The sequence below is a fragment of the Myroides fluvii genome, assembly GCF_009792295.1.
GTDB classification, from domain to species: domain Bacteria; phylum Bacteroidota; class Bacteroidia; order Flavobacteriales; family Flavobacteriaceae; genus Flavobacterium; species Flavobacterium fluvii_A.
This window is the reverse complement of record NZ_CP039934.1, coordinates 3,621,801-3,679,471: the sequence shown is the minus strand read 5'-3', so window position 1 is coordinate 3,679,471 and position 57,671 is coordinate 3,621,801. Positions and strand designations below refer to the sequence as shown.

Annotated in this window: 48 protein-coding genes and 3 tRNA genes (2 of these 51 cut by a window edge); 21 read left to right on the top strand and 30 right to left on the bottom strand. The window is 37.1% G+C overall.

The genetic code is table 11. The annotated features are described in order from the left end of the window. The 3 genes from FBR08_RS16255 to mnmE form a co-directional block, all read right to left on the bottom strand. Window positions 1-8 carry the beginning of a hypothetical protein gene (locus tag FBR08_RS16255; RefSeq protein ID WP_158963987.1) on the bottom strand. It extends 874 nt beyond the left edge of the window, so 8 of the gene's 882 nt are visible here — the first part of the coding sequence; the start codon lies at window positions 6-8; its stop codon lies off the left edge, out of view. Between the two features lie 4 nt (window positions 9-12). Further along, entirely contained in the window at window positions 13-1,140 is a 1,128-nt protein-coding gene (locus tag FBR08_RS16250; RefSeq protein WP_158963985.1) for a site-specific integrase, read from the bottom strand. A gap of 149 nt (window positions 1,141-1,289) precedes the next feature. Then, complete coding sequence (gene mnmE / locus FBR08_RS16245) at window positions 1,290-2,681, bottom strand: tRNA uridine-5-carboxymethylaminomethyl(34) synthesis GTPase MnmE (RefSeq protein ID WP_158963983.1); 1,392 nt, start codon at window positions 2,679-2,681, stop codon at window positions 1,290-1,292. A gap of 2,001 nt (window positions 2,682-4,682) precedes the next feature. Here mnmE and FBR08_RS16240 point away from each other — a divergent pair. Continuing rightward, window positions 4,683-5,516, top strand: a complete 834-nt coding sequence (locus FBR08_RS16240) for a universal stress protein (protein ID WP_158963981.1) — start codon at window positions 4,683-4,685, stop codon at window positions 5,514-5,516. A 68-nt stretch (window positions 5,517-5,584) separates the two neighbouring features. Here FBR08_RS16240 and FBR08_RS16235 read toward each other — a convergent pair whose 3' ends face one another. After that, on the bottom strand, window positions 5,585-6,163 hold the full coding sequence (locus FBR08_RS16235; RefSeq protein ID WP_158963978.1) for a hypothetical protein: 579 nt from the start codon (window positions 6,161-6,163) through the stop codon (window positions 5,585-5,587). A 251-nt stretch (window positions 6,164-6,414) separates the two neighbouring features. On the opposite strand from FBR08_RS16235, the gene FBR08_RS16230 reads away from it, so the two are divergent. Further along, entirely contained in the window at window positions 6,415-7,398 is a 984-nt protein-coding gene (locus tag FBR08_RS16230; RefSeq protein ID WP_158963976.1) for a hypothetical protein, read from the top strand. Window positions 7,399-7,452: 54 nt separating this feature from the next. Next, window positions 7,453-7,911, top strand: a complete 459-nt coding sequence (locus tag FBR08_RS16225) for a PaaI family thioesterase (RefSeq protein WP_158963974.1) — start codon at window positions 7,453-7,455, stop codon at window positions 7,909-7,911. 74 nt (window positions 7,912-7,985) lie between these two features. On the opposite strand, the gene FBR08_RS16220 is transcribed toward FBR08_RS16225, so the two are convergent. Continuing rightward, window positions 7,986-9,386, bottom strand: a complete 1,401-nt coding sequence (locus FBR08_RS16220) for a glycosyltransferase (protein ID WP_158963972.1) — start codon at window positions 9,384-9,386, stop codon at window positions 7,986-7,988. A gap of 463 nt (window positions 9,387-9,849) precedes the next feature. On the opposite strand from FBR08_RS16220, the gene galE reads away from it, so the two are divergent. From galE to FBR08_RS16205, 3 genes are all read left to right on the top strand, one after another. Then, window positions 9,850-10,866: a UDP-glucose 4-epimerase GalE gene (gene galE / locus FBR08_RS16215; protein WP_158963970.1), complete on the top strand. Its 1,017-nt coding sequence runs from the start codon at window positions 9,850-9,852 to the stop codon at window positions 10,864-10,866. Between the two features lie 21 nt (window positions 10,867-10,887). Continuing rightward, window positions 10,888-11,379: a DUF4199 domain-containing protein gene (locus FBR08_RS16210; RefSeq protein ID WP_158963968.1), complete on the top strand. Its 492-nt coding sequence runs from the start codon at window positions 10,888-10,890 to the stop codon at window positions 11,377-11,379. A 155-nt stretch (window positions 11,380-11,534) separates the two neighbouring features. Beyond that, window positions 11,535-12,176 carry an HdeD family acid-resistance protein gene (locus FBR08_RS16205; protein WP_158963966.1) on the top strand — a complete coding sequence of 214 codons (642 nt, stop codon included), beginning with the start codon at window positions 11,535-11,537 and terminating at the stop codon, window positions 12,174-12,176. Window positions 12,177-12,219: 43 nt separating this feature from the next. On the opposite strand, the gene FBR08_RS16200 is transcribed toward FBR08_RS16205, so the two are convergent. Next, window positions 12,220-12,912: a TetR/AcrR family transcriptional regulator gene (locus FBR08_RS16200; protein WP_158963964.1), complete on the bottom strand. Its 693-nt coding sequence runs from the start codon at window positions 12,910-12,912 to the stop codon at window positions 12,220-12,222. A 313-nt stretch (window positions 12,913-13,225) separates the two neighbouring features. On the opposite strand from FBR08_RS16200, the gene FBR08_RS16195 reads away from it, so the two are divergent. Continuing rightward, complete coding sequence (locus FBR08_RS16195; RefSeq protein ID WP_158963962.1) at window positions 13,226-13,612, top strand: hypothetical protein; 387 nt, start codon at window positions 13,226-13,228, stop codon at window positions 13,610-13,612. Between the two features lie 63 nt (window positions 13,613-13,675). Here the strand turns inward: FBR08_RS16195 and FBR08_RS16190 are convergent, their stop codons facing one another. Next, on the bottom strand, window positions 13,676-14,239 hold the full coding sequence (locus FBR08_RS16190) for a hypothetical protein (protein ID WP_233266149.1): 564 nt from the start codon (window positions 14,237-14,239) through the stop codon (window positions 13,676-13,678). A 613-nt stretch (window positions 14,240-14,852) separates the two neighbouring features. Between FBR08_RS16190 and FBR08_RS16185 the strand changes: the two genes are divergently transcribed. Together FBR08_RS16185 and FBR08_RS16180 are read left to right on the top strand one after the other, a co-directional pair. Then, complete coding sequence (locus tag FBR08_RS16185; protein WP_158963960.1) at window positions 14,853-16,397, top strand: helix-turn-helix domain-containing protein; 1,545 nt, start codon at window positions 14,853-14,855, stop codon at window positions 16,395-16,397. 113 nt (window positions 16,398-16,510) lie between these two features. After that, the gene (locus FBR08_RS16180; protein ID WP_158963958.1) at window positions 16,511-17,038 is read left to right on the top strand and encodes a hypothetical protein; all 528 of its coding nucleotides are present in this window, start codon (window positions 16,511-16,513) and stop codon (window positions 17,036-17,038) included. A gap of 195 nt (window positions 17,039-17,233) precedes the next feature. Here the strand turns inward: FBR08_RS16180 and FBR08_RS16175 are convergent, their stop codons facing one another. Next, window positions 17,234-19,426: a S9 family peptidase gene (locus tag FBR08_RS16175; RefSeq protein ID WP_158963956.1), complete on the bottom strand. Its 2,193-nt coding sequence runs from the start codon at window positions 19,424-19,426 to the stop codon at window positions 17,234-17,236. 384 nt (window positions 19,427-19,810) lie between these two features. On the opposite strand from FBR08_RS16175, the gene FBR08_RS16170 reads away from it, so the two are divergent. Then, on the top strand, window positions 19,811-20,476 hold the full coding sequence (locus tag FBR08_RS16170) for a MarR family winged helix-turn-helix transcriptional regulator (RefSeq protein WP_158963954.1): 666 nt from the start codon (window positions 19,811-19,813) through the stop codon (window positions 20,474-20,476). A gap of 78 nt (window positions 20,477-20,554) precedes the next feature. Here FBR08_RS16170 and FBR08_RS16165 read toward each other — a convergent pair whose 3' ends face one another. Then, window positions 20,555-22,021 carry an amino acid permease gene (locus FBR08_RS16165; RefSeq protein WP_158963952.1) on the bottom strand — a complete coding sequence of 489 codons (1,467 nt, stop codon included), beginning with the start codon at window positions 22,019-22,021 and terminating at the stop codon, window positions 20,555-20,557. A gap of 357 nt (window positions 22,022-22,378) precedes the next feature. On the opposite strand from FBR08_RS16165, the gene FBR08_RS16160 reads away from it, so the two are divergent. Next, complete coding sequence (locus tag FBR08_RS16160) at window positions 22,379-26,977, top strand: choice-of-anchor J domain-containing protein (RefSeq protein WP_158963951.1); 4,599 nt, start codon at window positions 22,379-22,381, stop codon at window positions 26,975-26,977. 224 nt (window positions 26,978-27,201) lie between these two features. Here FBR08_RS16160 and FBR08_RS16155 read toward each other — a convergent pair whose 3' ends face one another. The 6 genes from FBR08_RS16155 to FBR08_RS16130 form a co-directional block, all read right to left on the bottom strand. Next, the gene (locus tag FBR08_RS16155) at window positions 27,202-27,852 is read right to left on the bottom strand and encodes an alpha/beta hydrolase (protein ID WP_158963949.1); all 651 of its coding nucleotides are present in this window, start codon (window positions 27,850-27,852) and stop codon (window positions 27,202-27,204) included. Window positions 27,853-27,854: 2 nt separating this feature from the next. Further along, window positions 27,855-28,199 (bottom strand): hypothetical protein, encoded by a 345-nt coding sequence (locus FBR08_RS16150; protein ID WP_158963947.1) that lies wholly within the window; start codon window positions 28,197-28,199, stop codon window positions 27,855-27,857. Between the two features lie 35 nt (window positions 28,200-28,234). After that, entirely contained in the window at window positions 28,235-29,488 is a 1,254-nt protein-coding gene (locus FBR08_RS16145) for a dihydroorotase (protein WP_158963945.1), read from the bottom strand. Window positions 29,489-29,600: 112 nt separating this feature from the next. Further along, window positions 29,601-30,356 carry a carboxypeptidase-like regulatory domain-containing protein gene (locus FBR08_RS16140; protein WP_158963943.1) on the bottom strand — a complete coding sequence of 252 codons (756 nt, stop codon included), beginning with the start codon at window positions 30,354-30,356 and terminating at the stop codon, window positions 29,601-29,603. 67 nt (window positions 30,357-30,423) lie between these two features. Continuing rightward, window positions 30,424-32,343: a DEAD/DEAH box helicase gene (locus FBR08_RS16135; protein ID WP_158963941.1), complete on the bottom strand. Its 1,920-nt coding sequence runs from the start codon at window positions 32,341-32,343 to the stop codon at window positions 30,424-30,426. An 836-nt stretch (window positions 32,344-33,179) separates the two neighbouring features. Then, window positions 33,180-34,586, bottom strand: coding sequence for a hypothetical protein (locus FBR08_RS16130; RefSeq protein ID WP_158963939.1), 1,407 nt, complete (start codon window positions 34,584-34,586; stop codon window positions 33,180-33,182). A 176-nt stretch (window positions 34,587-34,762) separates the two neighbouring features. Here FBR08_RS16130 and FBR08_RS16125 point away from each other — a divergent pair, with 176 nt between their 5' ends. The 3 genes from FBR08_RS16125 to FBR08_RS16115 all read left to right on the top strand — a co-directional run bounded on the left by FBR08_RS16125 (window position 34,763) and on the right by FBR08_RS16115 (window position 37,825). After that, a complete protein-coding gene (locus tag FBR08_RS16125; RefSeq protein WP_158963937.1) occupies window positions 34,763-36,379 on the top strand; it encodes an ABC-F family ATP-binding cassette domain-containing protein in 1,617 nt (538 codons plus the stop codon). A gap of 588 nt (window positions 36,380-36,967) precedes the next feature. Then, on the top strand, window positions 36,968-37,210 hold the full coding sequence (locus tag FBR08_RS16120) for a hypothetical protein (RefSeq protein ID WP_158963935.1): 243 nt from the start codon (window positions 36,968-36,970) through the stop codon (window positions 37,208-37,210). Between the two features lie 366 nt (window positions 37,211-37,576). Continuing rightward, on the top strand, window positions 37,577-37,825 hold the full coding sequence (locus tag FBR08_RS16115) for a hypothetical protein (protein WP_158963933.1): 249 nt from the start codon (window positions 37,577-37,579) through the stop codon (window positions 37,823-37,825). A 254-nt stretch (window positions 37,826-38,079) separates the two neighbouring features. Here the strand turns inward: FBR08_RS16115 and FBR08_RS16110 are convergent, their stop codons facing one another. The 4 genes from FBR08_RS16110 to FBR08_RS16095 form a co-directional block, all read right to left on the bottom strand. Then, a complete protein-coding gene (locus FBR08_RS16110) occupies window positions 38,080-38,520 on the bottom strand; it encodes an adenylyltransferase/cytidyltransferase family protein (protein WP_158963931.1) in 441 nt (146 codons plus the stop codon). A gap of 234 nt (window positions 38,521-38,754) precedes the next feature. Next, window positions 38,755-39,792, bottom strand: a complete 1,038-nt coding sequence (locus tag FBR08_RS16105; RefSeq protein WP_158963929.1) for a COX15/CtaA family protein — start codon at window positions 39,790-39,792, stop codon at window positions 38,755-38,757. Between the two features lie 4 nt (window positions 39,793-39,796). Further along, a complete protein-coding gene (locus FBR08_RS16100; RefSeq protein ID WP_158963927.1) occupies window positions 39,797-41,233 on the bottom strand; it encodes a CCA tRNA nucleotidyltransferase in 1,437 nt (478 codons plus the stop codon). An 18-nt stretch (window positions 41,234-41,251) separates the two neighbouring features. Next, the gene (locus FBR08_RS16095; RefSeq protein ID WP_158963924.1) at window positions 41,252-41,824 is read right to left on the bottom strand and encodes an L-threonylcarbamoyladenylate synthase; all 573 of its coding nucleotides are present in this window, start codon (window positions 41,822-41,824) and stop codon (window positions 41,252-41,254) included. 188 nt (window positions 41,825-42,012) lie between these two features. On the opposite strand from FBR08_RS16095, the gene FBR08_RS16090 reads away from it, so the two are divergent. From FBR08_RS16090 to FBR08_RS16065, 6 genes are all read left to right on the top strand, one after another. Next, on the top strand, window positions 42,013-42,462 hold the full coding sequence (locus FBR08_RS16090; RefSeq protein ID WP_158963922.1) for a PaaI family thioesterase: 450 nt from the start codon (window positions 42,013-42,015) through the stop codon (window positions 42,460-42,462). Then, on the top strand, window positions 42,459-43,514 hold the full coding sequence (locus FBR08_RS16085) for a chorismate-binding protein (protein WP_158963920.1): 1,056 nt from the start codon (window positions 42,459-42,461) through the stop codon (window positions 43,512-43,514). The genes FBR08_RS16090 and FBR08_RS16085 overlap by 4 nt, the downstream gene beginning before the upstream one ends. 4 nt (window positions 43,515-43,518) lie before the next feature. Beyond that, window positions 43,519-44,235: a bacillithiol biosynthesis deacetylase BshB1 gene (bshB1, locus tag FBR08_RS16080; protein WP_158963905.1), complete on the top strand. Its 717-nt coding sequence runs from the start codon at window positions 43,519-43,521 to the stop codon at window positions 44,233-44,235. Between the two features lie 72 nt (window positions 44,236-44,307). Further along, window positions 44,308-44,381, top strand: a tRNA-His gene (locus FBR08_RS16075). A 76-nt stretch (window positions 44,382-44,457) separates the two neighbouring features. Continuing rightward, window positions 44,458-44,531 (top strand) — tRNA-His (locus tag FBR08_RS16070). 24 nt (window positions 44,532-44,555) lie between these two features. After that, window positions 44,556-44,632, top strand: a tRNA-His gene (locus FBR08_RS16065). Window positions 44,633-44,914: 282 nt separating this feature from the next. Here the strand turns inward: FBR08_RS16065 and FBR08_RS16060 are convergent. The 11 genes from FBR08_RS16060 to FBR08_RS16010 all read right to left on the bottom strand — a co-directional run bounded on the left by FBR08_RS16060 (window position 44,915) and on the right by FBR08_RS16010 (window position 57,095). Then, the gene (locus FBR08_RS16060) at window positions 44,915-46,186 is read right to left on the bottom strand and encodes an adenylosuccinate synthase (protein WP_158963903.1); all 1,272 of its coding nucleotides are present in this window, start codon (window positions 46,184-46,186) and stop codon (window positions 44,915-44,917) included. A 34-nt stretch (window positions 46,187-46,220) separates the two neighbouring features. Then, entirely contained in the window at window positions 46,221-46,679 is a 459-nt protein-coding gene (locus tag FBR08_RS16055) for a Fur family transcriptional regulator (protein WP_158963901.1), read from the bottom strand. Window positions 46,680-46,780: 101 nt separating this feature from the next. After that, the gene (locus FBR08_RS16050) at window positions 46,781-48,997 is read right to left on the bottom strand and encodes a RelA/SpoT family protein (protein WP_158963899.1); all 2,217 of its coding nucleotides are present in this window, start codon (window positions 48,995-48,997) and stop codon (window positions 46,781-46,783) included. Between the two features lie 136 nt (window positions 48,998-49,133). Beyond that, window positions 49,134-49,778: a hypothetical protein gene (locus FBR08_RS16045; RefSeq protein ID WP_158963897.1), complete on the bottom strand. Its 645-nt coding sequence runs from the start codon at window positions 49,776-49,778 to the stop codon at window positions 49,134-49,136. Window positions 49,779-49,982: 204 nt separating this feature from the next. Continuing rightward, window positions 49,983-50,780, bottom strand: coding sequence for a TrmH family RNA methyltransferase (locus FBR08_RS16040; RefSeq protein WP_158963895.1), 798 nt, complete (start codon window positions 50,778-50,780; stop codon window positions 49,983-49,985). 3 nt (window positions 50,781-50,783) lie between these two features. Beyond that, a complete protein-coding gene (locus tag FBR08_RS16035) occupies window positions 50,784-52,103 on the bottom strand; it encodes a DUF58 domain-containing protein (RefSeq protein ID WP_158963893.1) in 1,320 nt (439 codons plus the stop codon). A gap of 12 nt (window positions 52,104-52,115) precedes the next feature. Continuing rightward, on the bottom strand, window positions 52,116-53,126 hold the full coding sequence (locus FBR08_RS16030) for an AAA family ATPase (protein WP_158963891.1): 1,011 nt from the start codon (window positions 53,124-53,126) through the stop codon (window positions 52,116-52,118). A 6-nt stretch (window positions 53,127-53,132) separates the two neighbouring features. Then, a complete protein-coding gene (locus FBR08_RS16025; RefSeq protein WP_158963889.1) occupies window positions 53,133-54,344 on the bottom strand; it encodes a DUF4350 domain-containing protein in 1,212 nt (403 codons plus the stop codon). Continuing rightward, complete coding sequence (locus FBR08_RS16020; protein ID WP_233266148.1) at window positions 54,341-55,177, bottom strand: DUF4129 domain-containing protein; 837 nt, start codon at window positions 55,175-55,177, stop codon at window positions 54,341-54,343. Before FBR08_RS16020 ends, FBR08_RS16025 begins: the two co-directional genes overlap by 4 nt. Then, on the bottom strand, window positions 55,170-56,120 hold the full coding sequence (locus FBR08_RS16015; RefSeq protein ID WP_158963885.1) for a hypothetical protein: 951 nt from the start codon (window positions 56,118-56,120) through the stop codon (window positions 55,170-55,172). The genes FBR08_RS16020 and FBR08_RS16015 overlap by 8 nt, the downstream gene beginning before the upstream one ends. Window positions 56,121-56,129: 9 nt before the next feature. Further along, complete coding sequence (locus FBR08_RS16010) at window positions 56,130-57,095, bottom strand: stage II sporulation protein M (RefSeq protein ID WP_158963883.1); 966 nt, start codon at window positions 57,093-57,095, stop codon at window positions 56,130-56,132. 25 nt (window positions 57,096-57,120) lie between these two features. Here FBR08_RS16010 and FBR08_RS16005 point away from each other — a divergent pair, with 25 nt between their 5' ends. Then, window positions 57,121-57,671, top strand: partial view of an RDD family protein gene (locus FBR08_RS16005; RefSeq protein WP_158963881.1) — the 5' portion only. The gene runs 193 nt beyond the window's last position; 551 of the gene's 744 nt are visible here — the first part of the coding sequence; the start codon lies at window positions 57,121-57,123; its stop codon lies beyond the right edge, outside the window.

Here is a 57,671-nt window from a genome sequence, read left to right as displayed (position 1 = left end):
ATTGTCATAATCTTAAAAGTTTAGTTCTGGAATTAAATTAGAAGCTTCTTTCATTTTCTCATCTACAATCTTAGCATAGATTGCAGTAGTGCGTATTTCACGATGTCCTAAGCGTTTGGAAACCGTATAAATATCCGCTCCATTCTCAAGTAAAAGTACCGCGTTTGTATGTCTGGCACTATGAAAAGTAATATGCTTGGATATCCCAGCCTTATTGCACCACAGCACAATAGCGTTGTTATAAACAGCTGAGTACCGCAAGCCAATAAACACTCGATCTCGATTGCCTTTGCGTTCTCCTAATAGCTCTCGAGCTTGAGTAGAAATGTATAGATACTCAACGCCATCGGTTTTCTCTTGTCTGAAGTTTACCCGACTTGAATCATCTTCATCGCGAACTTCAGACCAGGTCATGTTGTGGATATCTGACCATCGCAAACCAGTAAGGCAAGAGAATAAGAACGCGCGTTTTAAAACTTCATATTTACATTCCGTATTGGCTAATTGTTGTACTTCATTAAACGTGAGGTATTCTCGTTGGCTCTCAGCCTGTTCAAATGACTTGATTTTAGCTGCATAATTTAGAGCTAAGTAGCCCTCATCAAAGGCTGCGCGCAAACAGGCCTTAAACTTGTTGAAGTAGGAATATTTAGAGTTAAGTGATAAAGGAAGATCACTCTTAGTACGGGCTTCTTTATCAAAATAAGTACGCACACGTTTTATAAACTTTTCATCAACATCATCAAAGATAGTGTTAGGGGAGATGCATCGCTTTAGATGAATTAGGGTAGCTGTCCAATTGCCGTAGTTTTTGGGACTATCGGATTTCTCCTCCGTTTTCTCCTGAAAGTAGTCTAAAAAGGGGATTTTACCTTTAGTCGTATTCTTTAGTTCAAAGCGACCTTGGTAAAACTCCGCTTCTCGAATAGCTAAGATTTGTTTGGCAAGTGCCAGGGTTTCTTTATTCTCTTTTCTTTCACTAGGATTTTTAGGTTCGCTGTGTAAGAATAGCTTTAAGTTTTCATAATCTCTAACCGTTTTGCGTTTGCCGTTCGGTTGGAGTATGGTACCTTTATAGTATTCGATAGATAGGTTAATCTTACCACTGGGTAATAGACGTTCTCTTAGTGTGATTTTCATTATGTGATGACATTTGCTACATATCTAAAATATGTGATGAATTTGTAGCAACGAATATACTAAGAAAAGAACGTAAAAGAAAAGACTATCAGTTTTAATTTGCTGATAGTCAATTAAAAGAAAGTATATCTTAACAACGGAAACGTAACTTATTTACCGATACAAAAATTAGCAAAAATATTCCCCAACAGTTCATCATTCGTTACTTGACCCGTAATTTCTCCGAAGAAGTAGAGTGCTTGACGAATATCGATAGCCATCAGATCGGCGGAGAGATTCGTTTGTAAGCCCCATTTCACCTTTTCGATTTCCTCTAAAGCTTTGAGCAGCGAATCGTAGTGACGAGTATTCGTTACGATTGTTTCATTATTGCGTAGAGCACCCGTATTTACAAAACCTAATAGCGTTTGTTTCAGCTCGTCAATGCCGAGATTTGCTTTGGCGGACATCAACATTAAATTTTCAATTTTCGATTGAAAAACGTCGATTTGTTCAGGAGTGAGAAGATCCTGTTTGTTACACACGACGAGGAGTGGTTTCAGCGGGTATTTATTCTTTAATTTCTCCAGTTCTACGTTGATTTGATCGATGGATTGAGTCGTCAATTTTCCGCCGTCAATCAAGTAGATGACTACCTGAGCAGCTTCAATTTTTTCGAAAGTCTTTTGAATACCGATACTTTCTACGACGTCTTTTGTTTCGCGAATTCCAGCCGTATCAATAAAGCGGAATCCAATTCCGTCGATCACCAATTCATCCTCAATCGTATCACGTGTAGTTCCTGCAATATCAGAAACAATGGCGCGTTCCTCGTTGAGTAAAGCATTTAACAAGGTCGATTTTCCCACGTTGGGTTCCCCAACAATAGCCACGGGAATTCCGTTTTTGATTACATTTCCAACGGCAAAAGAATCGATTAAGCGTTTGAGGACGAACTCAATACGGTCAATAAGTGCTTTAAATTGCGTGCGATCAGCAAATTCCACATCCTCTTCCGAGAAATCCAGTTCTAGCTCAATAAGAGAAGCAAAGTTGAGGAGTTGTTCACGCAAAAGTGCAATTTCGTTAGAGAAGCCACCGCGCATTTGCTGCATGGCAATTTGGTGACTCGCCTCATTATCCGAAGCAATTAAATCCGCTACGGCCTCCGCTTGAGACAAATCCAATTTTCCATTTAAAAAAGCGCGCATGGTAAATTCACCCGGTTGGGCCATTTTAGCCCCTTTGCGCAAGCACAGTTGAATAATCTGCTGCTGAATGAAGGTCGATCCGTGACACGAAATCTCAATCGTATCTTCCCCCGTATACGAGTGTGGGTTTTTGAATACAGAAACCAAGACCTGATCCAATACGCGTTCCCCATCGACAATATGGCCTAAGTGAAGCGTATGCGTCTTTTGTTTCGTCAAATCTTTGTTCTTAATCGATTGAAAGATGCCATTAACCAAGCTAATCGCATCCTTTCCCGATACACGTATAATCGCAACTGCCCCAGCACCCGAAGGAGTAGCCAAAGCAACAATAGTATCTTGTAATATCATTGGTCTATCTAAATATGTACAAAGATACTATTTATTCATTTATGTTGTGAGATGATGAGGTGGTGAGGTGGTGAGATGATGAGGTGGTGAGGGGTGATTGTTGAGGGTTGACTGTTGATGAACGATCGCTGATAAACGAAAATCTAAACCCAACGCAAGCCAAATCAGGAGCGTCAAATGGTTGAAAAGACTGCAAAAATAAAAGGTGTTTGAGCGTAGCGAGTTCTTTTATTTTCAGTCTTGAAAGCAAATTTGACCCTTATTTGGGTTAGTTGAAGGGGTTTTTGCTTCTTTTTTACCCCTTAAAAAAGAAAGAGAAGTGGGGAATTGGTTAGTAGGTTGATTGTTGGTTGGTGGTGAGATGGTGAGGTGGTGAGGGTTGACTGTTGATTGTTGAGGGTTGACTGTTGATGAACGATCGCTGATAAACGAAGATCTAAACCCAACGCAAGCCAAATCAGGAGCGTCAAATGGTTGAAAAGACTGCAAAAATAAAAGGTGTTTGAGCGTAGCGAGTTCTTTTATTTTCAGTCTTGAAAGCAAATTTGACCCTTATTTGGGTTAGTTGAAGGGTTTTTTGCTTCTTTTTTACCCCTTAAAAAAGAAAGAAAAGTGGGGAATTGGTTAGTAGGTTGATTGTTGGTTGGTGGTTGACAGGGTGAGATGATGAGATGGTGAGTTGGTGATTGTTGACTGTTGATAAACGATCGCTGATAAACGAAAATCTAAACCCAACGCAAGCCAAATCAGGAGCGTCAAATGGTTGAAAAGACTGCAAAAATAAAAGGTGTTTGAGCGCAGCGAGTTCTTTTATTTTCAGTCTTGAAAGCTAATTTGACCCTTATTTGGGTTAGTTGAAGGGGTTTTTGCTTCTTTTTTACCCTTTAAAAAAGAAAGAGAATTGGGGAATTGGTTAGTAGGTTGATTGTTGGTTGGTGGTTGGTGGTTGACAGGGTGAGGTGATGAGGTGATGAGGTGATGAGGTGGTGAGATGATGAGGTGGTGAGGTGATGATTGTTGACTGTTGATGAACAATCACCTGATAAACTAAGATCTAAACCCAACGTAAGCCAAATCAGGAGCGTCAAATGGTTGAAAAGACTGCAAAAATAAAAGGTGTTTGAGCGCAGCGAGTTCTTTTATTTTCAGTCTTGAAAGCAAATTTGACCCTTATTTGGGTTAGTTGAAGGGGTTTTTGCTTCTTTTTTACCCCTTAAAAAAGAAAGAGAAGTGGGGAATTGGTTAGTAGGTTGATTGTTGGTTGGTGGTTGACAGGGTGAGGTGGTGAGGGTTGACTGTTGATTGTTGATGAACGATCGCTGATAAACGAAGATCTAAACCCAACGCAAGCCAAATCAGGAGCGTCAAATGGTTGAAAAGACTGCAAAAATAAAAGGTGTTTGAGCGCAGCGAGTTCTTTTATTTTCAGTCTTGAAAGCTAATTTGACCCTTATTTGGGTTAGTTGAAGGGGTTTTTGCTTCTTTTTTACCCTTTAAAAAAGAAAGGGGGTGGAACTTTGTGAGGTTTATCTCATTGGTTAATATTTATCTCATTAGGTTTATATTTTGTATTGGTATTCGATGAATCTACGCTTCGATTTTATTTTCGTATTCGATGAATCTACGCTTCGATTTTATTTTCGTATTCGATGAATATATCTCACCTATTTTATATTTGTTTTAGTGTTCGATGAATCTTCACTACGTTTCGATTTTCACTACGTTTCGATTTTCGCTACGCTACGATTTGTGCTTTGTAGAAGATTCAAAACTTCACAAAAAAACAAAAAAGCAACTTTACCTTTCTTGTGAGGGTTGTTCTTTGTAGAAAAATCAGACGTTCACAAAAAAGCAACTAACAAAAAACTTGTACAATTTTCACATTTTTAAGTGCTATTTTTTCATTTAAAAGCCTGATAAATACTGCGTTTTTTTACGTATTGGAAACTAAAAAGTTAATCTTAATTCCTTATCTTTATAGAAATCAAAATTATCACTACCATGAAGAAAATACTTTTCCCAACAGATTTCTCAGAAACAGCAAATAATGCTTTAATATACGCACTAAAAATGGCGGATAGTCAAAAAGCAACCCTTTTTGTTTTACACGCTTATGAAATGCCAGTAATCTCTGCGACAGCTAACCCTGTAATGGTGCAAGACGTATATAAATCAATAGAATTAAGCAATTTTGAAAACTTTAAAGATCAAGTGCCTTTCATTCGCGATATCGCCAAAGAAAACAACTTAGATCACGTTCCTATGAACTTTATCCTCGAAGAAGGTTTCTTAAACTCCATCTTGAAGAAAAGAGTAGAAGAAGAAGAAATTGATTTAGTGGTAATGGGAACGAATGGAAACTCAGGATGGGATAGAAAATTGTTGGGGTCTAATACAATTAACGCCATCAATTCCCTAAAAGCCCCTGTGTTAAGTGTACCACATGATGCTGTTTTTAATGGAATCAATTCCATCGCGTTTTCAACGTTATTTAATACAAGCGATAAAATCGTATTAGATAAATTAGTGAAAATCGCCAAAGGCTATGACGCTACAATTAAGTGTATTCACGTAGTAGAAGATGTGGATAGCATCAAACAAGAAGTAGTGGATAGTTGGTTAGAACACTACAAGGGAAATCCAATAACGTTTGCTATTGTAGAAGGAAAAGAGGTAGAAAAAGAAATATTCACTTTCTTGGACAAAGAAAATATTGACTTACTTGTTTCTGTCAAGCGAAACAGAAGTTTCTTGGATAAGTTGTTTACTTCGAGCATGACTAAAAAATTAAGCTATCATACGCATGTGCCAATCATCGCTTTTCACGAAGAGTAAAAAATAAAAAAAAGTCGTAAAGTTGTTGCTTTACGACTTTTTTTGTTGATTCATTTCCATATTTGTAATTAGTCAACCTTGTTTTTATTGATTTCATCCTGAAGTTGTCTTCTGATCTTCTGCTCTCGTTCCAATGACAATTTGCGGAATTCTTCAAACTCTTCATCCGTGTCTTTTAATTTTTTGAGCGCATCCTTAGTATCTACATGTGATTTTTTAAAGCGGTAGTAGAAAAGAGCAACAAGAACAAATAGAAAAGCAAAAATTGCTAAAATTACAGTTTGTATCGTGTTCTTATCAGCAGTAATACCCAAAAAATCGAAGTGTTCTTCCTTTGCTAAAGAAGTTTTCAACTCCTGTTCTGCAGTATTTAGTTTTTGTGTGGCAGTTTCTAGCTCTTTTTTATGCTGTTCAATCAGCGATTGATTCGCCGCTGTATTATTTTTATATTGGCGAAGAGAATCTTCTACATTCTGTTGTAAATCCAAAAGACTTTGCTTATCGACAATTTTAAAATTCTGATAATTAGAGGACTTGTTGAATAATGTAGAAAATTGATTTGTTATAGTTTTGATGTTACCCTGGGCAAAAACAGTACTCGTTAGCGCTAGGGTGGCAACCAGAAAAATACGTTTTGTTCTTTTCATTTACTAACTTTTATGTATTAAAATTTTATAGAGCTCTAATATAAGTCATTTATTATTATAAAAAAGCATTGTGAAATAGATTTTTTAAGAAATTTTTATTTTTATTTTTAGAACTATTGGCAAAAAAGATGTGATTAATATAAGAATGAGACCCGGTTGCATAATTAAATCGCGGATTGTCAAAAATCAGTATGCATCTTGTACTATTTTTGAATATATAGCGTTAGTTTTGATATTAAAAAAGAGAAGAAATGATGAAAAAGCTTTTTTCTACCCTGCAGCAATGGGTGTGGTGTATCTGTTTTTTTCTATTGGGATCTGCGGTTCACTATGGACAAGCCCTAAATCAAGATGAAGTGACAGCTGTGAAAATGTGGTTAGATGAAGACGGAGAAACGAGTTTGTACATGAAAGTAAGTGCCGCTTGTAATAATTACGACAGCAAACGTGCGTTTGATTATATCGGATTACCCTCAACGATAACGTTAAAGCTAAACAGCGATGTGGGAGAGACTTCTTTCGTATATGAACACCCGCGTTATGAATCTTCCATGTTGATGTTTTACAGTGAAGCGGTTTGGTTTAAAACCTACAATTGGAAGCATGCCGTTTTTATTCCCCTTTTTTACTGTAGTCAAAAACATGGTGCAACTATGCCTTTGTCTTACATCATCTTGTTCAACCAAAAGATGCATATCGTTCACCTCTCTTTTCAATGTAAACCCGAGGTGTGGGGCAGTTGTGTTCCTGTATTTAAAAAGCGAAATATTAAAAATCAGTTGGCACAATTACCTGAGGCATTACAAGTTGATTTTATACAGTATGTCGAGAAAACCTATACGACACGAGAGGATTTGTATCCCAATCATATGACTTTTAAGCAGAAGAAATACAACGATTGGAATCTAGAATCTGTCGTCTCTATTGTAGAAGCAAGCTATCCTCATGAATTGCTCCGTCGATTGCATACCTTTATTGAAGATCAAAAATGGCAATTAGCGGAAGCCTATAAAAAAGAGTTTGAATACCTCTATGTGGAAGCGGACTATGTGCATATTGCAGGATTTCGCACGAGTAAACGAACCTATGAGGAAGAGATACAACGCTTGATCAACAGCGGTTCATCCACCGAAGAAAAACTTTTAGAGCAAGCCAATCACCATGCAGAGGCAGGAGATTTTCAGCGCGCTTATCAATGGTATAAAGCTATATTGGAAGAATTTAAGCTGCAATAGTTTTATCAAGTAGTTAAAAATACTTACCTTCTTGGCTCAACTAAAAAATACAAGATGAAAAAGGCAATACAAGACTTATATCCAGAAAATTTAGCACATTGTTACGGATGTGGAAAGTTAAATCCAACGGGACATCAATTAAAAACGTATCTCGATGGAGCAGGAGGGACGATTGCACATTTTACTCCAAAAGCAGAACACACAGCTTTACCAGGTAGTGTATATGGGGGATTAATAGCTTCTTTACTAGATTGTCATGGCACGGGATCTGCCGCTGCTTTTGCCTGTTTAGAAGAGGAAATCCCCTTAGTAGAACCTCTCGCTGTTCGTTGTGTGACCGCCTCTTTAAAAGTAGATTTTAAAGCGATGACCCCGATGGGAGTACCTTTACTACTCAAGGGGACACTAAGAAGTATTGAGGGAAGGAAAATATGGGTAGATATGACTTTGTCTGCAGGAGATATACTTTGTGCAACGGGTGAAATATTAGCCATTCGATTAAAAGAAGAATAAGTAATTCAAAGGAATAAAAAAGCGAGTGATCTCAAAAGGAGGACTCGCTTTTTTTTAAAAAACTATGGAATTTACTATTTCGTGGGAAGGGTTCGCGTTAACCAACCGCTTCGATTTGCTGTAGCAATGGCATAAGGGGTAATCCAAAATAAGGTAAACGTGTAAAAAATACTATAGGTATACGCCCAAAAGGAATCTTTAAGGTTGTATTTCTTTGCATAAAATAAAACCTGAATAGAAGAAAATACCAATATGCCGGCTAAGGCACTACTAATAAACATGATGGGGTAACTAAGTATCAAGTACAACATCAAGAGCATCATCGGATACGCCAATATGACCTTTAACCATTGGTTTAAAAGTAAAATACGCGGCCCAAGGGTTGAACCAGTTCTAAATTTGCGAAAGGCAAATTTACTCATCATGATATTTTCTCGCACATTACTGCGTTCCCAACGGATAAACATTTTGTATAATCCCTTGAAATTTTCGGGTGTGTTGGTCAGCACATAAGCGTTTTTTTGAAATAACACATGATAGCCTTGTTTTAAAATCATATTGGTCATGGCGCGATCTTCACCAATATCAGAAGGGGTACCCATAAAAGTTTGATTAATCCACTGTTCCAAACAGTTCATAACAGCTTCTCTTCGGTACGCAGCTAATGCTCCTGGGGTACACAATACACTGTTTAACGCGCTTTGGGCAGATCGAATAAATTCAAAGCTAAAGACAAAACTAACATTGAGCATTTTGGGAATAATACCATCTTCGGTGTTTAGCACTAATACATTACCACCTACAGCACCACACAAAGCATTGTGCGCAAATGGACTCACTAATTGTCTCAACGTATCTGTTCTTACAATAGAATCACTGTCAACCGTTACAAATACCTCGCCTTGACCTAATTTAAATCCGCGATATAGCGCATGTCTTTTTCCCCTATTGCGGGGTTGCTGAAAAATTTCAACACGGGATCCTAAAACTGCTTTTGCTTTTTGCATCCAAGCCCAGGTATCGTCCTTACTGCCATCGTCAAAAGAAATAATCTCCAACTTGTCCGCAGGGTAGTCACTCTGTGCTAAACTCAATAGCGTATCGTAAACCAAACGCCCCTCATTATAGGCGGGAACAATGACAGTACAAGTAGGCAATTCACTGTCTCCAACAGGAGCAACGGGCTTGTATTTGAAGTATTGATAAAAAATGTAAAGCAAAAACAAGAGCTGAACCGCTAAAAGAACCATGCTTAACCCAAAGAATAGTTGCCCACCCCAGCCTTCTAAGCGCTTCAATTGCATTCGCTCAAAGTAAGGATGGAAGCGATAAAGTATCGCTACACTACTGAATAGTAAGACAAAGGTTAGGACCAACACCAAATAATCGGTGAGACTAAATCGAGATTGTTTATTCGAGTTTTGCGAAGTGTCTAGGGATGAATACGCAAGCTTGGGGACTTTGTTAGTTTTCATAAGTATGTCGTTTAGTATAAAAAGGCGTTTCTGTTTTTGACTCATCGCTAGGAGTACAATGTAGAAACACATAGAAAAATAGATTCTCTCCTTAGTATTGCACAAGATGTGTGCCATTTGATTTTACTGGGGTTTTACGGTGTTTTTGGCAAAAGGACTTCCCCATATTGTTGAATTGGACAACACATTGTTTAGATTAAGTCCAAGAGTAAGTAATGAAAAGACTGCAAATGAAAAAATTGTTGAAATAGAACAGAAGGAACATCAAGAAAAGATAAAAAATACGCAAAACGCGAATGCTCGAATGCTTTTCTCCAGCAGGTCAAGCAACATAGAGCGAGTTATTTCTGTTATTTACCCCTTTTTTTTTTGTTAAATAGCTATTGAAATTTTACGACTTAAACGTGTAAAAATCTTTTATCTTTGAAAATGAAACTTTTTTAGAATGAATAAAATGAATAGAATGAAAGTACTAGTAACAGGTGGACTAGGATTTATAGGGTCTCATACCGTAGTAGCTTTGCAAGAGAAAGGTTATGAGGTAGTTGTTGTTGACGACTTGTCTAATGCGTCCATCACTGTTCTTGAGGGAATTAAAAGCATCACAGGACAAGTGCCAACATTTGAACAGTTAGATTTACGCGATAAACAAGCCGTTCATCAATTCTTTCATGCGCATCAAGACATTGCGGGAGTGATTCACTTCGCAGCCTCAAAAGCTGTAGGGGAGAGTATGAAACTACCGTTGGAATATTATGAAAACAACTTCTTTTCTTTAATTAATGTGTTAGCTGCCATGAAACACATCGGCTTGAACAAGATGATTTTTAGTTCTTCTTGTACGGTGTATGGGCAAGGAGAGGTTATGCCCCTCACAGAAGAAGAGTCAATTAAAACGGCCTTATCGCCTTATGGCAATACCAAGCAAGTAGGCGAGGAAATAATCGTAGATTTAGCTAAGGTTTATCCGCTACAAGCTGTTTTACTGCGCTATTTTAATCCCATTGGAGCACATGAGTCTGGATTTATCGGTGAATCTCCACAAGGAGTACCTTACAATCTGATTCCATATATCACCCAAACAGCCGTTGGAGTTCGCCCGTTTTTATCTATTTATGGGAAGGATTACGATACTGCAGATGGTACTTGCGTCCGCGATTATATTCACGTGGTGGATTTGGCTGATGCACACGTAAGAGCCCTGGAATATCTGTTTAAAAATGAGAATACAGAGCAAATAGAAGTGTTTAACGTCGGCAATGGTCAAGGTTACTCGGTCTTAGAACTAGTACATTCTTTTGAACGCGTTAGCGGAATAAAAATTAACTATGAAATAGTGGAACGACGCCCTGGTGATGTAGATAAAGCTTGGGCAAATACAGCTAAAATTGAACGTGTATTAGGTTGGAAACCAACAAAAACACTGGATGATATGTTAGCTAGTGCGTGGAACTGGGAAAAAAAATCGAGAAAATACTAAAATATTATTTGATGTAAACGGATGAAAAAGATTAGCATTGAAATAAAGTGGGGCATTATTTTTTCAATTGTAGGCCTATTGTGGATGGTACTAGAAAAAGTAGCTGGACTACATGGCCCTTATATTGATTATCATTTGTATCTAACGAATTTATTCGCCATTCCAGCTGTTGTCCTAATGGTTTTAGCGCTGAAAGACAAGAAAAAAAACTTTTATGACGGTGATATGAACTATGGAGAAGGCATGTTGTCAGGGGTTGTACTTTCGTTAGTTATCGCTATTTTAAGCCCATTAACACAGTGGATTACAAGTTATGTCATTACGCCAGAATTCTTTCCTACTGTCATCAAACGAGCTGTAGAATTGGGCTTCTATGCTAATGAAGCAGATGCGACCAGCTACTTTAACTATGGTAACTACGCTAGACAGGGCTTCTTAATGGCGCTCATGATGGGTGTGATTACTACTGCTATTATTATGATTTTTTTGCGATCAAAAGCAAATAAAAAATAGGCTGTGAAAGACGAAGACGAGGAGCAAGATTAATCCCAGTGTTTTTTGGTGAAATTAATGCGAATTATGGTGCTTTATTGTTGTTCTAATGAATGTTTAAAAAAATTTTTGCAAAAGACAATAAAGTTGTACCTTTAAAAGAAAAGGAAAACATTATGAGTAGTATTATTTTAAATCGAATTAAACAAAATGTAAAACACTGGTATCTTCCCGTAATTTTAGGAGTTGTATTTATAATCGCAGGTGTATTTATCATGATGACCCCTGTGGCCTCTTATGTATCTCTAGCCTTGTTGTTTAGTTGGTTGTTCTTTTTTTCTGGTATTGCAGAAGTAGCTTTTGCATTGAGTAATAGAAAGCAATTGGACGGTTGGGGATGGATTTTGTTCTCGGGAATAGTTGATATCGTATTAGGTTTAATCTTGTTGAGTAAACCGGCAATTACCTTACAAGTATTGCCCATTTACGTTGGGTGTATCTTGTTGTTCCGCTCGGTGCGAAGTTTGAGTATGGCTGTTGAATTAAGCAATTATGGCGTAAAGGGAATCTCTCCAATGGTTCTCTTTGGAATTTTAGGCTTGTTGTTTGCTGTTTTTATGATGACTAATCTAGAAGCGGGAGCTTTTACAATCGTCTATTGGACAGCGTTCTCAATTATGACTTTAGGGTTGTTTAGTATTTTGTACGGAATGAAACTCAAAAAGCTGAAAAATAAAGGCGCTAAAATCAGTGATGAATTAACCAAGAAATGGGAAGCCGTTCAAGAGGAAATTCGAAAAGCAATGGATAAAGAATAAGTAAATTATAGCTAAATAAAAAGAGGATCATATGATCCTCTTTTTATTTTATTTTGTCATAGGCATCGGAAATCAATTCTTGAATGGCATCCGATATGCGCTGTTTACCCTCTGTTGTATTGATGTCAATACCACAAAACTTACTGCCATTGTTCTTGGCGTGTAGAGTTAAGTAATATATTCCACTGATGACTAAAGCAAGACGCGCTCTAATATCAACGTTAGAATGCTCAAAAGATGGAATCGTCTTGGAGAATAGCTCTTCCCCAATTTCTTCGCGTTTATCGGCTATTTTGCGCAATATGTCGTTGCTTTCTCCTACTTCCCAATGAATAATGCGCTGAAGCGCTCGATTGGTCAAAAGGGTGTCAAATTGATTTTGAAGAAGCTGATTGATGTGATATTGAGTTAATTTATCTGGATCTTGTAACAACAAGTCGATATCAGACTTCGCTGTACTCTTAAAAAAATCCTTCTGACTGATATATTCTTCTACTAAATTATCAATACCGCCGAAATACGTCCAAACAAGTTTTTTATCAACGCCTGCTGCCTTCGCAATATTTGGAGCAGTTAGTCCAGTATAACCTTTTTTTTGCAATACTTTACCTACTGCAGCAATCATTTTATTCATGGTGCGCGCTTTGTCTCGTATTGGCCCAGAAGAAACCTTTCTCTTTTTTGCTGGAGCATCTGCTGGAATCGGATCGGGTATTGTTTCTTTTTTACTTTTCATATTCAATAAATTAAGGGGAGAATGGTCTACGACCAATTTTTTATGCTATACAAATCGATAAATAAGAAAATCTATAGCTTACTTTGTCAAATGTAGAAAAAAATAATTCAAACGCATTTTCTGATTTACTTTTAATCCTAAATTCGCAAATACAAGGGATAACACTTGTAAAGCGGTTTCTTATTTCCTTTTCTTGATCCATTTTATTTTGAGGCAAAGCGAAAAATAAAAATGTTAAATTACATATAAAAAATCAACTTTAGTACACTATTTGATTCTAAGTAAAAGAATGAAATAAACAAAGTGATTGACCATGAAAAATGATACAAAAAGAATTTGCATCGCAATTGTTACGGTCTTCATTTTATGGTGTTTTACAGGACCTATAAATAGAGATGTGACAAAAACTAAATTCTTTATCCGCCATTATTCAGGCGCTGTGCTTTTTGAACAGGACAAGACCATGATCCAATGTCAATTTAGCACAGTTAGAGTGGTGAAAATAGGGGATAAGGTTAACTTTTACTTCGCGCATGAAATCCCCTCATTGTCTGAAATTGTACTCGAGGAGCATCAAGACAACGCGTTAATGAATTCCGATGCAGTAGAAACAAATTACATCCAGTTGACAAATAATAAATTAGAAATACTATACGCAGTAGGAAATCTAAAATATACAGTTTATGCAACCAGAGAGTGATCCTCAATGCTTATCGATGCACAGAAGGGTATTTATAATGAATCACTAGTACATGCAGATAATCTACGCAATAAAAGTATGGTTGCCGATTGAAACCGCTTTTACTTTTGGGGTTAGATCGAATACATTGCGCTGTTTTATTGGAGGAGAAGTGGAAATTAATTGCTGTTGACGCCCTGCTATAAGTTGTTTTTGCGTTACTTTTTTGAGCAATTGTACTTTCTTATCCTCTTTCCTTAGTTCTATCAACAAGTACTTGACAGTAGGTAACTTTGTATTGCTTAAAGGTTGGTCTAACTGTGTAAAATCTTGACCTCCAAAGAATAGATCGGAAATAGTTCCTATAGAAGCTTCTAAATGATGTTCGTTTTTTTTGAGCAACTTGGAAAGTTGTTTGCTGTAGATGACACTTAAGTGAGTTGCTTCATCCCTAGTGAGAAAAAGGGGAATAAGCTCTGCTTGCTGGTCAATAATAGCATGTACTTGGAGCACTAAAGGCTCATTGTAATCCAAGAAAAGTTGGATTTCCGTGGTTAATTCGATTGGTTTCATAGCGTAAATAATTTCTTTTTCACTTAAATATACGCTTTTTTTAAATGCATCCGTTCCTTTTTGGTGGGAATGCATTCTTTTTTTAAGTGGGAAAAGAGGAAAAAAAATACTAAAGCCTTGTGAAATCCATATTTTAGTTGCAATTTTAAAGAGGTGAAAAAAACGCTTTTTTTCTTACTATTTTAATTCTCCCTTGTTTTAATCCTCCCTTTTGTCAAGTTTTAAATTAAAAGATTAGCACGTGTCGTAAAATTTTTAATAGGTATAAGGTGCTGAATTTTAATTTACTAACTCTTTTGTTACTTGTTGTATTACGCAATTCGTAAAGTCATTTTCTTTAATTTGTAGAATGTTAGTTAAATATTTGTAAAAGAAATGTGAATGATTATTTTATTTTATATAAAATAATAAATTTAATATCAAATTGCGAGCACTAAATTCGATATGCAATAAATCTACATTGAAATAAATTCAAGTCCCCATTTTGATTATTGTGTTATTATATTTGTGTTTCATAGTAAGCCTATGTTTAGTACATAGGCTTTTTTGAGTTGCTTTAACTTAGTTCCCCTAAATAAGAGTAGGTAATAGGCCTGCTAGCAACGAATAATTATCCTGTAAACGACTAATAGTTATCATAAATAGAAGCAATTACGCATGTTGTATTCGCTTAAAAATTACAATTTTAATGAACATTAGAATCATATTTTGTATTCTGGTTACCACAGCTAGCCATGCTCAAAATAACACCTTTGATAGTTTGTATCAGCAAACTACTAAGGTGGTTTCAACATCGACTCCACAGAATGCTCTATCTTATCTAACAAAGCTTGAACAAGCGTCTACAACGAGTAAAGAACAGATTGAAGTATATATGTTACGCGCCGCTTTATTACGGCAATATGGCAACAGAGAACGCGCCATTGTTACGCTGAAAAGAGCAGATAGTTTGGCCGAAAAAAGCAAATACCCCAACTTACAAGCCAGGATACAAGGTGCATTGTCGACGTTATATCGCGAAAATGGCATAGAAACCCTAGGTAAGTTATCTTTAATCAAAGCAATATACTGGAGTAATTTGGTTCAAAATCCTTTAGAATTGAGTATTTTAAAGGGAAATTTATTGCAGGAACAAGCGTATTATCACATGAATGCTGCTTTGTATACAGAGGCCATTACGTGCTTAAAAGAAGGGCGTATAGAGTTTAGCAAAATAACTGATCCTAAATTGCGCTTCTTCCATTTAGCAAGTACGGATCAACTGTTAGGGGAGAATTATATCCGCTTAAAAAAGACGACAAAAGCAATTCAAACTTTAACCAGGGCCCTCGAAGAACTTCAACATTCTTCTTCTCCCCAAAGTCCTCTAAAAGGCTTTATTTACAATAGTTTAGGGATGGCTCATTTAATTGGACAAGATTATGAAACGTCTTTTTCTTTCCTAAATAAGGCACAAGAAGTAGGGGAACAGGCTGATTTCTTAGCGCTCAAAAAACAAGTGCTCGCATCTTTTATCGAATATGCAAAGCAAATCGGAGATAATGAAAAATACGTGTTCTACAATGAAAATTATATGAAATTGATTGAACAAGAGCTGAGCGTACAAACTAAGATTGCAGATTTTCTCGTAGGATCCTATTATGAAAAGGAAGGAGAAACGAAAAATGCATATAGAAATTACGTCTTGTATACGTTGTCTATCGGAGGTGGAATTCTTGTTTTTATCTCGTTGTTTTACTATCGAAAAGGCAAGTACAACAAAATCAGTGTAAAAAAGAAGAAAATCACACCCGAAACTGCAGTGCCAGTTGTTGTTACGCAAAATGAAAAAGTAACTAAGCAAGAGGAATTAGTTGTTGATCACAATTACATTTCAAGAGAAACGGAAGAATTGATTTTAAAGGGAATTCAATTGTTTGAACAAAGAAGAGAATTCCTCAGACACGAAATATCGCTGAGTAAACTAGCAAGTCAGATCGGTGTTAATCACCGTTATGTTTCTTATGTGATTAAACACCATAAACAGCAAGATTTTTCTAGTTATATCAATACGCTTCGCATCGATTATATTGTGCGATTATTACAAGAAAAACCCGAAACGCTAAAGTACAAAATCAGCTACTTAGCAGATCTGTGTGGTTTTGCTTCTCACAGCCGTTTTACCATTACTTTTAAACGTATTAAAGGTATTTCTCCTTCTACTTTTATTGAACAAATAAAAGATAAAAATTAGCTTTAGGAAAAACACTTCCATGTTTTAGGTAGGTTATTAAATGGTTATCTCATTGGTTTCTTACTTGTAAATTGATTTTTTTTGATGAAATTTAGGTAGTCAAAAAAAAAACTATGGATCATTATCACAAACACGTCTTCTTTGTCGATTCTGGAGTAACAGTGGCTGTAGGAAGTGAAATCAATGCACTACAACGTCGATTTAGCTTCTCAGAAGAAATGCGCAAATTACTGTTAATTCAAGCCCAGATGAAATATTCAACGCAACAAGATACAGCTTTCATACGCACAGAGATGACAGCGCTACATTGGTATACCCTAGATGGGTACGATGAGCTATGGGATATTATCGAGCGCAATGAAGATTGCATTCTATCCGATTATTTGTTTGTTTTTGCAGAAGATGAGGCGGGTAACCAATATGCTGAGATTACTAAAGGAAAGCGAAAAGGGCATATTGTTTGGCTAAACTCCCTTTGTTATGCGGATGTTGATAGTTTGGAGGAGTTGATAGAAGAGCGATTGGAACAACTAGGTGTATCCTCTTTATGGAGCGATGATGAATTGATCTTTAACTTGTTATATACAGATAATCAGATGGTTGAAATTAAGTCCAATTCACTGGAGTTGTTTCTCTGTTAAAAAATAGAAAATAAAATTACTTATTCACTAGAGTAAGAATTGATGCGTTTTTTTAGTTTGTCAGGCCTGTATATCCGTATACAGGCTCTTTTTATTAAAAAAACAGCCTGTATATCCGTATACAGGCTCTTTTTATTAAAAAAACAGCGGATAACTCTAAGAATTATCCGCTGTTTGATTAATCTATTGGCTTGATTAGTGTCTTGGCTTAGCCAAATAATCAAAGAAATATTGTGCGATTTTAGTATTTAAGTGAACGCGATCAATTCCGCGTACATTGTGTTCATGGGTAGGATATAAGAAGTAATCCACTTGCTTATTGGCTTTGATACATGCTTCGATAAACTGCATAGAATGTTGTTGTACAACAACAGGATCTTGAGCACCGTGAATAATCAATAATTTATTGTTTAATTGCGCTGCTTTATTTAATAAGCTTGTACGTTCATAACCTTCTGGGTTTTCCTGAGGAGTGTCCATATAGCGTTCTCCATACATAATTTCGTACATTTTCCAATCCATTACAGGACCGCCAGCAACGCCAACTTTAAAAACAGAAGGATGCGTCACAGATAAGGTTGTCGTCATGAAACCACCAAAGCTCCACCCGTAAACGCCTATTTTTTCTTGGTCTACATAGGGAAGTGATTGGAGGTAGTTGACACCAATCATTTGGTCTGCCATCTCTTGTTGTCCTAATTGACGGTGAATTACGTGTTCAAAATCTCGTCCGCGATTGAAACTACCTCTGTTATCAACGGTAAATACAAGATAACCTTGTTGTGCCATATAGTGAAAAAATAAGGAAGAACCTCCTAGCCAATTATTGGTTATTAATTGCGCATGTGGTCCTCCATACACATAAACCATTACAGGATAGGATTGGGAAGCATCAAAATTAGTAGGATAGATAACACGAGCGTTTAATGGTGTTTTTCCATCAGCAGCTGTCAACGTAACTAATTCCATTTTCGGCATGTTAATCACCCCTTGATAAGGATCTTTAGCAGTGAGTAATTCTTGCTCCTTTTGATTAGAAGTTTGTACAATGGAAACTTTGTTGGGAACTTCCAGGCTACTGAATGAATCTAAGAATGCTGATTTATCTTCGTTAAAAACTACCTCATGTGTACCTGTACGCGAGGTAAGCTGTTCTGTTTTTGCTTTCTTGATGTTTACTTTAAACACTTGTCTGTCCAAACCTTGATTGGTAATTCCAGTGTAAAACAAGTTCTTACCGTCCTTGTCGAAACCTAAAATGCTTTCTATAATCACATTTTCATGTCCCAAAGCTTGTACCAATTTTCCAGTGGTTGTGTATAAATACGGTTGACGATAACCGCCTTTTTCAGAAAGATAAAGAAAGGTTTTACTATCCGACGGATTGAAAATTAAACCTTGTGAGGGTTCGGTATAGGTAGTGGATTTTTCTTCAAATAACGTAGCTTCAAAAACACCAGTTGCCGCGTTGTACTTGTTTAGTTTTAAATGATTTTGTTCGCGGTTTAAAATCCCAACATAAACATAGTTGCCCGAAGGATCCCAAGTGACCATCGTCAAGAAATGATCTGCATCTCCTGTTTGTAAAGTAACTTTTTGATGCGTATATACATCATAAATAACCAAGGAAACACGCTCATTAGTCATGCCTGCCATCGGGTATTTGATGTTTTTATTTTCAGCTACCCGCGGATTCCATTGAGTCATCGGATAATCGGTTACTTGTGATTGGTCATTACTGTAGTGCAACAGCTGTTCTTGTTTTGGACTCCACCACATGCCTTTGTTGATGCCAAATTCATTGCGGTGTGTATTAGAACTACCATGGACAATCGCCAAATCCGTATCGTTAGTTACCTCGATTACTTGGCCTTTTTTATCGCCAATTACAATGTTGTTATCCTTTAACCAAGCGACATAATCGCTGTTTCTAGATAGTGTATACTCTTGGCCCTGAACAGGTACCTTTTGGATTACTTCTGCTTTTTTATCTTTGGTGTTGTATTGGAGCAACCATCTGAATTTAGACTCCGTATCAACAATAGAAAAAGCGAAAATGGTTTCACTCTTCCAAACCAGGTCAGAAGGAAAAGTAGTAACCTTGAACTTAGCTTCTGTAATCGATTGTCCTAACGCCTGATTTAAGTCTGTAGTAGTAAGTAAAAAAGACGAACTCCATTGAGTAGAAACCGGACGAATAAACATGCTGTCTCGTTTAGCGTTCAAATGCGTCAACGTGTTGGCGTCTTTCCAGCTAGGTTGTGTAATCTTTGCAGGAGCAAAAGAAGTATACTGCCCCAAGGTTGCTTCTTGTATAGTCAAATTGCGTTGCGCAAGTAGACAATTACTCGAAAGTATAGCCAGAGCAAGTAAGTGTATTTTTTTCATGCTATTGTGTGATTAATTTTATCGTGTACTAAGGTAGGACTTTTCTCTTTTGTGACCAATATGATGGGGGAGTTGTGTTTGCAATCTCCTACTAGATGTGAAAACAAGAAGTCAAAAATAGAAAAAAGGTAGGTTTCTCAGTAGTATTACTTCTAAATGAAGTTAATGTTATTTTTTTTATAAAAACACAATATTCGCAATTTGAGAATGTTTGGGCGTAAACACTAAATATAGTGTTGTAGAATGAAATAAGTATTGGTAAAAATAAGGGAATAAAGTTTTATTTGGTAAATATACAGTAAAAGAGCTGATATTTTTAAATCTATATATTTGATTAGGCAATTAAGCAAATTGCCTTGTGTTATTTAAATGTTTTAGGTTAAAATGAACCACAAATTACTAATTGAGTTTATACATCTTCTTTTTGAGTTTGAAAAAGAAACGGAGGGAGGGTTAGTGCCGACCTATCCCCAAAATATTGAGGGATTTAAAACCTGGATTCACAAGAAAAAGGAAGAATCTATAGTAGCGGACGACACCGCACTGCAAGACACAAAAGTAACTACGGAACAGCATATCGCTTTAGCTTTGTTAAAAATAGCGAACTACAGCAAGGTGTATTGGCGATCTCTATTGGCAGATAAGGCTATAGCCACCCAAGATAATTGGATTGTTTTACTCAACTTATGGATACATGGCGAAATGACAAAAATGGAGTTAATCCGCTTGAGCGCACAAGAAAAGCCAACAGGTATGCAAATTATCAATCGATTGATTCAACTTGAATTTGTACGCCAAAAAGATTCTGAAGTTGATAAAAGAAGTAAAATCATCGAAATTACAGCATTAGGGCAACGTGAAGTAACAAGTCAAATGGGGGAAATTCAGTATTTCGCTCAAATGATTAATGGTGATTTACACGTAACTGAAAAGCAAAGTTTGCTTTTTTTGCTAACGAAGTTAAGCAACTTTCACGAGGACATTTTCAAGGACAATAAGAGTAAAATGGAAGTACTGGATTTTGTCTTACAGCATCGTGCAAAAGTGTAACATTATTCTTCGGTAAGCAGCGAGTTACAACCCTCCATTAGAGGAGGGGAGTGGAGCTTTGTGTTCTTTGCGAAAGTGTTATTTCTTTAAATCAACGTCTTTTAATGGAATTACTTTTGTTTTGTACTTCAATTTATGGTAGAAATAGAAGAACAAGAAAAAGGGAATACCCATATAAGTAATGAAGATTCCGTTCCAATCGACAACTCCTTCTAAAATCATTTTGCTGTCTTGTCCAATAATTACGAACAAGCAGAGAACAAAAGCGAAAATGGGACCAAAGGGGAAAAGTTTAGCGCGATATACTAATTGTTTTTGATCTTTGCCTTGTGCAAGGTAAGCGCGTCTGAAGCGATAATGGCTAATAGCAATACCCAACCAAGCGATAAATCCAGTTAAACCCGAGGCAGCTAAAATAAAATCTACTGCTTGGGGGGTAACCGATTGAATGATGAAAATAAGTAATACAACGAATGCAGTTGCTAATAATGCAAGGATTGGGACTCCATTTTTATTGGTTTTGCCAAATGAACGATGAGCCATGCCATCTTTTCCCATGGCATATAACATACGCGTTGAGGCATACATACCGGAATTTCCCGCAGAGAGGATAGAGGTTAAGATTACCGCATTCATTAAAGCAGCTGCAAAGGCCCAATGTGCCTTTTCAAAAACTAAAGTAAACGGCGATTTAGCAATCTCAGTAATATCTGCGCCCAAAAGTTCTGGACTTGTATAGGGAATAATTAAGCCAATGACAAATATAGATAGGATATAAAAAATGAGGATGCGCCAAAAAACTTGTTTGATGGCTTTGGGAATGTTTTTCTCTGGATTTTCAGATTCTCCTGCCGTGATTCCGATGAGTTCTGTTCCTTGAAACGAGAATCCCGCAATAAGAAAGACCCCCAAAACCGTGAGGAATTTACCTGAGAATCCTTCTCCTATAAAAGGAGCATCTCCAATGGTAAAGTTTTTAAAACCAATGTATTCACCTCCCAAAATTCCGAAAATAGTCAATAGACCCACGCCTAAAAAAACAAGGACCGTTATTACTTTAATAAAAGCAAACCAATATTCAGATTCTCCATAAGCTTTGACAGATAGTGTATTTAATCCTACTATAATACCAAAGAATAGTAAGCTCCAGGCCCAGGGAGGAAGAAAACTCAGAGGCTCCCAATACGAAATAACTAAAGCGGCAATGGATACATCAACAGCTACAGTAATCACCCAATTGAACCAATAATTCCAACCCAAAGCATAGCCCAAAGAAGGATCTACAAAACGGGAAGCGTACGTACTGAAGGATCCGGATACAGGTAAATAGGTTGCCATTTCTCCAAGAGATGTCATTAAAAAATAAACCATGACCCCAATAGCTGCATAGGCTAATACCGCCCCTCCTGGTCCTGCTTGGTGAATGGCTTCCCCACTGGCCATAAATAAACCAGTACCGATACATCCGCCAATGGCAATCATAGTTAAGTGTCGAGCTTTGAGTTTGCGCTGTACTCCTGAATTATCGTCGTTTTGTTCCGTCATCGTCTGTTGATTTCGAACAAATGTAATTATTAATCAAATGGAACGGGAATTTTTCCTACAGAATATACGAAAAAGATAAGCAATCAGTAAAGATTCTTTCTTTTTTATACCTATTTTTTGCCCTTGTTCGATAGCAAAAGACCAAAAAAAGAGGGGATTGAAATGTTAAAAAAAATAAATTTTCATGACCTTGTGGTTTTATTAAATTGCCATATTGTCTTGTATTTTGTGTTATTTATTTTATATATGTTTTTTTTAATCAAAATAATTTTGATTATTTAATTAAGAGGATGTTTTTTTAACTAAAATTTTATTTAATTTAGTTTGCTAATAGTAGTAATAGTAAATAAAATTTTTATGGCAAAGAGAAAACAGTTGCTCAAAGGGGTTATACTAGCCCTTTTGATCGTTCCTGCCTTTGTTTTGGCCTCACCTAAGTTGCAAACTTGGTTTGAGGATCTACAAATGGATTGGTTTGATACGAGCATCATTCCAAATCAAAGTACGTCGAATCACACTTCAGCTTTATTTTTTGAGGATCCTGTTTGTAATGTAATTACAACGCTTCCTTTTGTGGAAACTTTTGCTTCAGATTCTCCAACAAAAGAGTGTTGGACTGTTGTAGATGGAAATGAGGATGACGATACTTGGGATTTGAATTACGACAGTAATCCTTATGTTGGAGACCAAGTCGCTGCATTTTATACCGATTACAATGATGGAGATAATGATGATTGGTTAATCTCACCAACCATTCAACTTAGTGGGAATCAAAGATTGCGCTATTTCTATCGCGTACAATCTGACAATGAACCTAATGATTTTAAAGTTGTACTATCAACAAGTGGTACAGCGGCTGCTAGTTTTGTTCATGAATTAGTACCGCTGCGCGAATATGATAATATCGTGTATCGCGAAGAAATTGTGTATTTAGTAGATGAAAATGGGGTACCCTTTACAGGAAATGTCAATATCGCTTGGCATGTGCCACCTGGAGGATTAGATGGTTGGCGTTTGTATGTTGACAATGTGATTGTGGAAGATATTCCAGCTTGTCCTACTCCTTTGGGCATAACGGTTTCGAATCGCACAGTTAGTGGTGTACAAATCGATTGGACTACGGGTTATCAAGAGGAGGAATGGGAAGTTGCTGTGCAATTGGCCGGTACAGGTGCACCCGCTGCGGGCGTAGAAGTGCAAGCCACGACGTATAACGCAACGCAACTTACTGCCAATACAGCATACGAAGTATATGTTCGCGCTAAATGTGCGGATGATGAGTTTTCTGATTGGGTGGGACCAGTGAATTTCAGTACGCAAATCATTCCTGTTGGTCTGCCTTTTACGGATGGTTTTGAAGGAGCAAATAACTTTGTCTTCCTTGGAGATAAAGTGAATAAATGGGTGGTAGGAACCGCTGTAAATAACGGCGGAACACACGCCATGTACATTAGTGATGATGAAGGGGTTTCGCATCATTATGAAACAGATGATGAGGACTGGGAGTCAACGGTTGCTCATGCGTATAAAGATTTTTCTATCGATGCAACTACCAATGAATTACAGCTGTCATTTGATTGGCTGTGTATGGGAGAGGGTGAATTTTGGCCCAATGACTACTTTAAGGTGTGGATTGTACCTGCCGATTATATACTGTTAGCTAATGAAGAGGTTGACGAAGATGCAGATGGGGTGCTTCAACTTGGACGATCAAACTATTATTTGAATAATGCGTTTCAAAGTGAACTAATCTTTTTTGATGGAACGCCTTATCGAGGAGAAACCATACGCCTTGTATTTGAATGGAGAAATGACTCAAGTGGAGGTACACAACCTCCTGCGGCTATTGACAATGTCGATTTGAGAAATGTACTTTGTAGTAGACCGCAAAATTTGGAAGTTAATGCAGTCACATCTACCAGCTTTACGGTGGGGTGGACACCGGTTACGGATGTGGATACCTATGAGTTTATACTGAAAACAAATCCATTGCCCTTAGCTGTGGATACGGATACACCCACGCATAGCAGTGCTACAGGAAATACCTACACATTTGCCAATCTGACCACGGGTTCTTTTTACTATGTGTGGATGAGAACCTCTTGTGATGCCACAACTAAGAGCAAATGGATTGGACCTATAGCCGTTAATATCCCAAATATGACGCCTCAAGCCTTGCCTTATAATGAGTCTTTTGAAGGGGATGTGTATTTTCGAACCAACCACAATGATTTTCATCAATGGGTGGCCGGAAATGCGGTAAGTGCAAATGGAACTCGCTCTTTATATGTAACGAATAACCACGGGGTTGCGAATAGGTATACTGTGGATGAGGAAACCGTAATCCACGCGTTTAAAGATTTTATTGTACCTGCTAATACACAGCAGCTTGATATTTCTTTTGTATGGCGAGCAATGGGTGAATTTAACCCGAGATGGGATGATGAACCAAGTGATTTTATGAAAGTTTGGATGGTGCCAACGTCATTTACACCAACGGTAGATGTTGCAATTACACCAGCGGCTAATCGAATTGAATTAGATCCAACCGTATTTTTTGCCAATGCCAACCAATTTACGGTTCAGCGAAATGTTGTCAATGCAACGGCATTTGCAGGCCAAAATATGCGTCTTGTTTTTGAATGGATCCAAGATCCTTATTCGGGTACGCAACCGCCTGCAGCTGTAGATAATCTCGTAGTTAAACCCTATACATGTGTAGATGTTACGGATCTGAATGCTCTGTTAATCGAAAATACCACTAATTTTGAAATAACTTGGACTCCAGGACCGGGACAAACCAAATGGGAGGTCTTTATTATCGAAAATGGAGAGCCGTATCCAACGGAATCGGATACGGGTATTATTGTGGAGGGAGATCCTTCTTATATCGTAGAAAATGTACCTGAAGAAACCTTCTTTAAAGTATTTGTACGCCCAATTTGCTCGGATACAGAAAAAGGGTGGTGGACAGGACCAAAAGATTATTCAATCTTTCACCCTCCTGGATGTGCAGGGATTACCTTAGATGATATTGAATTGGATATCTCAATGGATGGAGAGTATATTATATGCTCAGATGATCCGTATACATTAGATTTAAAAGCAAATTATTACGATATAAAATCAACGGATACGTATGCAGTTGAAGCGATTGACTATGCACCACCATTCCCTTTCTTTGGAGGAGATGCTGTAAATTTAACGGAAGATGATGAATGGTCGGATATCATTGATCTAGGGTTTGACTTCTGTTTTTATGGCAACAGTTATAACAAAGTGCTCATTTCTACCAACGGGGCAATTACATTTAGCATTGATGGAGTAGTACCTGGGGGGTTATATGAACCAAATGATCCATGTGGATGGGACTATAATAACCCTATTCCTTTTATAGGAGATTTTGGAGACCCTCCTTTTGCTAATGCAATATTTGGTGTTTTACAAGATACAGATCCTTCAGACTCACCAGATAGTTATTCCGTAAATTACCAGATTCTAGGTTCATATCCATGTCGTGCTTTAGTATTTAATGTATATCAAATGGGAATGTTTAGTTGTGCATATGATGAAAACGATATTGAAGGAAGTACACAAACATCTCAGATTGTTCTATATGAAGGAACCAATATTGTAGAAATCTATGTAAAAAATAGAAAACCTTGTGAGGATTGGAATGAGGGTAATGGTTTATTAGGGATGCAAAACGCAGATGGTACTTTAGCTCACTTTCCAGCAGATCGTAACACAGGTGATTGGACAGCACAAAATGAAGCGTGGCGTTTTACGCCAAATGGCGAGTCAATCGCGAGTTTTGAATGGTTGAAAGACGGACAAGTACTTACTACAGATACAGATATCACGGTAACGATTACTGAATCGACAACGTATACGGGTCGAATTAAGTATGAACACTGTAATGGAGAAGAGATGGTCATCGAAAAGAGTTTTAACTTCTTAAAAGAACCGATGATTCTCAACGCGCCTAAAACGCTTTATGATTGTGCAAAAAAACCAGGTAGTACGTATAATTACAACTTGGATGAGAATATTGCGAACATCGTCAAGGATTTTGCGGTAGAGGATGTGACAATTGAGTATTACAAATCTCAGGCAGATGCTGAAAATGAAGTGAATAAAATAGAGGCTATGTATACTACATTAGATCCTTTAGCAGAAACTATCTTCATGAAGGTAACCAATAAGATTACCAAATGTGATAAAATAGTAAGTTTCCGCTTGGGAATTAACCGTCAACTAGGGGCAACAAAAATCAAAGATATTTTTGTGTGTAAGGAAATAGCTTTACCTGCCTTAGCAGAAGGAGAAGCTTATTTTACAGAACCTTATGGTGCAGGAACGCGATACAATGCGGGGGATGTCTATAATGTGGTAGGGAAAAATACACTTTATGTGTACCACGAAGATGAAAAGCAATGTTATGGCGAATCAAATTTCAAAATTGAAATTTTGCCAGAAGTCATTGCTCCTGTATTTGACAATGAAGTATTGGCTTGTGAAACATTCACATTGCCAGAATTGCCTAATGATTGCAAATACTATACAGAACCTAATGAAGGAGGAATTGAACTCTTTAAAGATTATGAAGTCATCGTTCCTATGACAATTTATATTGTAACAAGAAATGGCAATAAAGAAGTATTCTGTTATGATGAAAGTAGTTTTACTGTTGATTTTGAAGATTGCCCTATTCCGAAGGGATTCTCTCCGAATGGAGATGGAATCAATGATCGCTTTGATTTAACAGAACACGGAGTAGCCAAAATTCAAATTTTTAACCGAAATGGAATGGAAGTCTATTCTCATGGTTTAGGCTATAAAAATGAATTTGTAGGAAAAGATAAGAGCGGAAATCAATTACCAAGTGGTACTTATTATTACGTTATTATCTCTCACGGTAAACAGAAAACGGGCTGGGTACAGTTGAATTATTAAATGGTTAACAGTTAGCTGTTAACAGTGATCAGTAAATGCTCAAAATAAAAAGACCATTCCTTTATAGGAATGGTTTTTTTGTTGGTTGATTTTTGTTTAGATGGGTGAGAAGGTGAGAGGGGGAGAATTCACTGATAATTTGTACAAAAAAACAAAAAGCGAAAACACAAAAAAGCCCATTCTACAGCAGAATGGGCTTTTTTATGAATATGTTCGACAAACGACTAACCAAGTAGGAAATTTTTAAAATCCATAAAGTTCAACGGATGAACCCCATGTCCGACAGGATATTCTTTGTATTGGTGTTTGATTTGTAGTGCGTCTAAAATAGGGGATGTTTTTCTAGCCCAATCCACGGGGATTACCTGATCTACCGTACCGTGAGAAGCGAAAAATTGCAATTGGCTAAAATCGTTTTGTTCAAACCCTGCCTTAATAATATTGGCGTTGAAATAACCACTTAAAGCAACAGCTTTATTGATTTTCTCAGGATAAGATAAGGCAATGGCATAACTCAAAATAGCCCCTTGACTAAATCCAACCAAGTTGATATGGGCTGCATCAATAGGATACGTTTGAATTAGTTCGTCAATGAATTTTACGATTAAATCGCGAGATTCGATGGCTTGTTGGTCATCAGAAAATTTATTCGCATCCGCGTCAAAGTGAATCGCATACCAAGCATAACCATACGGTGGAACAGGGTAGGGCGCTTGCACGGACACAATGTAATAATCTTCTGGAAGTTCACTGGCAAATGAAAATAAATCTTCTTCGTTACTACCATATCCATGAAGTAAGAGAATTAAAGGATTTTTATCCTTTTTTACTTTTGGCTCTTGAATCAAGTACTTGATTGATAATGCTGTTTCCATCGTTATACAGATAATTTGTCAAACCATTTTTGAAAATAACCACCTAGAGCAGGTAGTACGCGTACTTCTCCTTGAATAGAACCCAAGAGGCTGTAGAACCACAACACAACAAAACAAACATAAAACGGAATTGTTGCAAATAGAGAGTCTACATTCGATACAAAATACCCGAATACGTAAAACATCAAATGTAAACCAAAGGTTTGTTTGATGTAGAATCCGGTGTATTTGTTCTTCGGTTCAATATTCATAAAGATGACAATCATACATCCCAAAATGGTAAGATGGGAGGCAATGGCCATGTTTTTTCCGCTTTCAATTTCTTTAGCCGTAAACGTTTTAATCATAATACTTCAATAATATAAATTGTTTTTTAGTTGAACTAAAAAATAAATGTTTGTTTGTCTTGGCGAATTACCCCATATACTTTTCCTTGCATAGGTGTGCCCAAAAAGGCAGAATTCTTCGATTTAGAAAGGATATTTTCCTTGTTGAAAGTCCAGGTTCCTTGCGTAGAGAATAAACTCAAATTAGCGATTTCTCCTACAGCAATACGCGTAGTTTCAATACCAAAAATTGCACGCCCTGCCGTTAGTTTGTCCACAATTACCTCAATTGGTAAAACTGTATTTAAGGCGCCAAAGGCTGATTCTAAACCAATGGTTCCCGACGTAGCAAGGTCAAATTCTAACTTTTTGTGCTCAATGTCCAAAGGCGTGTGATCTGTGGTAATACAGTCAATGGTATTGTCAAGTATACCCGCCAATAGTGCCTGTCTAGTTTCTTCATCTCTTAAGGGAGGAGATACTTTGTGACGGCTGTCGAATTCGGTTAATTTAGCGTCAGTGAATATCAGCTGATGAACAGCCACGCTACAAGTTACGTGTAATCCTTTGGCTTTTGCTTCGCGGATAAGTTCTACTGATTTTGCTGTTGAAATAGTGGGAATGTGTAGTTTACCTCCCGTGTATTCCAACAAGAACAAATTACGCGCCACTTGTAATTCCTCAGCTAAAGGAGGAATACCTTTTAGCCCCAGTGTTGTACTTGTAATACCTTCGTGTACGACTCCTTTTCCTTTCACGCTCTTATCTTGTGAAAAAGCAAGAACTAATCCGTCAAAATCCTGTACATATTGTAGTGCAATTTTTAAGACATTTGCATTGTCAATCGCTTTTTTATAATCGCCAAATGCCACAGCACCGGCATTCTTCATATCGTATAATTCTGCCAAATCCGTTCCTTCGCTTTTCATCGTTAATGCGCCAATCGGAAAAGCCTCTGTTGTTTGTCCGAAAGCCTTTTGTTTGATAAAGCTTACAATACTCTGATTGTCTGTAATAGGATTGTTGTTGGATTGAATGGCTACCTGTGTAAAACCGCTTTTTGCAGCTACTTCTAATCCGTGAACCAAGGTTTCTCTTTCCTCATAGCCAGGTTCACCAAAAGAAACAGAAGTGTCAAACCAACCGGGAGAAACACTTAAATCTTCCAATTGAATTACGTTAGCTTCAGCATCTGTAATCGAAGCAGCTATCTTTTCAATTTTTCCGTTTTTTACGTGTATATCCACCACTTGATTGTGGAATGGACTTGTTGAATCTATAATTTTTGCAGATTTTAAAATGATATTCATTTTAGTGCGAGAATTTAAATTAGTTATGTGTAGTTATTGCGTACAAAAATACCTTTTATTTTTTTGTTTTGCGAGTATGTATTCGAAGAAAAGAACAAAAAAAATACACCCCTTATCTGGATGTATTATTTTGTTTCTTTACTAGTATTTTCGAATTCTCAAAACATTCATTGAGGGCCTGATAAATTTGGAAATCAGTAGCCGTATAAATGAAGCGATCTGTTTGGTTGCAATTCTTTAAAGTTTTAATGATATCTTCTTGTGTGATACCCAATAACCCGCAAACAATTTCGCGATCATAACGCGTTTGCATGAGTGCAATCATGTTTTGATCTTCCCTGATATTTTCGAGTTTCTTGAGTTCTTTGGCTTTGCCTTTAAATAAGTTATATACTGCATCTACCGGACTAAAGTAACTACCCACGGCTATACTATACGTTGGCATACTCGTGCGCCTATAGAAATCAACTTGTAATTTGTCATTGAGTTCGATTAATTTGGTATCTACTTCTAGAATACCTGTTAAATCGTATTTCTTGATGAAGATTTCAGCCAGTTCAATAGACTGTTCTGTCAAGTACAGTTTTAGATTATCATTGTTTAACCAGTCGTTGGTTACCTTTAGTTTGATGGGTAAATATCCCGGAAAGGAAAAGTGAATGGAATCATTCAGATTAGCAGCTATAGAGAAAGAACCATCTCGCTTGCTGACTGTTCCCTTTACTTGCGTAATGTTAATCACGTTAACATCATCAACAGGTAGGAGAGACTTGTCGTTGTAAATAGTACCTTTCACTTGCGGAGTTTGACTCCATGCCGCGAAAGACAGTAGGCATGTAAATAAAAAAACTGTAAAATTTCTCATCATTTTTAAAATTGCTTAAAAATAGTGGATATTTTACAGTTTTATATCTTATTTGAAAAAAATTAACAGATTAACTTCTTCTTGGACGTTTTGGAGCGCTGTTATCGCCTGTGCGTCTTGAAGAACTTCTTTCATTTCTAGGCGCTCTGTCATTTCTGCTGCTGCCTCTGTCGCTTCTGTCATTTCTATCGCTGAAACGACTTCCGCCGCCTCCGCCGCTTCCGCCACGATCAGAACGGTTGCTCGTTGAGCGATCTCCGCCTCTTCTGTCGCCTCTATCGCTTCTTTCGCCGCGATCTCTACGCTCAGAACGGAAACCTCCATCTCCGCCACGTCCGCCTCCGCCTCCGCGTCTGTTGTGGTCTCTTCTGCCAGAGTTTTTCCCTCCGTCATTATTTGAGATCTCAACATTTACTCGGCGCTCTTGGTACGTTTCGTTGTTTAAGATTGTCATAATCTTGTCCGCGTGCTCAGCATCTGTATTAAAGAATGAGAATCCTTCTTTTACATCCACTTTAAATAAATCATCACGTCCTAATTCTAACGTATCACGTAAGTAATCTTTCAAGCTCATCCAGTCGAAACCGTCTTTTTCTCCTAAGTTTAAGAAGAAACGAACCGCTCCATCTGTAGGAACCTCTTTCGATGTTCTTGCTGCAGAACCAGCATTACTTAAGCTGTTTGAAGATTTTTGATAGTATTCTAACAAGTGATTAAACTCTACAGAAACTACTTTTTTAATCAATTCTTCCGTTGTTAAGTCTACTAATAGCTCAGAAATAGACGGTAAAAATGTCTCAATTTCCGGGTTAACTTCTACGTTTTTAATGCGGTTAGCAATGTGATACAACTGAATTTCGCAGATTTCCAATCCAGAAGGAATTGGTTTTTCCTCGAATTTCGTCTTCATGATACGCTCGATTTGAGAAATCTTGCGCGCCTCACTTTTCGTGATAATTACCATTGAAACCCCAGATTTTCCAGCACGTCCTGTACGACCACTACGGTGGGTATAGGTTTCGATCTCATCTGGAAGCTGGTAGTTTACAACGTGTGTAATATCATCAACGTCAATTCCACGTGCAGCAACATCTGTTGCTACTAACATCTGGATTTGTTTTCCTCTAAAGGCTTTCATTACCGCATCGCGTTGCGCTTGCGATAAATCTCCGTGTAATGCAGCTGCGTTGTACCCGTCTTCAATTAACTTCTCAGCAATTGCTTGGGTGTCTCTTTTTGTTCTACAAAAGATAACTGAAAAGATGTTCGGATTGGCATCAGCTAAACGCTTTAATGCTAAATAACGGTCTCTTGCAGAAACTAAGTAATACTCGTGACTAACATTAGTAGAACCTTGATTTTTGTGTCCAACTGTGATTTCAGCAGGGTTAGACATGAATTCTCTTGCAATGCTCGCTACTTCAGCAGGCATTGTTGCAGAGAATAACCAAGTACTCTTGTCATCTGGTGTGTCAGCTAAAATTGAGGTGATGTCCTCATAAAACCCCATATTCAACATCTCATCTGCCTCATCTAACACACAATATTCAATATGTTTGATGTCAACCATTCCGCGGTTAATCATATCTTGCATTCTCCCTGGAGTTGCTACAATGATGTGTGCACCACGCTTGATCTCTCTTGCTTGCTCTGTAATACTCGCCCCACCGTATACAGCCACTGTATGAAGTCCTTTTACGTACTTAGAGTATTGTTTGATTTCATTTGCAATTTGCAAGCATAACTCACGCGTCGGTGATAAAATCAACGCTTGAGTGTGTTTTTTTGACAGGTCAATTTTCTGAATAAGCGGAAAACCAAATGCTGCGGTTTTCCCAGTCCCTGTTTGGGCTAACGCAACAATATCGGTATTTTTTTCTAATAATAAAGGAATTGCTTTTTCTTGGATCTCTGAAGGATTCTCAAATCCCAAATCATTAATTGCAGATACTAGCAATTCATTTAGACCTAATAGTTCGAAATTGTTCATATAAATTTTAAAAATAGGCACAAAGGTAGTACTATTCTTTTATTAAATATCAGTTTATGTCTATAAAAAAATAAAAAAAATGATTTACGTTGATAAAATTACTTTTTTTATCATTTTAAGCGAAAAAACCAATAAAAGATTGTGAATTCTAAAAAGATTGAAACAGTGAACAATCGGATATTGCGTTTCTAAACGCAAGTATAAGAATTGTAAAATCAACTCTTTGCAAATATAAAGGCAAACAGAAAATAAAAAATACAGTTATTTATTTAAAGAAAAAATTATTTCCATCTTTTGTGATTTATTCTGAGGCCTCTGATTCTAAAATATTTGGAGTTTATTTTACGAGTATATTTCTCTGAGCAGTGATAAATAAAGAGATGAAAGAAGTAAAAAAAAGATAGATGTGTTTTGTTTTTACAAAAGTACTTGTAATTTTGTCCATGAAGTTTGAAAAAAAATGCACAAAATGTAGTTGTGCACGATTCCTTTAAGATATCATAAAAATATTAGTGGGGACTAAATATATGATATTGAATTTTTAAAAACATACAAACCCTTCAATAGCTCAAACTTCTTCTTGCTATTGAAGGTTTTTTTTTGAGGTGAACTGTTAGCAAGGATTAGTAAACAGTAAGTGTTGCTGGTTGAAGTGCATTCTTTTTCTTAATCGAATATCCACTTTAATTAGGGTATTGGTTCATTGGTTAACCCTTCTAACCAAATTGTCATTTCACAACAAGCAACAAAAAAACCAACCCTTTTTTGGGATTGGTTATTTTTATAGGTTGTATAATCTTCTGTAAATGGTCAACTGTTCACCGCTAACAATCGGCTTACTCTAACAACTTCTCTATATTGCGATCAAAAATATTGACAAAGGCTTCTTGAATACTTCCATCTTTATTTAGGATGATGCTGCGTTGAATTTTAGTAATAATCCATTTGTCTTTCATGTCGTTAAAATCGGTGCAGCGCAATTCAATTAAGTTGGGATGTTTGTACGGGCGTATCAAATCCTTCCATTCTTGATGTTCTCCGTCAATACACACCGAAATTACTTGAATATCGGGGCGTTTTTCCAACAGATCTAAGGCTCTTTTGTGACTCGCCTCTGCATGAGCTAAGCCGTTTTTTGTCCAAACGAACATCAGGGTTTTCTTGTGAATTAACTTTTTAAAATCAACAGATTTCTCGTCTATGTCAACTAAATCTACTTTCGGTAGACGGTTTTCGTACTTTAAATTTTGTACGGCATTTTGAATTTTTACAATCTCACGGTGTTGCGTGGTGTCTGTAGAGAGTTTGAAATAAGCTTCAAAAAACTTGTCATTGTTGTTGAGATTTTGATCCTCTAACAAATAAATAAGTGCAATATTGTCTAAAACTGTATTTTTTACTTTCTCATTGCGAATCAACGTATCCACAATATGGAGTTTGGTGATGTTCTTGTCGAACTTTGTTTCACTGTCAAAGTCTAAATCCGATTCATCACTAATTGAACTCAACATAATAGCTAAGTACTTTGTGAAAGAGGAGTAGCGAATCAACTTTTCATTGTTGAAATCAATTTTATTGCGGAAAGCGTAATAATCTACAGGTAGTTGTTCGCGAATATCTTTTTTTGTGCGCACATAATGTGCGATAGGGTAAATTTCTTTTTGACTATAAAAATGTAAATCTAGCTTTGTCTTGGCATACATGTCAAATTCGGGGTCCCATCCAATCACAGCTTTGCTTCTCAAATAGTAGGTAGTTCGTGCGGCGTGTGTAGAATCGATAAAACGCGTAAATTGATTTACGTCATAATCATAATTTTCATAACGCGTAGATTCATCCACTAAGTTCTTAACGGTTAAGTTCATTAAGAAGTTGTTCTTCTCGGCCCCTCGACCAGAAAAGATAATCGAATGATCAAAGTCCCTCGAGTTTAAACGCAGGTGTAAGCTGTCATTCTTATCGAAGTACACATATTGAAATTCAGGGTTAATTCTATAGATATAAAGTCCAGGAGTTAACGAGTCAAATTTCTTTTCAAAGCGATTGTTCTCATCTAGAAAAATCGTGTCTAACAAGTCGTTATCTTTGAAAAATAGAATATAATTGCTCGTTGGATTTTGTATTTCGCCACTGAAATAAGCGGAATAATCCGTTGGCTCAAATTTCTTTTGACAAGAAAATAGCAACGTGATTAATGGCAATAGGCCATAGCGAATACTTGTATGTAAGATGTTACTACACATTGTTTTGGGGAATAATGCTAGTTAAAGATTGACGTCAGAAGCAAAAGTAAGTTTTACGATTATTTAAACTTGTTAAGATATGGTTAAAATAAGTAATTCAAAATTGAAATAAATAAGACGGATTAAATCTCATATATATTTAGTAATTTTGCACAAATTAAATCAAAGGAGAAATAATGTTAACAGTTTCAAATCTGTCAGTTCAGTTCGGTAAGCGAATTTTATTTGATGAAGTAAATGTAACCTTTACGCAGGGTAACTGCTATGGAATTATCGGTGCAAATGGTGCGGGTAAATCAACGTTTTTGAAAATTTTATCTGGTGAATTTGATCCAACTTCTGGACATGTTATTTTAGAACCGGGCAAACGTATGTCTGTATTAAATCAGAACCACAATATGTTTGATGAACACACGGTGTTAGAAACTGTGGTAATGGGGAATAAAGACCTATTTGCGGTAAAGAAAGAAATGGACGAACTGTATTTAAACTATACAGATGAGAATGCTGACCGTATTGGGGAGCTTCAAATTCGCTTTGATGAAATGAATGGATGGAATGCAGAGTCTGATGCAGCAACAATGTTGTCCAATTTAGGTATTGCTGAAGAGTTTCACTATACATTAATGGGTGACTTAGATGCTAAACTTAAAGTCCGCGTATTATTAGCACAAGCTTTGTTTGGTAATCCAGATGTATTGATTATGGATGAGCCAACCAACGATTTGGACTTTGAAACCATCGGTTGGTTAGAGCATTTCTTAGCAAACTATGAGAATACAGTATTAGTAGTATCCCATGACCGTCACTTTCTTGATGCAGTATGTACGCACGTGTCAGATATTGATTTCGGAAAAATTACCCACTATTCAGGTAACTATACCTTCTGGTATGAGTCGAGTCAATTAGCGGCTAAACAAAGAGCACAGCAAAATAAGAAAGCTGAGGAGAAAAAAGCAGAATTAGAAGAGTTTATCCGTCGTTTTAGTGCGAACGTTGCTAAGTCTAAACAAGCAACATCTCGTAAAAAGATGATTGATAAATTGAAATTAGACGATATTAAACCTTCTTCTCGTCGTTATCCAGCGATTATTTTTGATCAAGATCGCGAGGCAGGAGACCAGATTTTGAACATTACAGGATTGGCAAGTTCAATTGAAGGTGAAGTTTTATTTAAAGATGTAGATTTAAACGTAGTTAAAGGGGATAAAATTGTCGTAATCTCTCGTGATTCACGTGCAACAACCGCTTTTTACGAAATCATCAATGACCATCTAAAAGCAGATGCAGGTAAAGTAGAATGGGGAATTACAACTTCTCAATCGTACCTACCAGCAGATAACCACGCCTTTTTTGAAAACGACTTAACGCTTGTCGATTGGTTGCGTCAGTGGGCAAAAACGGAAGAAGAGAGAGATGAAGTATATGTACGTGGATTCTTAGGAAAGATGATCTTCTCTGGTGAAGAGGCCTTGAAAACAGGACGCGTATTGTCAGGAGGGGAGAAAGTACGTTGTATGTTGTCTCGCATGATGATGCTAAGAGCCAATGTGTTGATGCTTGATGAACCAACCAACCACTTGGATTTAGAGTCGATTACTGCTTTTAATAACTCGTTGAAAGGGTTTAAGGGAACAGTTTTATTCACGACCCACGATAAGGAGTTTGCTCAAACCGTTGGAACGCGTATTTTGGAATTAACGCCAAATGGAGTAATTGATCGTTACATGACGTTTGAAGACTATTTGGATGATCCAAAAGTGAAAGAACTAAGAAGCAAAATGTATAAATAGGTTAACGGTTTACAGTTAACCGGTTAACAGTCAATAAGAAAAAACCATTCCTACAAAAAGGAATGGTTTTTTTGTGGCGTTTTTTGATATCGCCAGGTTTTGATTGCCGTTTTCTAGAGCTACAAAGCTAAATTGCAGTAAGAGGGAACAGTTTAGCGTGCTCTGATGAATGATTATTCATGCTGAATCGAAAATTTCAAGCAAATGCAATTTGATAGCTATCAAGTTGCATTTGCTTCTAAAATCAGTACAAGATGTGCAGATGTGAAAATCAAAACTACACAGCCAGTGAATTAAAGTGATTTCGATGAGTAAAAAGTCATTTTTTGAGATGTAATAGGTTGTTAATTAGTGAGTTGTGTGTTTATTTTTGTTCTTTTTTCGATAATAAAGCTTTTTTATTGCGTTTTATTTTAACTTGATTGCAAACGGTTCTAAAATTAATAGTTTTTTTGTTATAAACTTGTGTTATTTCTTGTTTTTTTAGCTAATAAGCATGTGTTTTTGGTTAATTAATGAATATATTATTTATTTTTTGTGTTATTATTGATATATTTGCAATTATATAAACACATAAAAACTAAAGAAATGATAGATTCGATCATCTTGCATTTGGAATCGTTAAAACAAGAGGATTATTTTGAGGAGTTTTTAGTTTTGTTTGAAAATGAGAAAAAAAAAGGAAGAAACTACCTCATATTGACATCGATTCCCGTTGCTTTACATTATCGCTTGATACAAGAGGATTTTATTATTAAGCGCTTCGAAAAGAACATTAGACATCTGTTCTTTTTTAAAAAAAGAGTTTATTATTTTGAGATTCGTAGATAGAAAAAGAATCCTGAAGTAACACCCCTGAACTTAAGCTGTCGACAGGAGCTGAATAACTAACAATTACAGCTGTGCATTGAATGTTAATTATTTTTAACAATAAAAAAAGGGAAAAGAAGCTATATAAAGAAAATAGTGTTACTTTAAATATGTAAAAAACAGAATAATTAATTGATAATCTGTTGTATAATATAAAATTGTACCACAAGGTGGTTATTATATTGATTGTTTTTTGTTAAAATAAGATTGTTTTTGTTTTTCTTATAATTTTGGCGAAATGCCTATATTATTTAGTGGAATATGTTTTTTCTATTGAATTATTTGATATATTTACCATATCTTACTATAACGAAAAATATTAATAAAATGTTAGAATCAGCATTTGAACAATTGAAATTGTCAGAATGTTCTGATGATTTTGAACAGTTTTTACTCTTATTTGAAAAAGAGAAAAAACAAGGACAGAATTATGTTGCTTTATCAACGTTACCCAAAGGTTTACATTATCGCTTAATTCAAGAAGATTACGTGATTAAAAGAGAGGAGCGCAAGGTTACGCGTTTCTTATTTTTTAAGAAAAGCGTGCTCTATTACATAGTGAAACCTTCAAAATAAATTTGTTTTTGTTTACACTCGATAAATTTGGAGGGAATACGGAATGCATTTATTTCAATTTAAAGTCCAAGGGACTTTGCATAAACCCCTGTACCTTACTATAACAATTTTGTGAAATAGATTCAGAATAATATTCTTTACCTTATTTATCAAACGATTCCTGCTCAAGCCTACTTTCCTTGAGCAGGTTTTTTTATGGATAACAATTCACCAAAAAACAAAACGCCCAAGCTTCTCTGCTTGGGCGTTTTGTTTTACATCGCTATTACTTTGCCATTTTCTTTTTCTGCTACTTCCTTGCGCAGCGAGCTGCTTGAAAAGCGGTGATCTCTTGAATTGTAGTATAATTCGATTTCTTTATCTTCACAGTATTTTCTACCTGTAAAGTTTTTGTCTGCATATTCATCTCCGATAATTCTCACGTGAATATGGAAAGCGCGTAATATATCTTCTAAATCCTGTTCTGTTGTATAGGGAACAATTTCATCTACAAATTTACAACCTTTTAGTTGAATGTAGCGCTCCACTACTGTTTGAGTAGGTTTGTTTTTCTCTGGTCTGTCAATAGTAGGGTCAGTCTGTAATCCTACAATTAAATAATCACATTGGCGTTTTGCCTCTTCAAGCATCTTGATGTGTCCTGCGTGAAGCAAATCAAAAGAACTAAATGTGATGCCAATTTTTTTTGTTGTCATAGCATGGGGGTTAAAAGTTTATTTTGTACGTAACGCCTCTATATAAGATATTATACAGTACTTGCGAAACTTTTTGATAATTTGGTAAAATTACAAGCTTTTTAACCTAACTTCCAAATGATTTAAGGGAATATTAGCTTTCTTTGAGTAAGAATCATTTTTTAGTGTATAAAAAAAGCATTTTTCTAATCTTAATTAGAAAAACGCTTTCTTTTCTTTTATATTGTGTAGAACTTAATCTAGTGAACTCTTGCCACTATAATAGCATTTTCTCGCTTCTAAAAACAGATAATATTGTACTCCAAATAGGATAGAAGCCAATACTAAGTGAGCCGTTTGCGTTCCAAAAGGGAAATGAGCATACTGCATTAATACTCCTGTAAGGATTTCCAAAACAAGCAGAATAGCCACCCATTTTACTTTAGAGAAACCTAAGTTCAATTTCTTGTTCAAGAAGAACAAGTAAAAGTTGAGTACAAATACTAGAATCGAAAAACTACGGTGAATGTAAAAGTCTAGGGTAGGGGTGTTTAACCACAGATATTCGTTGCTAATACCCGCTTTTACCTGTTCGTCTACAAATTCGCGTACTTGTGTTCCCAATACAACTTGTACTAAGGTTAATAATAGCGTAATCACTGTTAGTGCGCGAAAGGTAGCGTTGTATTTTTTAATTTCAGTTTTGTTCTTAGCTAGTTTGATTATATTAATCAGTAAGCCAACAATAACTAATGCCATCACCATGTGTACGGTAATCTTCAGCGGGTTTAAAACGGAGTAAACTACAGTTGCTCCTAACCAAGCTTGGAATCCCATCAAGAAAACGACTAACCAAGAGGCAAATACCAATTTTTTTCTGGTTTTCCAAAAACCAAAAGAAGCAATGGCTAGAGCTAAACACGCCAGTCCTGCCACAGCCCCACAGAGTCGGTTGACGTACTCCGTCCACGTGTGTTGAGGATTGAATTTAGCATAGTCGTGCTTGGTGTATTTTTCCCAATGTGCTTCGTCATAACTTGCTGGGGTGACGAAGGATTCTTTGGCTTTCCAAAGCGCCTCATCGTGAATAATCATCTGTCCCTTTTTGTATTCTCGATTGGGTTGCCAGGTTAGTACTTCTTCATCAGTAGGAGGAATGTAGTAACCAAAACACTTCGGCCAATCGGGACATCCCATGCCGGAACCCGTCATTCGAACTGCCGCCCCCGCAAAGATCACCAGGTATACTAGTACCAAGGATAGTTTTGCTAGAGGTAAAAAAGAGCTTTTCATAGTATTATTTATTTACAATTGTTAGTCCCATTTTAGTTGCTTTTTCAAGCATAAAGTTATAAGCGGCCTCGTATTCATTGGGAATAACCCCTTCTAGAATGGCCTCTTTGATTGCCTCTTTCAACGTGCCAATCTCTCGACAAGGTTGGAGGTTGAATAACGTCATAATTTCCTCTCCTGTAATAGGAGGTTGAAAATTGCGTACGTGATCTCTTTCTTCCACTTCTACAATCTTTTGGCGCACCATCTGAAAGTTGTTGTGGTATTTTTTAAATTTGTTCGGATTCTTGGTGGTAATATCTGCCTCGCACAACGTCATCAAATCTTCGACGTGTTCTCCTGCATCAAATACCAAACGACGCACTGCAGAATCAGTGACTTCCTTTTGGGATAAAACAATAGGACGAGAACTCATCATCACCATTTTTTGTACAAATTTCATCTTCTGATTTAACGGCATATGCAGGCGAGTAAAGATGTTTTTTACCATCTTACCGCCCAAAAACTCATGGCCGTGAAAGGTCCATCCTTGTTTTTTCGAAAATCGCTTGGTCGGTGCTTTACCAATGTCGTGTAACAAAGCAGCCCAACGCAACCAAACATCGTCTGTATTGCGCGAAATATTGTCTACAACCTCTAAGGTGTGATAAAAGTTGTTCTTATGGGTATGACCTTCAATTTCCTCTACCTGGTTTAAAGCAATCAATTCTGGTAGAATTAAGTGCAGTAGTCCAGTTTGATACAACAACAAGAACCCTTTAGAAGGCACGTTAGCGGCTAATATTTTATTCAGTTCATCCACAATACGCTCACCAGAAATAATATTTAAGCGCTCGCAATTGCGAGTGATTGAGGCTAATGAAGCTTCTTCAATGGTAAACGCTAACTGCGTGGCAAACCGAATGGCGCGCATCATGCGTAAAGGATCGTCAGAATAAGTGATATCGGGATCCAAAGGGGTGCGAAGTATTTTGTTTTTTAAATCCTCACTGCCGTTAAACGGGTCAATGAGTTGCCCATAAGTCGTTGCATTTAACGAAATAGCCAAGGCATTAATTGTAAAATCTCTTCGGTTTTGATCGTCTTCTAAGGTGCCATCTTCTACAACAGGCTTGCGACTGTCAAAATGATAGGACTCTTTTCGAGCACCCACAAATTCAATGTCAATATCATCATAGCGCAACATGGCTGTACCGTAGTTTTTAAAAACTTGTACTTTGGGATGATTGGGTAGTAAGTTAGACACTTCTAAAGCTAAGGCGATACCGCTGCCTACAGCAACGATGTCAATGTCCTTTTTTGAATCTCTTTGCAGTAAAAAATCGCGTACAAAACCACCTATTACATAAGCGTCTACCTTTAAATTCATGGCCGCTTGGGTAATAATCTCAAAAATGGGATGTTGTAGTGCTTCTTTATAAGTTAGGTGTTCTTGGGTCATAATGTCAAATGGCACGGGTTATTTGCGTATAATCGTTACCTGTGCGTTTTCTTTTAATTTAATGATAGTCGAAGGTTTGATGGGTTTGGTTTCCTCTTGTCTGAGGTTAACCACATAGTCAACGCCTTCAATAATGCGTAAATCGATGTCCATAAAGTTTTGAGGGGATGGATAACCACTTAGATTGGCCGATGTCGAAACAAGGGGGGTCTTCATGCGCTCAATCAAATTGAAACAAAACGGATCTTTAACTAGGCGCATCCCGAGTGAATTATCCGACGCGATAAGCTCCGGAGCAACAATTTTGGGATTGTCTAAAATTAAGGTTGTCGGTTTGTCGCTAAATTCAAGAATTTCCCATGCTACTTCGGGAATATTGTTAAATACGCGATGCAAGAGGCGATCGCCATTTACCAATACAATCATGCTCTTACTCTCCGCACGCTGTTTTAATTGATATATCTTTTTGATGGCTTCTGAATTTGTCGCATCACAGCCAATCCCCCAAATGGTATCTGTGGGATACAAAATGATACCGCCATTTTTAATTACTTCGAAAGCTTTGTGAACTTCTTTTTGGATATCTTCCATTTCAGTCTCCTTACAATAAAATTGGTTCTTTATTTTAAGGGCTTAAAAATACTAAAAAAATAGGATACACGGGAGTTTTGAAGCAGAAGAAATGCAATAGCATTTTCAAAAAAGAAAGAATTATAATATTTTTAAGGGAAGTACATCTTTTTTGGCTTACTTTTAAGACGCCTAAAATTAGTTATATTATGCATGTGAAACGAAGAAAGGATTTTAATAAAGACGAGGTATTAGCAATGTATGCGAAAGTGTCTAAAAACACATTGATGGAGACATTGCAAATTGAATATATTGATGCTGGCCCAGAATTTTTAGTGGCGACAATGCCCGTAAATGAACGCGTGCACCAACCTGCGGGTTTACTACATGGTGGGGCTATGGTGGCTTTGGCAGAAAGCCTTGGAAGTGGAGCTTCTTTAATGCTCATTGATCCAGCGGAACAAGAAATAAGAGGTATCGAAATATCGGCCAATCACGTGCGAAGTAAAAGAGCAGGTGTGGTGACGGGAACTGCGCGTTTAGTCCATCGTGGACGGACCCTACACTTATGGGAAATTAAAATCACAGATGAAAATGACGTCTTGTTATCTGTGTGTAAAATCACCAATATCGTTATTGATAAAAATAAGGGAGTATGAGGTTATATGAGACATGGGCCCAACAAATAGTAGCGGATAAACCTTTTGTACTCTATAGAAAACCAGGTCAAGCTAAAGTTGTTGGATTATTTCAGCAGGATACAACCTTACATCAAGTAGAACATTTTACCGAATCTGGATTTATATTAGCGCCTTTTTACGAAGGCATTCGCTTTTATATACCTTTAGCTCACGCCGAGAAAATAGAAGAGGAAATAGCGGTAGAAGCCGTTGATTTTTTAACTTTCGATTTGGATTATGAAGCACAACCGGCGAAGGTGAATTTTGAGGATTTGGTTAGCCGTTGTATTGAAGCTATTAAACAAGGGCAATTTAGCAAAGTAGTGCCCGCAAGAAAAGAAAAGGTAGCTGTAGAGGTAAAGAATATTCAGGCTTTGTTTTCCAAGCTGTTAATGGCTTATCCTGAAGCTTTCTGTTCTGTTGTGTATCATCCTCAAATTGGTTTGTGGATGGGGGCAACGCCCGAAACATTAGTAGAGCTTACAGACAATAAGGTGCATACGATGGCTTTAGCAGGAACACAAGTCAATCACGGTAAAGATGAAGTGCATTGGGGAGAAAAAGAAAAAGAAGAACAGCGCTATGTCACGGCATTTATCGTTGAGAAACTAAAACCGTTGACGCAACATATTCAAGTATCAGAACCTTTTACCAAACGCGCAGCTAAAGTGATGCATATCTGTACGAGTATTGAAGCAGAATTAAAAGAAGTAGACCTGAAAACGGTAGTAGAAGCTCTGCATCCAACACCTGCTGTTTGTGGAATGCCCAAAGAGGTGAGTCGCGATTTTTTACTTCAACAAGAAGAATATTCGCGTAAGTACTATGCAGGTTATTTAGGAGAATTAAACTGTCCGACCGAAGCAGGTCAGCAAAACAGTAAATTGTTTGTTAATCTGCGCTGTATGGAAATAGAAAAAGAACACGTAAATTTATATATTGGCTGTGGTGTGACGGAAGACAGTGATCCGACGAGTGAGTTTGTCGAGACAGTAAACAAATCCACAACCATGAAAAAAATTTTATTTTAAGCGTATGAAAGTAGATATATTAGCCTTTGGTGCTCATCCAGATGATGTAGAATTGGGATGTGGCGCTACCTTGGCAAAAGAAATTCACGGAGGAAAGAAAGTCGGCATTGTCGATTTAACACGTGGTGAATTGGGAACAAGAGGAAGTGCGGAAATTCGCGCACAAGAAGCGGCGGCAGCTGCACAAGTTCTAGGCGTAAGTGTACGAGAAAATTTGGAGTTTCGCGACGGATTTTTTGTCAATGATGAAGCGCACCAGTTAGAAGTGATTAAAATGATTCGCAAGTATAAGCCGGAAATCGTATTGTGCAATGCGATTGACGATCGCCATATCGATCACAGTAAAGGGAGTAAATTGGTCTCAGATGCTTGCTTTTTGGCAGGTTTGAGACGCATTGAAACAACAGTAGAAGGAGTAGAACAAGAAGCGTGGAGACCAAAAGTAGTTTATCACTACATTCAATGGAAAAATATTGAACCCGATTTTGTAGTCGATGTAACAGGATTCATCAACCAGAAAATGGAAGCTGTTTTGGCTTATGGTACTCAATTTTACGATGTAAACTCCAAAGAGCCCTCTACGCCAATTACTTCCAAAAATTTCTTGGATAGTATCGTATATCGCGCACAAGACCTAGGACGTTTAATTAACAAAGAACACGCAGAAGGATTTACAGTAGAAAGATATTTGGCTGTCAATTGTTTAGGTGATTTAGTGTAATTTTTTTTAAAAAATGCTTGCAACGTAAGGAAATATGGCTACCTTTGCAAACGTCAAAATGAGACAAAAACGGTGGTTATAGCTCAGTTGGTTAGAGCGTCGGATTGTGGTTCCGAAGGTCGTGGGTTCGAAACCCATTAATCACCCAAAATAAAATAGTAGGGCAGGTGAAAATCTCCCATAAAAAGGTGAATGTGTTAAACCACCTCAAAAATATACACGGTGGCTATAGCTCAGTTGGTTAGAGCGTCGGATTGTGGTTCCGAAGGTCGTGGGTTCGAAACCCATTAGTCACCCAAAATTGAATAAAAATATAAACGGTGGTTATAGCTCAGTTGGTTAGAGCGTCGGATTGTGGTTCCGAAGGTCGTGGGTTCGAAACCCATTAATCACCCCAAAGAGAGAATGAGTAATCATTCTCTCTTTTTTTTTGGATTATATCTACTGATGTGTTTGGCAAAGGAAGGAAGAGCATCTTGGTTAAGGTGAGGTATTTTTATTTTGCCAAGAAAAAGGCTAATAATACGTAGGAGAGAATAGTGAATTCGATTGTTTCTTGGCAAGGAGAATATAGGGCATGTCGTGCCATTGCTTGTACTTTGTTGAAATAGTAAAAGCGGAGTGTCGAAGGCAATAGAAAATATAGAAAAAAAATCCCACTGCAAGAGTGGGATTTTTTTTATTTTAAAATAGTTTGTTTTCTATCAGGACCTACAGAAACAACTTTTACAGGAACCTCAAGGTAGTTTTCAATGAATTGAATATACGCTTTTAGTTCTGACGGTAGTTGGTCATAAGACGTCATCCCTGTTAAATCTGCATTCCAACCTTTCATTTCCTCGTAGATTGGCTCTACGTTTTCAGGTTCGATGTTGTATGGAAGGTAGTCGATTGTTTCTCCTTTGTACGTGTATTTTGTACATACTTTTAATGTTTCAAAACCAGATAATACGTCTGCTTTCATCATGTAAAGTTCAGTAACACCGTTAACTTCTACTGCGTATTTTAACGCAACTAAGTCTAACCATCCACATCTTCTTGCACGACCGGTAACGGAACCAAATTCTCTACCTACTGAAGCCATAGTAGCTCCAACCTCATCGTGTAATTCTGTAGGGAATGGTCCACTTCCAACGCGTGTTGTATACGCTTTGAAGATACCAAATACTTCTTGTACGCGGTTTGGAGCAATTCCTAAACCAGTACAAGCACCTGCAGCTGTAGTGTTAGAAGATGTAACGAATGGATACGTACCAAAGTCAATATCCAATAACGATCCTTGTGCCCCTTCAGCTAAGATTGTTTTTCCTTCTTTCAATGCGCGGTTTAAATACTCCTCGCTATCGATGAAAGTTAATTTTCTCAATTCTTTAACTGCTTGGAAGAATTCTTCTTCTAATTCAGCTAGGTTATATTGCATATCCACGTCGTGGAATTGAATCATTGATTCATGTTTGTCTGCTAAAGCACGATATCTTTGTTCGAAATCCTCTAATTCAATATCACCAACACGAAGACCATTTCTACCTGTTTTATCCATATAGGTAGGACCGATCCCCTTTAATGTAGAACCGATTTTTGCTTTTCCTTTTGCAGCCTCAGAAGCCGCATCAAGTAAACGGTGCGTAGGAAGAATTAAATGCGCTTTTCTCGAAATCAATAAACGATTAACAAAATCGATGTTGAATTGTGCTAAACCTTCAATTTCTTTCATGAAAACAACAGGGTCAATTACCACACCGTTTCCGATGATATTGATTGAGTTTTTATGAAAAATACCAGAAGGAATCGTGCGAAGAACGTGTTTAATTCCGTCAAATTCTAAGGTGTGCCCAGCATTTGGTCCACCTTGAAAGCGTGCAATAATGTCGTATTTTGAAGTAAGGACATCCACAATTTTCCCCTTACCTTCATCACCCCACTGCAAGCCAAGTAGTAAATCTACTGCCATTCTTTTGTGTTGTTAAAGTTTTAAATTAGTTGTGTTAGGATTCAGATTCTTCTTCATTCACTTTTCTACTTCCATAGAAATACAACGAGTGATTGTGAATCTCAATATTAAAAATATCTTCTATTGTTTTTTTAATTGTTTGAATACGAGGGTCGCAAAACTCAATCACTTCTCCTGTATCAGTTAAAATGATGTGATCGTGTTGTTTGTCAAAATAGGACTTCTCGTAATGTGCTTGGTTTTGCCCAAATTGATGTCTGCGAACTAAACCACACTCTAATAAAATTTCAATAGTATTGTACAGCGTAGCTCTACTTACTCGATAGTTTTTATTCTTCATTTTGATGTACAATGACTCAATATCAAAATGCTCTTCACTATCGTAAATTTCTTGTAAAATAGCGTATCGTTCAGGTGTTTTTCGATGACCTCTTTCTTCTAAAAATTTCGTAAAAACGTTTTTTACTATTTCTTGATTATTCTCGCTTCCCATAACTAAATACTAAAATGCAAATATAGTTGTAATTTCTCTTGTGAGAAAATTAATTGATTGATTATCTTTTTTTAAATTAAAGACAGACCCGTAGGTTGTGTTTAATTTGTATTTACACGTGTCACTTTATCAACGCCTTCGATCTTCTTGATATTGGCAATCATCTTTTTCAGAATGTCGTTGTTTGGAACGATAACGGTAATAGAACCCTTAAATAGACCTGCGTTTTCACTTAAGGAAATACTGCGGATGTTCACTGCTTTACTCTCCATGATAATTTTGGTGATTTCGGTGGTTAAACCAGCAGAATCAAGTCCTGTAATATTGATTGTCGCTTCAAAATTAAACGAAGTAGAAGACGCAATCCAATGCGCTTGCATAATGCGGTAAGCGTAGTTTGAACGCATACTGATGGCATTGGGGCAATCGGTTTTATGTACTTTGATTCCTTCGTTAATTGTCACGAATCCAAAAACATCATCTCCTGGTATTGGATTACAACAAGTGGCGAGTTTATAGTCCAGCTTCTCTTTGTCCTTTCCGAAAACGAGTAAGTCTAACGCATTTTTGTTTTCGCCATCAGGAATAACTGGGGCAGAAGGTGTGCGTTTGATGCTTTTCTTGAAAAAGTTAAACAGCGTATTGTTGCGTTTTGAGGCGTATTCTTTTAATTGAGCATTGTCAATTAAGCCTGCACCCACGCGATAAAACAAATCTTGACTGGTTTTGAGTTTAAAATGATTGACCATTTCATTGATAGTCGTTTCATCTAAACTTATTTTTAAATGCTTGAGTTTACGCTGCAATTGCTCTTTCCCTTCATCGGCAATTTTTTTCGTATTCTCGTTGAGTGAACTTTTAATCTTATTGCGTGCTCTACTGGTTGTCACATAGTCTAACCAGTTGACATTTGGTTTTTTACTTTCGGAGGTAATAATTTCTACTTGATCTCCGCTAGACAAGATGTGATTCAATGGCACAAGTCGCCCATTAACACGAGTTCCCCTTGTTTTTAGTCCAATTTCCGAGTGAATAGAAAAGGCAAAGTCTAAGGCAGTGGCCCCTTTAGGCAGCGATTTAATTTCTCCTTTAGGTGTAAAGACGTAAATTTCTTTCGCATAAAGGCTTAGTTTGAAATCTTCTACAAAATCAACCGCATTTGTCTCTGCATTTTCGAGAGCCTCTTTCAATTGATTGAGCCATAAATCCAGGCTGTTTTCTTCGGTAACTCCTTGTTTGTATTTGTAATGGGCTGCATATCCCTGTTCTGCAATTTCATCCATTCGATCACTGCGAATCTGAATCTCTACCCAACGTCCTTTAGGCCCCATTACAGTAATGTGCAGGGCTTCATATCCTGTAGATTTAGGAGAGGAAATCCAATCTCTCAATCGGCTAGGACTAGGGCGGAAGTGATCGGTTACGATAGAGTAAATCTTCCACGCAATGAATTTTTCCTCGTGTGGTGTAGATTTATAGATAATGCGCAAGGCGAATTTATCGTATACCTCGTCAAAGGTCACGTTTTGTGCCTTCATTTTGCGACGAATGGAGTATATAGACTTTGGACGACCTTTCATGGAGTAGTCGATGTGTTCTTCGTCTAAGGATTGTTTTAAAATGTCTGAAACCGATTTGATATAAGCTTCTTGCTCTTCTTTGGTTTCTTTCATTTTTAGAACAATGTCTTGGTATACATTTGGTTCAGTATATTTAAGACCTAAGTCCTCCAGTTTGGTTTTAATGTTAAACAAGCCCAAGCGATGCGCGAGAGGTGCATAGATATACAAGGTTTCTGACGCAATTTTTGCCTGTTTGTAATCAACCATACTCTCCATGGTCTGCATGTTGTGCAGTCGATCGGCAATTTTAATGAGGATGACGCGTACATCGTCATTTAAGGTCAGCAACATTTTGCGGTAGTTTTCCGCTTGCATAGAGATATGGGAATCGGGCTCTAATAGTGCCATCTTCGTTAACCCCTCCACAATTTTGGCTATTTTGGGGTTAAACCATTCTTCAATTTGCTCAACGGTAATATCCGTGTCTTCTACCACGTCGTGCATTAGTGCTGCTGCGATGGAGGTTGCACCTAAACCAATTTCAGAAGCGACTATTTTTGCAACGGCAATCGGGTGGAAGATATAGGCTTCTCCTGATTTTCTGCGTTGATCTTTATGTGCGTCAACGGCAACGTCAAATGCCTTTCGTATTAATTTTTTATCTGCATCAGATAAAGTTTGATAACTGATTTTCAGTAACTCCTTATATTCTTTTGCAATTGCCTTATTTTCTAATTCAATTTCTGCTTCTGTCATACTACTATTAATCGATAAAGATGTATTAAATGTAAGAAAAAAAGCGTGTATATGCAAGTAGGGGTGTATCGCAATACACCCCTACTGTTGTTTTTTTTCTAAGGCATCCTACGAACTGCCTATTTATCTTTTTTGTTTAGAAAACGAAGAATACTCCCCCGTTGATTTGAACATTATTTCCCGGGCCTCCGCTTAGGTTCTTTTTACCCAAAACTTCGAGGTTTAATCCAAAGCGATTGATGAATAAATCGCGGTTATACTGACCAATGTTGAAAAGTCCTGTATCGGATAACCAGATGTTAACACCTCCACCAAGGTTGAACATGGCTTTGTCGTCTTTGTTGAACTTGGTATAACCCAAACCAGTTTCGATATACGGGTCAACAATGGGAATGTTGAACAAACCGCCTAAGCTATAAACCACAGTTGCATCAACCGCAAAAACGCTAAATTTATCACGCGCAACTTTTCCGTTTAACACATCTTCTGATTTTACTTCACTAGATAATACACCGAGTTTAAAACTGATGTTTTTGCCCGCATAGTATTCTAACGATAATTTAGGAAGAGATGCTGCTTTTAACTCATCGAAATTTGTCGGATCACTAAAGTCAAAATTATTGTTTAACATGCTCATTTGAACGTTCACTTTCCACGGATAGTTGTAGTGTAAACGCTCTTCGTAATTGTATTTTGGCTTAAATTGAGCCATTGCTGCATGTGAAAAAGAAAGAAGTATAGTAAGGGTGAATAGGGTAAAGAATCTGTTGCTTCTTTTCATAACGCTTGGTCTGTATTTAGTTTTTTGTTAAGGAAAAATTAATAAAAATCAAATATAAATAAAATATACAAGCTACAAGGCGAGATTAACATTTTAATTATTTAGATAAAACGCAGGAGAATGCTTATTATTGTTGAGATTCTTATGAATTTTATTCTATTTTACTTCCCTGATATTCTTTGTGTTTACTGTTGCTGCTATGGATTACTTAAAATCGCGTTGTCTCTTCGCTTCAAATAGGAGAATAGAGGCTGCCACAGATACATTCATAGAGTCAATTGTTCCGCTCATCGGGATGATAATATTTTGTGTGCTGTTACTGCGCCAAGCTTCTGTCAAGCCTGTTGCTTCTGTTCCCACGATAAAGGCCGTTGGGGTCGTGTAGTTTTGCGTGTGATAGCTACAGGAGTTTTGTAGCGTGGCTGCATAGATTTGAATGCCTTTTGCCTTTAAAAAAGCAATGACTTCTTCTGTGCTCGCTACGGCGATTTGATTCGTAAATAGACAGCCTACACTTGAGCGAATAATATTGGGGTTGTATAAATCGGTTCGCGGATTGGCAATGATAACTGCATCAATATTTGCAGCATCAGCCGTGCGCAACATAGCCCCTATATTTCCTGGTTTTTCGGTAGCTTCTGCTACAAGGATGATCGGGTTTTCGGGCAATGTCAATTGATCCAACGCATGAATTTTGGTTTTAGCCAAGGCCAATACCCCTTCTGTAGAGTCGCGGTAGGCTAATTTTTGATAGACATCTTTGGTGATTTCTATACACTGTGTATGTGAACCAATAAATGGTTTTACTTGTTCAAAAGCCAAGATATCCGCACAAAATAGAAGCGTGTCTAGTTGGTATGCGCCTGCTTGGGCGAGTTCTAACTCGCGTAAACCTTCAATGATAAACAAGCCCTCTTTTTTTCGAGTTCTCGCTTTATCTTGTAGTTGAAGAATAGTCTTTATTAACGGATTTTGTGTGCTTTCTATCTTTTTTGTAATCATAGTTTAGAAACCTTTTGCCTTGATTTTTAGGTAGGTATTAATCGTTTCAATGGATAAATTTTGAGGGGTTGTTAGAATACTGTGTATCCCGTATTTTCTCAATTCACTGACGATTAAACGCTTTTCAAAGTTAAATTTTTCCGCAACAATATGATCTATAATTTCATCGGTATTTTTTATTTCCTTTTCTGTCAGAGCTTTAAGTTCTGTATTTTCAAAAAAGATAACAACTAAGACGTGGTTTTTGGCCAAAGCACGTAAATAGGGAAGTTGTCTTTCTAAGCTAGACAGTGATTCGAAATTCGTATACAACAACAGTAAACTACGATGCGTAATGTTGTGTTTAACAGCACTGTAAAGATAGCCGAAATCACTTTCACTAAAATTCGTTTCGATATTGTATAACGTCGTGATGATTTTTTGTAAGTGTGTGCGTTTATTGGATGCCGCAACAATGTTTTCTACTTTTTTTGAAAAGGCAAGCATTCCAATGCGGTCATTTTTTTTCAACACTACATTCGATAGGGCTAAGGACGAGTTAATGGCATAATTGAGCAAAGACATTCCTTCAAAGGGCATTTGCATTAAACGACCTTTGTCTAATATAGTATAAACTGTTTCTGTATTTTCATCGAGAAATTGGTTAACCATCAATTCATTTTTCTTGGCTGTTGCCTTCCAGTTGATGGTGCGAATATCATCTCCCGATACATATTCTTTGATTTGTTCAAACTCTGTTGTATTTCCAATCTTGCGTAATTTTTTCAATCCAAAAGCGTATTTGTTTTTGGCAAAAGCAATTAAATCGTACTTTTTCATTTGGATAAAAGAAGGATAGCACGGAAGCATTTGCCCTTCGGAGAACACGTAGCGTTTTGCAACAAGCTGAAGGGGGGAGCGCACGTAAATATTAAGTTTTCCAAAGTTATATTCACCTCTAAACTTTGGCGTTACTAGATAAGTTAATCGCTTGGTTTGATTGGCTTTTACATGTTCTTCCAAAAGAAAATTGCGCTCTTGAAATTGAAAGGGAATTTCATCTATTATGTCACAGCGCACGCTAAAGGTGTGGTGATTTGACAACTGTATATCGATGGGGTTTTCATCGCCATTCGACAATTTTTCTGGTAAAAATCGCTGGGCAGTTATTTTTTCTTTCCCACTAAATAGCGCCAGATAATCTGTAAGAAGGACGATAAATCCCACGCCAACCACTCCCCAGGTTATTGAGTATAACACGGGAAATAAGAAAGATAGGATAAACAGTACAAAGATGATACCGAATCCGATGTAGACACGTGGAAGTAGAAAAAGGTGTTTCATTAGGATCCTCTTTTATCTTGGAATATCGATGGTTTCAATAATTTGCTGAATAATATCTTTAGCTGTGATTCCTTCCATTTCGCGTTCTGGTGATACAATAACGCGGTGCGTTAGCACAGGATAAGCTGCTTCTTTGATATCTTCAGGTGTAACAAAATCGCGATTGTTTAGGGCAGCATATCCTTTCGCTGCATTTAAAATAGCAATAGAAGCACGAGGAGAGGCCCCTAGATACAGCATGGGGTTGGTACGCGTTTGGTGGACAATGTTCGCAATGTATTCCATCACTTTTTCTTCTACGATAATTTGCTTGACTAATTTTTGAAAAGCGATAATTTCTTGAGGAGAAATTACTTTCTCAATTTGCGCTATCTTTTGTTGATCTACGAAAGCGTGTTCTTTAACTAGAATATTGATTTCTTCTTCTAAGCTGGGATATTCCACATCGATTTTGAATAAAAAACGGTCCAATTGAGCTTCTGGCAAGCGATATGTTCCTTCTTGTTCAATTGGGTTTTGCGTGGCTATTACCAAAAACGGTTGGTCCATTTTAAATTGTAGATTGTCAATCGTAATCTGTCTTTCTTCCATTACCTCAAACAAAGCCGCTTGTGTTTTGGCAGGGGCACGGTTAATCTCGTCAATCAATACTAAGTTGGCAAAAATGGGACCCTTCTTAAAATCAAAGGCCGAAGTCTGCATGTTGAACACAGAAGTTCCCAAAATATCCGAAGGCATTAAGTCTGGCGTAAATTGAATGCGGCTGTAAACGGTGTCAATGGTTTGAGACAATACTTTTGCCGTAAGCGTTTTAGCTACACCTGGCACCCCTTCCAAAAGGATGTGTCCATTGGCTAATAAGGCCACCAACAAACGGTCAATGGTCTTGTGTTGACCTACAATGACCTTGCTTATTTCGCGTTTTATAGCCGCAATTTTTTCCGTTAACGGCGCTAGATCTAAACGAGATTCAAACGCCAAGTTCTCAGGTTGTAGTGGAGTATGTTCTGTTGTATGTTCCATAGTATTTTAGTCTAATATTTTTTTAATTGCTTGATGTAATCGAACGAGGTCTGCTTCGGTTGCTAAAAAGTACGGCTGTCTGAACTCGTTCACTATGTTGATAAAAACGAAGATATCTGCTTTGTTTTTATTGGTTTTTAGTTGGTAGTGATGAACAAATTTCTCATCCAATACCGTGGTGTCAATATAGTAAATTCGCCTGATTTTCTCTAGAGCATAAACGATGCTCTTGTCAATTAAGTCCTTGTAATCTTTGGATTGAATATACAGGTTAGAAACCGTTTTTGTGAATTCTACCGTTGTGTTTTTTACCGTTGGAATGATGGGAATAATACGCTGTTTTCGCTTGGCAGTAAACAACGTGAATACCAACAAGCCAAACAAGAAGAAATACCAAGCCCATTGAAGGGGAGGATGTGCAAAAATAAAGCGCAACAGCGAACTGCTTTCCTTCATTTCTCCCGATTTCAACACATGCATATAGGTTGTATCATGAGCAGGAAGATAAGAGAGTACGCTTTCAACATACAAGTGATTATTGCTTTCCAACAAGTAATAATTAGTAAAAACAAGGGGAGAACTTCCTAATATTAGTTCTCCTTTTCCGTGCTTGATGCGCACGAGGTTAACTTGTTTAATGCTGTCGTTGACCAAGCGATACCCCAAAATTTCAACGTTGTCTTTAACGCTGTCTAGAATCTCAAAAGACCTCGGGTTGAGTGAGTTTTTTACACTAAATCTTTGCTTGGTCAGGCTTTCGTTCGTCAACGCTAAGACACCATCGGTACGCGGTCCAAAAGCACCTTCGATTTCATCTCCGTTCTTTAGCCCAAAAGCCTCGACAAAAGAATCTTTAGGGTTTTCAACTTGAATAAAAGCGGTATTCCCCGATGCTATATACGCTTTAAGGTGCTTGGCAGTATAATCATCTAATTCGGCATGTCCGCCAGCTAATAGAATTAAATTACTCGTCTTTAGAGTGTCATAGTCTGGCTGATATAGAAAAGTAAAAAAGGCGTAAGAAAAGCGACTTAAATGCTTCGTCTGTACTAGTTTCTCTACTTCTTGATCAAAAATATAAAGGCCATACGGATTTTTATCCCTATTATTGAAGGTTTCATACCAGTGTATGGGTTGTTGCTTCCCTTTTTCATAGAAGAAAACACAAGTAACCAAAATCAACAGGGCGAGGCCAAACTTTTTTAAGGAACTGTTCATGGTTTACTTGTTTTTAGTTTTGAATCGAATGAGTTTTTCGCTTTCGCGAAATCCGCTGCCGTTAGTTCATGTACTCCATACCAAATATTATTATAGAGATAGGAGAGGTAGGTGAACGCTTCTCGTTCCTGCTCTTCTTTTATTTCGTAAGTATAATCGGCATTGGTTTTTTCAGGTGCCCATTTAATCTTTTGCTGTTCTTGTAAGCGCTGTAAGAGCCAAAGGTAATACAGTCGAATAGCCAAGCGATAATGTTGCTGTTGCAGGGCTTCTTCAACCAGTTGTTCAAAGTTGGTCGTTTCAAAATCCTCAGCAGTTAGATTTTCCAAAGCGCTGATTTTTTTGCCTTTTTTCTTGACGAGCCAATAGATATCTTGTTGAATAAACGCTCTGACTAAGTAGTAAATAACTAGTCCAAAGAGAAGAAACCCTAAAACGCGAAGAATAACAACATAGTAAAAGTTGCCGAGTTCTTGCCCTACTTTTTGTTTGAAATTTCGATTGATCCACGCTTCGATGGCTTGCTTAATACGGTCAAAAAGGCCGACTTTTTCTTCTACTTTTACGTAGTTAAACTCCTGATTATTTTTGTACTTATTTTTAAACTTAGTGTCGAATTTCTTGCTGTTTACCACACTGTTTTTGTCTTGTAAGAGGTAGAGGGAATCCGTTGCTACTACTTTTTTAGGTGTAGTGACAGGCTGGATAACGGCTACTTCCTCTATTGGACAGTCTTCACAATCATCGTCTTCGCTTGTCTGTGCTCGGCAGGGAGCAGTAAACAAGAAAAGAAATAACAAGGGAATAAAAATAAGGTTTAGGTGTTTATTCATGCGATGAACCAATACGGTCAATTTTGCTTTTTGTAAAGAAATTTTCTTCTTTTTCTCTTTCGCTATAGTAGATTATCCCTTGGTTGATAAACATGATATTCTGAGCCAGCGTTCCCAAGAGAATATAGGTGAAATACAGCAATACAATAGCCCACTTAAGGGACGAAGTGAAAGCTGAACTTTCGATGTTGTCTGGATCAAATAAAGTGCCTACACCAATTGTAAACAATTGAATGATGATGGATGGGATAATGGTGATTAACGAGGTAATGATATAAAAAATGAAGGTATTACCTATAATGGCCCAATAGTTATTGCGCAAGTAGCGAATAGCATTTCCATAAGCGGTAAAAAAACCTGTATTTTTAGTTAGATATTCATAAATAGCAAGCGTGAAAACCGAATAAAAAGTAGGAATCATCAACAATAGGATGGGAATTCCAATCAGTATAAAAGACAGCAGTGCAGCGATGTATAACATCAATATGGCCAAAGGAGCAATGATAAAAGTACTTCCCAAGAAAAACACGATAATTGCACCTAAATGACTTTTCATTTGCTTTCCTATTTTGTTTTGATCTGCAGCCTCCGTTGTTGCCAGTCCTAGGTTTTTCATGTAGAAAACAGGATAAGAATAACAGATAATTCCCATGATAAGAGCCACAACAACTATTCCAATAATCGAAAGAATACCTAAGGCTAAGTGATTTTCAAATAGGGAAGTAATGAATGCATCACCTTCAAATCCACTAGTTTGTGAGGCTGTTACCGCAGAAGAAATCGTAATATCTGCTAAAAGGTAGATGAGAATAAGGGTTAAGAAAAGAGGAATACTGCACAATTTGATAAAGTGCTTAAAGTAATTTTTACCTTCTAAGCGCAAAAAAGTAAAAGAGTCACTGACTAGCGAACCAAAGTCGCGTTTTTGAAATAATAAAAACATAGCAATTGTTTATATAAGGTTTAGTTTTTTTACTAATTGTTTTGGAAAAATAAAGAAATAGAAATAGATAAGGCTAAATGAGGCTAGAATAATAGCATAATTGAGTACATCTGGCATGGCTTTAGCGTATCGAGTAATAAATCCTTCGATAAATCCAGCTAAAATGGTAAAAGGAATCGTGGCTATAAAAATAGTCAGGCCATCTTTGAATCCAATTTTCAGCGAGTTGACTCGAGATAGCGTTTTGGGAAAGAGCAAACTTGCACCTAGAATAAATCCTGCAAAAGCCTCAATGACCATGGCAGTTATCTCTAAGGCACCGTGTAGCCATATCCCTCGAACACTTTCCATAAAGGCATTTTCATTGACGAAAAGATATTGGAAAGATCCCAACATAATTGCGTTGTAAAAAAGAAAGAGCAAGGTGCCCAATCCTGCGGATAAGCCAAAGAGAAAGAAACGCAGACCTACGTATAAGTTGTTCGCAGTAATGCCAATAAAACTACCCCAATTACTTCCCGATTGATAAACAGCCATAGCGTCGTCATTGTCAATATTGGTAATGGTCGAGTTTACATAGTAATCGCCCAGTACATTTCGCGTGAAACTCGGGTCGTAATGCGTTGAAATCACTCCAATTGCGACAAATACAACAAAGACGAGTAACGTAAAGTTTAATTTGCGTCTGTGTCGGTATACGGCTAAAGGAACATCGTATAAAAAGAAGCGTTTAATTCTATTTTCTTCAATTCGCTTTGTTTTGTATATTTTTTGGTAAGTTTGTATCGCCAAACTGTTTAAATATTGTGTAATTTTACTATTGGGATAAAAAGTTTTGGCATAGGCTAAATCATTCATGATCTGCATATACATAGAGGCAAGATAGTCTGGTTTTTGCGTTTGCAAGGAATAGAGGGCCTTTTCGTATGAAAGCCAGTGTTCTTTATTTTTTTTAATAAACGCGACTTCTCTCATGCTGTGATTGGTTAAAAGTATATTTATGGCTAAATTAACAATAAATACAACACAAAACATAGAAATTGATTTTAAAGCTGCTTCTGTGGGGGAGCGAATTCTTGCGTGTTTGCTGGATATGATCTTTAAAGTGCTCTATTTTATCGTATTCTATTATATGGATACGATTTTTCATTTTTCGAATTTAATACCCACTGATATTTGGTCTATCAATGCTTATTTCATTATTATAAGTATTCCCATTATTTTCTATACGGTCATTTTTGAGATAGTCATGCAAGGCATGACGCCAGGAAAGAAAATACTTGGTATTAAAGTAATTAAGATTGATGGGTATCAAGCGACAGTTGTAGATTATTTTATTCGCTGGATTTTTAGAGTCATTGACCTTTATGTCGGCAATGGGCTCATAGCAGTTATCGGTGTAATTTCCTCTTCAAAAAGCCAGCGATTAGGCGATTTTTTTGCGGGTACAACGGTCATTAGCACGAAGAATAGGGTAAGTTTATCTACCACAATCTTCCAAGAAGTAGAGCAGGAGTATAAACCTTTACTTCCTCAAGTAATTCGATTGTC

What these genes read in the sequence shown, in the direction of transcription:
- FBR08_RS16250 (WP_158963985.1), bottom strand. Translation starts at nt 1,140, where the DNA reads ATGAAAATCACACTAAGAGAACGTCTATTACCCAGTGGTAAGATTAAC.
- mnmE (WP_158963983.1), bottom strand. Translation starts at nt 2,681, where the DNA reads ATGATATTACAAGATACTATTGTTGCTTTGGCTACTCCTTCGGGTGCT.
- FBR08_RS16240 (WP_158963981.1), top strand. Translation starts at nt 4,683, where the DNA reads ATGAAGAAAATACTTTTCCCAACAGATTTCTCAGAAACAGCAAATAAT.
- FBR08_RS16235 (WP_158963978.1), bottom strand. Translation starts at nt 6,163, where the DNA reads ATGAAAAGAACAAAACGTATTTTTCTGGTTGCCACCCTAGCGCTAACG.
- FBR08_RS16230 (WP_158963976.1), top strand. Translation starts at nt 6,415, where the DNA reads ATGATGAAAAAGCTTTTTTCTACCCTGCAGCAATGGGTGTGGTGTATC.
- FBR08_RS16225 (WP_158963974.1), top strand. Translation starts at nt 7,453, where the DNA reads ATGAAAAAGGCAATACAAGACTTATATCCAGAAAATTTAGCACATTGT.
- FBR08_RS16220 (WP_158963972.1), bottom strand. Translation starts at nt 9,386, where the DNA reads ATGAAAACTAACAAAGTCCCCAAGCTTGCGTATTCATCCCTAGACACT.
- galE (WP_158963970.1), top strand. Translation starts at nt 9,850, where the DNA reads ATGAAAGTACTAGTAACAGGTGGACTAGGATTTATAGGGTCTCATACC.
- FBR08_RS16210 (WP_158963968.1), top strand. Translation starts at nt 10,888, where the DNA reads ATGAAAAAGATTAGCATTGAAATAAAGTGGGGCATTATTTTTTCAATT.
- FBR08_RS16205 (WP_158963966.1), top strand. Translation starts at nt 11,535, where the DNA reads ATGAGTAGTATTATTTTAAATCGAATTAAACAAAATGTAAAACACTGG.
- FBR08_RS16200 (WP_158963964.1), bottom strand. Translation starts at nt 12,912, where the DNA reads ATGAAAAGTAAAAAAGAAACAATACCCGATCCGATTCCAGCAGATGCT.
- FBR08_RS16195 (WP_158963962.1), top strand. Translation starts at nt 13,226, where the DNA reads ATGAAAAATGATACAAAAAGAATTTGCATCGCAATTGTTACGGTCTTC.
- FBR08_RS16190 (WP_233266149.1), bottom strand. Translation starts at nt 14,239, where the DNA reads ATGCATTCCCACCAAAAAGGAACGGATGCATTTAAAAAAAGCGTATAT.
- FBR08_RS16185 (WP_158963960.1), top strand. Translation starts at nt 14,853, where the DNA reads ATGAACATTAGAATCATATTTTGTATTCTGGTTACCACAGCTAGCCAT.
- FBR08_RS16180 (WP_158963958.1), top strand. Translation starts at nt 16,511, where the DNA reads ATGGATCATTATCACAAACACGTCTTCTTTGTCGATTCTGGAGTAACA.
- FBR08_RS16175 (WP_158963956.1), bottom strand. Translation starts at nt 19,426, where the DNA reads ATGAAAAAAATACACTTACTTGCTCTGGCTATACTTTCGAGTAATTGT.
- FBR08_RS16170 (WP_158963954.1), top strand. Translation starts at nt 19,811, where the DNA reads ATGAACCACAAATTACTAATTGAGTTTATACATCTTCTTTTTGAGTTT.
- FBR08_RS16165 (WP_158963952.1), bottom strand. Translation starts at nt 22,021, where the DNA reads ATGACGGAACAAAACGACGATAATTCAGGAGTACAGCGCAAACTCAAA.
- FBR08_RS16160 (WP_158963951.1), top strand. Translation starts at nt 22,379, where the DNA reads ATGGCAAAGAGAAAACAGTTGCTCAAAGGGGTTATACTAGCCCTTTTG.
- FBR08_RS16155 (WP_158963949.1), bottom strand. Translation starts at nt 27,852, where the DNA reads ATGGAAACAGCATTATCAATCAAGTACTTGATTCAAGAGCCAAAAGTA.
- FBR08_RS16150 (WP_158963947.1), bottom strand. Translation starts at nt 28,199, where the DNA reads ATGATTAAAACGTTTACGGCTAAAGAAATTGAAAGCGGAAAAAACATG.
- FBR08_RS16145 (WP_158963945.1), bottom strand. Translation starts at nt 29,488, where the DNA reads ATGAATATCATTTTAAAATCTGCAAAAATTATAGATTCAACAAGTCCA.
- FBR08_RS16140 (WP_158963943.1), bottom strand. Translation starts at nt 30,356, where the DNA reads ATGATGAGAAATTTTACAGTTTTTTTATTTACATGCCTACTGTCTTTC.
- FBR08_RS16135 (WP_158963941.1), bottom strand. Translation starts at nt 32,343, where the DNA reads ATGAACAATTTCGAACTATTAGGTCTAAATGAATTGCTAGTATCTGCA.
- FBR08_RS16130 (WP_158963939.1), bottom strand. Translation starts at nt 34,586, where the DNA reads ATGTGTAGTAACATCTTACATACAAGTATTCGCTATGGCCTATTGCCA.
- FBR08_RS16125 (WP_158963937.1), top strand. Translation starts at nt 34,763, where the DNA reads ATGTTAACAGTTTCAAATCTGTCAGTTCAGTTCGGTAAGCGAATTTTA.
- FBR08_RS16120 (WP_158963935.1), top strand. Translation starts at nt 36,968, where the DNA reads ATGATAGATTCGATCATCTTGCATTTGGAATCGTTAAAACAAGAGGAT.
- FBR08_RS16115 (WP_158963933.1), top strand. Translation starts at nt 37,577, where the DNA reads ATGTTAGAATCAGCATTTGAACAATTGAAATTGTCAGAATGTTCTGAT.
- FBR08_RS16110 (WP_158963931.1), bottom strand. Translation starts at nt 38,520, where the DNA reads ATGACAACAAAAAAAATTGGCATCACATTTAGTTCTTTTGATTTGCTT.
- FBR08_RS16105 (WP_158963929.1), bottom strand. Translation starts at nt 39,792, where the DNA reads ATGAAAAGCTCTTTTTTACCTCTAGCAAAACTATCCTTGGTACTAGTA.
- FBR08_RS16100 (WP_158963927.1), bottom strand. Translation starts at nt 41,233, where the DNA reads ATGACCCAAGAACACCTAACTTATAAAGAAGCACTACAACATCCCATT.
- FBR08_RS16095 (WP_158963924.1), bottom strand. Translation starts at nt 41,824, where the DNA reads ATGGAAGATATCCAAAAAGAAGTTCACAAAGCTTTCGAAGTAATTAAA.
- FBR08_RS16090 (WP_158963922.1), top strand. Translation starts at nt 42,013, where the DNA reads ATGCATGTGAAACGAAGAAAGGATTTTAATAAAGACGAGGTATTAGCA.
- FBR08_RS16085 (WP_158963920.1), top strand. Translation starts at nt 42,459, where the DNA reads ATGAGGTTATATGAGACATGGGCCCAACAAATAGTAGCGGATAAACCT.
- bshB1 (WP_158963905.1), top strand. Translation starts at nt 43,519, where the DNA reads ATGAAAGTAGATATATTAGCCTTTGGTGCTCATCCAGATGATGTAGAA.
- FBR08_RS16060 (WP_158963903.1), bottom strand. Translation starts at nt 46,186, where the DNA reads ATGGCAGTAGATTTACTACTTGGCTTGCAGTGGGGTGATGAAGGTAAG.
- FBR08_RS16055 (WP_158963901.1), bottom strand. Translation starts at nt 46,679, where the DNA reads ATGGGAAGCGAGAATAATCAAGAAATAGTAAAAAACGTTTTTACGAAA.
- FBR08_RS16050 (WP_158963899.1), bottom strand. Translation starts at nt 48,997, where the DNA reads ATGACAGAAGCAGAAATTGAATTAGAAAATAAGGCAATTGCAAAAGAA.
- FBR08_RS16045 (WP_158963897.1), bottom strand. Translation starts at nt 49,778, where the DNA reads ATGAAAAGAAGCAACAGATTCTTTACCCTATTCACCCTTACTATACTT.
- FBR08_RS16040 (WP_158963895.1), bottom strand. Translation starts at nt 50,780, where the DNA reads ATGATTACAAAAAAGATAGAAAGCACACAAAATCCGTTAATAAAGACT.
- FBR08_RS16035 (WP_158963893.1), bottom strand. Translation starts at nt 52,103, where the DNA reads ATGAAACACCTTTTTCTACTTCCACGTGTCTACATCGGATTCGGTATC.
- FBR08_RS16030 (WP_158963891.1), bottom strand. Translation starts at nt 53,126, where the DNA reads ATGGAACATACAACAGAACATACTCCACTACAACCTGAGAACTTGGCG.
- FBR08_RS16025 (WP_158963889.1), bottom strand. Translation starts at nt 54,344, where the DNA reads ATGAACAGTTCCTTAAAAAAGTTTGGCCTCGCCCTGTTGATTTTGGTT.
- FBR08_RS16020 (WP_233266148.1), bottom strand. Translation starts at nt 55,177, where the DNA reads ATGAATAAACACCTAAACCTTATTTTTATTCCCTTGTTATTTCTTTTC.
- FBR08_RS16015 (WP_158963885.1), bottom strand. Translation starts at nt 56,120, where the DNA reads ATGTTTTTATTATTTCAAAAACGCGACTTTGGTTCGCTAGTCAGTGAC.
- FBR08_RS16010 (WP_158963883.1), bottom strand. Translation starts at nt 57,095, where the DNA reads ATGAGAGAAGTCGCGTTTATTAAAAAAAATAAAGAACACTGGCTTTCA.